The organism is [Enterobacter] lignolyticus SCF1, from assembly GCF_000164865.1.
Lineage (GTDB): Bacteria > Pseudomonadota > Gammaproteobacteria > Enterobacterales > Enterobacteriaceae > Enterobacter_B > Enterobacter_B lignolyticus.
Genome location: NC_014618.1, coordinates 2,628,179 through 2,684,038, shown reverse-complemented (window position 1 = coordinate 2,684,038; position 55,860 = coordinate 2,628,179). Strand labels below are relative to the sequence as shown.

At 59.3% G+C, this 55,860-nt stretch carries 56 protein-coding genes and 1 other annotated feature (2 of these 57 only partly in view); of the genes, 27 read left to right on the top strand and 29 right to left on the bottom strand.

Annotated elements, in window-relative coordinates; translation table 11 throughout:
• From ompW to ENTCL_RS12585, 3 genes are all read left to right on the top strand, one after another.
• Positions 1-282, top strand: the 3' end of a protein-coding gene (gene ompW / locus ENTCL_RS12595; protein WP_013366518.1) for an outer membrane protein OmpW. Its footprint begins 354 nt before the window's first position; the window shows 282 of its 636 coding nt (coding positions 355-636); its start codon lies beyond the left edge, outside the window; the stop codon is at positions 280-282.
• Between the two features lie 157 nt (positions 283-439).
• The gene (locus ENTCL_RS12590) at positions 440-1,024 is read left to right on the top strand and encodes a lipid-binding SYLF domain-containing protein (protein ID WP_013366517.1); all 585 of its coding nucleotides are present in this window, start codon (positions 440-442) and stop codon (positions 1,022-1,024) included.
• Between the two features lie 173 nt (positions 1,025-1,197).
• Positions 1,198-2,136 carry a diguanylate cyclase gene (locus ENTCL_RS12585; RefSeq protein ID WP_013366516.1) on the top strand — a complete coding sequence of 313 codons (939 nt, stop codon included), beginning with the start codon at positions 1,198-1,200 and terminating at the stop codon, positions 2,134-2,136.
• 90 nt (positions 2,137-2,226) lie between these two features.
• Here the strand turns inward: ENTCL_RS12585 and ENTCL_RS12580 are convergent, their stop codons facing one another.
• Positions 2,227-3,186, bottom strand: coding sequence for a quinone oxidoreductase family protein (locus ENTCL_RS12580; RefSeq protein WP_013366515.1), 960 nt, complete (start codon positions 3,184-3,186; stop codon positions 2,227-2,229).
• 76 nt (positions 3,187-3,262) lie between these two features.
• Between ENTCL_RS12580 and ENTCL_RS12575 the strand changes: the two genes are divergently transcribed.
• On the top strand, positions 3,263-3,745 hold the full coding sequence (locus ENTCL_RS12575) for a MarR family winged helix-turn-helix transcriptional regulator (RefSeq protein WP_013366514.1): 483 nt from the start codon (positions 3,263-3,265) through the stop codon (positions 3,743-3,745).
• Positions 3,746-3,750: 5 nt separating this feature from the next.
• On the opposite strand, the gene trpA is transcribed toward ENTCL_RS12575, so the two are convergent.
• The 5 genes from trpA to ENTCL_RS12550 are packed head-to-tail and all read right to left on the bottom strand — an operon-like array spanning position 3,751 to position 10,282.
• A complete protein-coding gene (trpA, locus tag ENTCL_RS12570; RefSeq protein ID WP_013366513.1) occupies positions 3,751-4,560 on the bottom strand; it encodes a tryptophan synthase subunit alpha in 810 nt (269 codons plus the stop codon).
• Positions 4,560-5,753, bottom strand: coding sequence for a tryptophan synthase subunit beta (gene trpB / locus ENTCL_RS12565; RefSeq protein WP_013366512.1), 1,194 nt, complete (start codon positions 5,751-5,753; stop codon positions 4,560-4,562). The genes trpA and trpB overlap by 1 nt, the downstream gene beginning before the upstream one ends.
• Positions 5,754-5,762: 9 nt before the next feature.
• Positions 5,763-7,121, bottom strand: a complete 1,359-nt coding sequence (gene trpCF, locus ENTCL_RS12560) for a bifunctional indole-3-glycerol-phosphate synthase TrpC/phosphoribosylanthranilate isomerase TrpF (protein WP_013366511.1) — start codon at positions 7,119-7,121, stop codon at positions 5,763-5,765.
• A 3-nt stretch (positions 7,122-7,124) separates the two neighbouring features.
• On the bottom strand, positions 7,125-8,720 hold the full coding sequence (gene trpD / locus ENTCL_RS12555) for a bifunctional anthranilate synthase glutamate amidotransferase component TrpG/anthranilate phosphoribosyltransferase TrpD (RefSeq protein WP_013366510.1): 1,596 nt from the start codon (positions 8,718-8,720) through the stop codon (positions 7,125-7,127).
• Positions 8,720-10,282 (bottom strand): anthranilate synthase component 1, encoded by a 1,563-nt coding sequence (locus ENTCL_RS12550; RefSeq protein WP_013366509.1) that lies wholly within the window; start codon positions 10,280-10,282, stop codon positions 8,720-8,722. Before ENTCL_RS12550 ends, trpD begins: the two co-directional genes overlap by 1 nt.
• A 36-nt stretch (positions 10,283-10,318) precedes the next feature.
• Positions 10,319-10,412: a sequence feature (Trp leader region), on the bottom strand.
• A gap of 162 nt (positions 10,413-10,574) precedes the next feature.
• On the opposite strand from ENTCL_RS12550, the gene rnm reads away from it, so the two are divergent.
• The 3 genes from rnm to rluB all read left to right on the top strand — a co-directional run bounded on the left by rnm (position 10,575) and on the right by rluB (position 13,072).
• Positions 10,575-11,456, top strand: coding sequence for an RNase RNM (gene rnm, locus ENTCL_RS12545; protein ID WP_013366508.1), 882 nt, complete (start codon positions 10,575-10,577; stop codon positions 11,454-11,456).
• Entirely contained in the window at positions 11,453-12,073 is a 621-nt protein-coding gene (locus ENTCL_RS12540; RefSeq protein WP_013366507.1) for an L-threonylcarbamoyladenylate synthase, read from the top strand. Before rnm ends, ENTCL_RS12540 begins: the two co-directional genes overlap by 4 nt.
• 99 nt (positions 12,074-12,172) lie before the next feature.
• Positions 12,173-13,072, top strand: a complete 900-nt coding sequence (gene rluB, locus ENTCL_RS12535; protein WP_013366506.1) for a 23S rRNA pseudouridine(2605) synthase RluB — start codon at positions 12,173-12,175, stop codon at positions 13,070-13,072.
• Between the two features lie 55 nt (positions 13,073-13,127).
• On the opposite strand, the gene cobO is transcribed toward rluB, so the two are convergent.
• Positions 13,128-13,718 carry a cob(I)yrinic acid a,c-diamide adenosyltransferase gene (gene cobO, locus ENTCL_RS12530; protein ID WP_013366505.1) on the bottom strand — a complete coding sequence of 197 codons (591 nt, stop codon included), beginning with the start codon at positions 13,716-13,718 and terminating at the stop codon, positions 13,128-13,130.
• Positions 13,715-14,473, bottom strand: coding sequence for a YciK family oxidoreductase (locus tag ENTCL_RS12525; protein WP_013366504.1), 759 nt, complete (start codon positions 14,471-14,473; stop codon positions 13,715-13,717). Before ENTCL_RS12525 ends, cobO begins: the two co-directional genes overlap by 4 nt.
• Positions 14,474-14,728: 255 nt before the next feature.
• On the opposite strand from ENTCL_RS12525, the gene sohB reads away from it, so the two are divergent.
• A complete protein-coding gene (gene sohB / locus ENTCL_RS12520; RefSeq protein WP_013366503.1) occupies positions 14,729-15,772 on the top strand; it encodes a protease SohB in 1,044 nt (347 codons plus the stop codon).
• A 56-nt stretch (positions 15,773-15,828) separates the two neighbouring features.
• On the opposite strand, the gene ENTCL_RS12515 is transcribed toward sohB, so the two are convergent.
• Positions 15,829-16,080, bottom strand: coding sequence for a YciN family protein (locus ENTCL_RS12515; protein ID WP_013366502.1), 252 nt, complete (start codon positions 16,078-16,080; stop codon positions 15,829-15,831).
• Positions 16,081-16,478: 398 nt separating this feature from the next.
• Here ENTCL_RS12515 and topA point away from each other — a divergent pair, with 398 nt between their 5' ends.
• The 5 genes from topA to acnA all read left to right on the top strand — a co-directional run bounded on the left by topA (position 16,479) and on the right by acnA (position 23,826).
• A complete protein-coding gene (topA, locus tag ENTCL_RS12510) occupies positions 16,479-19,076 on the top strand; it encodes a type I DNA topoisomerase (protein ID WP_013366501.1) in 2,598 nt (865 codons plus the stop codon).
• A gap of 189 nt (positions 19,077-19,265) precedes the next feature.
• Positions 19,266-20,240: an HTH-type transcriptional regulator CysB gene (gene cysB / locus ENTCL_RS12505; RefSeq protein WP_013366500.1), complete on the top strand. Its 975-nt coding sequence runs from the start codon at positions 19,266-19,268 to the stop codon at positions 20,238-20,240.
• Between the two features lie 271 nt (positions 20,241-20,511).
• The gene (locus tag ENTCL_RS22985; RefSeq protein ID WP_013366499.1) at positions 20,512-20,670 is read left to right on the top strand and encodes a YmiA family putative membrane protein; all 159 of its coding nucleotides are present in this window, start codon (positions 20,512-20,514) and stop codon (positions 20,668-20,670) included.
• Positions 20,671-20,694: 24 nt separating this feature from the next.
• Positions 20,695-20,847 (top strand): hypothetical protein, encoded by a 153-nt coding sequence (locus tag ENTCL_RS23710; protein WP_157865546.1) that lies wholly within the window; start codon positions 20,695-20,697, stop codon positions 20,845-20,847.
• A 303-nt stretch (positions 20,848-21,150) separates the two neighbouring features.
• Positions 21,151-23,826, top strand: a complete 2,676-nt coding sequence (gene acnA / locus ENTCL_RS12500) for an aconitate hydratase AcnA (protein WP_013366497.1) — start codon at positions 21,151-21,153, stop codon at positions 23,824-23,826.
• A 41-nt stretch (positions 23,827-23,867) separates the two neighbouring features.
• Here acnA and trpS read toward each other — a convergent pair whose 3' ends face one another.
• Together trpS and ribA are read right to left on the bottom strand one after the other, a co-directional pair.
• Positions 23,868-24,887 (bottom strand): tryptophan--tRNA ligase, encoded by a 1,020-nt coding sequence (trpS, locus tag ENTCL_RS12495; protein WP_013366496.1) that lies wholly within the window; start codon positions 24,885-24,887, stop codon positions 23,868-23,870.
• Between the two features lie 206 nt (positions 24,888-25,093).
• The gene (gene ribA, locus ENTCL_RS12490; RefSeq protein WP_013366495.1) at positions 25,094-25,684 is read right to left on the bottom strand and encodes a GTP cyclohydrolase II; all 591 of its coding nucleotides are present in this window, start codon (positions 25,682-25,684) and stop codon (positions 25,094-25,096) included.
• 179 nt (positions 25,685-25,863) lie between these two features.
• On the opposite strand from ribA, the gene pgpB reads away from it, so the two are divergent.
• The 5 genes from pgpB to yciH all read left to right on the top strand — a co-directional run bounded on the left by pgpB (position 25,864) and on the right by yciH (position 29,495).
• Complete coding sequence (gene pgpB, locus ENTCL_RS12485) at positions 25,864-26,625, top strand: phosphatidylglycerophosphatase B (RefSeq protein WP_013366494.1); 762 nt, start codon at positions 25,864-25,866, stop codon at positions 26,623-26,625.
• Between the two features lie 151 nt (positions 26,626-26,776).
• Positions 26,777-27,085, top strand: a complete 309-nt coding sequence (locus tag ENTCL_RS12480; protein WP_013366493.1) for a LapA family protein — start codon at positions 26,777-26,779, stop codon at positions 27,083-27,085.
• A 6-nt stretch (positions 27,086-27,091) separates the two neighbouring features.
• Positions 27,092-28,261, top strand: coding sequence for a lipopolysaccharide assembly protein LapB (gene lapB, locus ENTCL_RS12475; protein WP_013366492.1), 1,170 nt, complete (start codon positions 27,092-27,094; stop codon positions 28,259-28,261).
• 182 nt (positions 28,262-28,443) lie between these two features.
• A complete protein-coding gene (pyrF, locus tag ENTCL_RS12470) occupies positions 28,444-29,169 on the top strand; it encodes an orotidine-5'-phosphate decarboxylase (RefSeq protein WP_013366491.1) in 726 nt (241 codons plus the stop codon).
• Positions 29,169-29,495, top strand: coding sequence for a stress response translation initiation inhibitor YciH (gene yciH / locus ENTCL_RS12465; RefSeq protein ID WP_013366490.1), 327 nt, complete (start codon positions 29,169-29,171; stop codon positions 29,493-29,495). Before pyrF ends, yciH begins: the two co-directional genes overlap by 1 nt.
• A gap of 96 nt (positions 29,496-29,591) precedes the next feature.
• Here yciH and osmB read toward each other — a convergent pair whose 3' ends face one another.
• The 14 genes from osmB to pspF all read right to left on the bottom strand — a co-directional run bounded on the left by osmB (position 29,592) and on the right by pspF (position 44,774).
• A complete protein-coding gene (gene osmB, locus ENTCL_RS12460) occupies positions 29,592-29,810 on the bottom strand; it encodes an osmotically-inducible lipoprotein OsmB (RefSeq protein WP_013366489.1) in 219 nt (72 codons plus the stop codon).
• Between the two features lie 244 nt (positions 29,811-30,054).
• The gene (gene yciT, locus ENTCL_RS12455; protein ID WP_013366488.1) at positions 30,055-30,804 is read right to left on the bottom strand and encodes a DNA-binding transcriptional regulator YciT; all 750 of its coding nucleotides are present in this window, start codon (positions 30,802-30,804) and stop codon (positions 30,055-30,057) included.
• An 18-nt stretch (positions 30,805-30,822) separates the two neighbouring features.
• Entirely contained in the window at positions 30,823-31,005 is a 183-nt protein-coding gene (locus ENTCL_RS12450) for a YciZ family protein (RefSeq protein WP_013366487.1), read from the bottom strand.
• Positions 31,006-31,152: 147 nt separating this feature from the next.
• Positions 31,153-33,144, bottom strand: coding sequence for a cyclic di-GMP phosphodiesterase (pdeR, locus tag ENTCL_RS12445; protein WP_013366486.1), 1,992 nt, complete (start codon positions 33,142-33,144; stop codon positions 31,153-31,155).
• A 270-nt stretch (positions 33,145-33,414) separates the two neighbouring features.
• Positions 33,415-35,352 (bottom strand): exoribonuclease II, encoded by a 1,938-nt coding sequence (locus tag ENTCL_RS12440; protein ID WP_013366485.1) that lies wholly within the window; start codon positions 35,350-35,352, stop codon positions 33,415-33,417.
• Between the two features lie 80 nt (positions 35,353-35,432).
• Entirely contained in the window at positions 35,433-36,590 is a 1,158-nt protein-coding gene (locus tag ENTCL_RS12435; RefSeq protein WP_013366484.1) for a carboxymuconolactone decarboxylase family protein, read from the bottom strand.
• 136 nt (positions 36,591-36,726) lie between these two features.
• Complete coding sequence (gene fabI, locus ENTCL_RS12430) at positions 36,727-37,515, bottom strand: enoyl-ACP reductase FabI (protein ID WP_013366483.1); 789 nt, start codon at positions 37,513-37,515, stop codon at positions 36,727-36,729.
• A gap of 113 nt (positions 37,516-37,628) precedes the next feature.
• Complete coding sequence (locus ENTCL_RS12425; RefSeq protein WP_049940946.1) at positions 37,629-38,141, bottom strand: winged helix-turn-helix transcriptional regulator; 513 nt, start codon at positions 38,139-38,141, stop codon at positions 37,629-37,631.
• Between the two features lie 206 nt (positions 38,142-38,347).
• The gene (gene sapF, locus ENTCL_RS12420) at positions 38,348-39,154 is read right to left on the bottom strand and encodes a peptide ABC transporter ATP-binding protein SapF (RefSeq protein WP_013366482.1); all 807 of its coding nucleotides are present in this window, start codon (positions 39,152-39,154) and stop codon (positions 38,348-38,350) included.
• A 1-nt stretch (position 39,155) separates the two neighbouring features.
• Positions 39,156-40,148, bottom strand: coding sequence for a putrescine export ABC transporter ATP-binding protein SapD (gene sapD / locus ENTCL_RS12415; protein ID WP_013366481.1), 993 nt, complete (start codon positions 40,146-40,148; stop codon positions 39,156-39,158).
• Positions 40,148-41,038 (bottom strand): putrescine export ABC transporter permease SapC, encoded by an 891-nt coding sequence (gene sapC, locus ENTCL_RS12410; RefSeq protein ID WP_013366480.1) that lies wholly within the window; start codon positions 41,036-41,038, stop codon positions 40,148-40,150. The genes sapD and sapC overlap by 1 nt, the downstream gene beginning before the upstream one ends.
• On the bottom strand, positions 41,025-41,990 hold the full coding sequence (sapB, locus tag ENTCL_RS12405) for a putrescine export ABC transporter permease SapB (protein ID WP_013366479.1): 966 nt from the start codon (positions 41,988-41,990) through the stop codon (positions 41,025-41,027). Before sapB ends, sapC begins: the two co-directional genes overlap by 14 nt.
• The gene (sapA, locus tag ENTCL_RS12400; protein ID WP_013366478.1) at positions 41,987-43,636 is read right to left on the bottom strand and encodes an ABC transporter substrate-binding protein SapA; all 1,650 of its coding nucleotides are present in this window, start codon (positions 43,634-43,636) and stop codon (positions 41,987-41,989) included. The genes sapB and sapA overlap by 4 nt, the downstream gene beginning before the upstream one ends.
• 154 nt (positions 43,637-43,790) lie before the next feature.
• Positions 43,791-44,774, bottom strand: coding sequence for a phage shock protein operon transcriptional activator (gene pspF, locus ENTCL_RS12395; RefSeq protein WP_162098840.1), 984 nt, complete (start codon positions 44,772-44,774; stop codon positions 43,791-43,793).
• A gap of 151 nt (positions 44,775-44,925) precedes the next feature.
• Between pspF and pspA the strand changes: the two genes are divergently transcribed.
• From pspA to ENTCL_RS12365, 6 genes are all read left to right on the top strand, one after another.
• Positions 44,926-45,594, top strand: coding sequence for a phage shock protein PspA (gene pspA, locus ENTCL_RS12390; protein ID WP_013366476.1), 669 nt, complete (start codon positions 44,926-44,928; stop codon positions 45,592-45,594).
• Between the two features lie 60 nt (positions 45,595-45,654).
• On the top strand, positions 45,655-45,879 hold the full coding sequence (pspB, locus tag ENTCL_RS12385; protein WP_013366475.1) for an envelope stress response membrane protein PspB: 225 nt from the start codon (positions 45,655-45,657) through the stop codon (positions 45,877-45,879).
• On the top strand, positions 45,879-46,238 hold the full coding sequence (gene pspC, locus ENTCL_RS12380; RefSeq protein WP_013366474.1) for an envelope stress response membrane protein PspC: 360 nt from the start codon (positions 45,879-45,881) through the stop codon (positions 46,236-46,238). Before pspB ends, pspC begins: the two co-directional genes overlap by 1 nt.
• Before the next feature lie 18 nt (positions 46,239-46,256).
• Entirely contained in the window at positions 46,257-46,475 is a 219-nt protein-coding gene (gene pspD / locus ENTCL_RS12375) for a phage shock protein PspD (RefSeq protein ID WP_013366473.1), read from the top strand.
• A 105-nt stretch (positions 46,476-46,580) separates the two neighbouring features.
• Positions 46,581-47,978 (top strand): YcjX family GTP-binding protein, encoded by a 1,398-nt coding sequence (locus tag ENTCL_RS12370; RefSeq protein WP_013366472.1) that lies wholly within the window; start codon positions 46,581-46,583, stop codon positions 47,976-47,978.
• Positions 47,975-49,024 (top strand): YcjF family protein, encoded by a 1,050-nt coding sequence (locus ENTCL_RS12365; RefSeq protein WP_013366471.1) that lies wholly within the window; start codon positions 47,975-47,977, stop codon positions 49,022-49,024. The genes ENTCL_RS12370 and ENTCL_RS12365 overlap by 4 nt, the downstream gene beginning before the upstream one ends.
• A gap of 50 nt (positions 49,025-49,074) precedes the next feature.
• On the opposite strand, the gene ENTCL_RS12360 is transcribed toward ENTCL_RS12365, so the two are convergent.
• A complete protein-coding gene (locus ENTCL_RS12360; protein WP_013366470.1) occupies positions 49,075-49,881 on the bottom strand; it encodes a MipA/OmpV family protein in 807 nt (268 codons plus the stop codon).
• A 279-nt stretch (positions 49,882-50,160) separates the two neighbouring features.
• Here ENTCL_RS12360 and ENTCL_RS12355 point away from each other — a divergent pair, with 279 nt between their 5' ends.
• The 3 genes from ENTCL_RS12355 to caiF all read left to right on the top strand — a co-directional run bounded on the left by ENTCL_RS12355 (position 50,161) and on the right by caiF (position 53,515).
• Positions 50,161-51,828, top strand: a complete 1,668-nt coding sequence (locus ENTCL_RS12355; RefSeq protein ID WP_013366469.1) for a SulP family inorganic anion transporter — start codon at positions 50,161-50,163, stop codon at positions 51,826-51,828.
• 107 nt (positions 51,829-51,935) lie between these two features.
• The gene (gene aes, locus ENTCL_RS12350) at positions 51,936-52,904 is read left to right on the top strand and encodes an acetyl esterase (RefSeq protein WP_013366468.1); all 969 of its coding nucleotides are present in this window, start codon (positions 51,936-51,938) and stop codon (positions 52,902-52,904) included.
• Between the two features lie 218 nt (positions 52,905-53,122).
• Positions 53,123-53,515: a carnitine metabolism transcriptional regulator CaiF gene (gene caiF / locus ENTCL_RS12345; protein ID WP_013366467.1), complete on the top strand. Its 393-nt coding sequence runs from the start codon at positions 53,123-53,125 to the stop codon at positions 53,513-53,515.
• Between the two features lie 61 nt (positions 53,516-53,576).
• Here the strand turns inward: caiF and caiE are convergent, their stop codons facing one another.
• The 3 genes in view from caiE to caiC are tightly spaced (at most 23 nt apart) and all read right to left on the bottom strand, a layout consistent with a single transcriptional unit that may run on beyond the window.
• Positions 53,577-54,176, bottom strand: a complete 600-nt coding sequence (caiE, locus tag ENTCL_RS12340) for a carnitine operon protein CaiE (protein ID WP_013366466.1) — start codon at positions 54,174-54,176, stop codon at positions 53,577-53,579.
• Between the two features lie 16 nt (positions 54,177-54,192).
• Entirely contained in the window at positions 54,193-54,978 is a 786-nt protein-coding gene (gene caiD / locus ENTCL_RS12335) for a crotonobetainyl-CoA hydratase (protein ID WP_013366465.1), read from the bottom strand.
• Positions 54,979-55,001: 23 nt separating this feature from the next.
• A protein-coding gene (gene caiC / locus ENTCL_RS12330; RefSeq protein ID WP_013366464.1) for a crotonobetaine/carnitine-CoA ligase crosses the window boundary here: on the bottom strand, positions 55,002-55,860 show its 3' portion. The gene runs 695 nt beyond the window's last position; the window shows 859 of its 1,554 coding nt (coding positions 696-1,554); the start codon falls outside the window, past its right edge; it ends in the stop codon at positions 55,002-55,004.

Genomic DNA, 55,860 nt, shown 5'->3' with positions numbered 1-55,860 from the left:
TATGTCGGGGTGGGGATTAACTACACCACCTTCTTTAACAACAGCTTTAACGATACCGGTAAAGATGCCGGGCTGTCCGATCTGAGCCTGAAGGATTCCTGGGGGGCGGCGGGTCAGGTGGGCGTAGACTATATGCTGAACCAGGACTGGCTCATCAACGCCTCGGTGTGGTACATGGATATCGATACTGACGTTAAGTTCAAAGCTAACGGCGTGAACCAGTCGGTCAGTACCCGTCTCGATCCGTGGGTCTTCATGTTCTCCGCAGGCTACCGCTTCTGAGCCGACAAGACTGGCCGCCGGGCGGCCAGTCGTTTTTTTAAACAAAATAGTTTAAAAATGGATTTCTTACATTTCACCCTCGGCGCCTGCTTTCTTATTCTTTCCTGAAAATTAAAATAATGCTTTTCCATCCAGTGACAGAATGTAGACCGTAATAATGAAGTTGAAATCCGTTTTTCTTATTTCCGCGTTAATTATCTCCGGGTGTGGCGCACAGGGTGACACGGCACGTCAAAAACGTTCCAGCATTCAACAAATGCGCACCAGCACATTAAATAAATTGTATACCCTCAACCCGCAGGCGCGCAGTGATGTGCAGAGTTCGGCAGGCTATGCGGTATTTTCAAATAACAGCAGTAAAATTTTCTTCTTTGGTTTCGGCAGCGGCTATGGCGTCGTAAAAGACCGGCGTACCGGGAAAGATACCTATATGAAAATGGCGCAGGCGGGGGCGGGCGTTGGCATGGGCGTGAAACAGTTAAGCACCGTGCTGGTATTCCATGACCGTAGCGCATTAAATGATTTTGTCACTAAAGGCTACGTCGTCGGCGCGGATGCCAACGCCGCGGCGAAATACGATGATAAAGGCGTTGCGCCTGTTAGCGCCTCGGCAAGCGGCGTCGCGAAAGACACCGAGTCTCTGCCGTCAAAGGTCAGCGTCTATGAAATCACCGAGAAGGGGCTGGCGGCGCAGGCCATGGTCAATGGTTATAAATATTGGCCGGACAGCGAGCTTAATTAACCAAAAAAAGACCGGTGCTAATGCATCGGTCTTATATCTAAGTATGTCCGCTGAATAATAAGCGGATTGACGTACAGGCTTTTCTTATATTGTTCTTTCTTTACGCTACTATAACTAGCGGCTGTTAGTGTGGTGGTGTTTAGTGAATCTCTTTTCAGGGAGGGAGGAGCAATATGAAAAATGAATTAGTGAAAATTGATGCGGTTATTGAGAGTTTAAATCAATCATTACACGCGCATTATAAATGGTTGGTGGATGTATTTCGTTATGTTTCCGTCAACGACCGCGACGTTCCCGAAATTACGGCAATCAGCTCTCATGATCTGTGTCAGTTTGGCCGTTGGGTCAATAAGACATTACAGGAACACCCGGAAGACAAGGGACTGCTGCTCGCAATCCACTTACACCACGAGGAAACGCACCGCGTCTGCCGGGAGCTGGTTGCGTCAATTGTTGCAAAAGATGTCAAACTGAAACTGTTTGATACGTTTCATGCCGCGCTTCAGGGGCTTATTGAATCTATTTACCAGTATCGGCGGCATCTTCTGCAGATCCGCACCAGTTATGACACGTTAACGGGTTTACCGTTGCGGCGGATTCTGGATGAATCCTTCGATGCCCAGTTGAGCGATGAAAGTGACGGCAAACTGTATATCCTGTTGTTAGATATTGATCATTTTAAACGCATTAATGATACCTGGGGACACCTGGTGGGCGATGGCGTGCTGCGGGCGTTTGCCGAGAAGTTGCGCGCTTCCACACGCAGCTATGAGCCGGTATACCGTTATGGCGGTGAAGAGTTTATCGTGATCCTGAAAGCGCACAGCCAGCATGAGGCATGTCGTACGGGACTACGGATAACCCAGGCGATTGCCGATTATCAGATACATGTGGAGCCGCATGAGATTCGCATTACGGTGACCTGCGGGCTCACGCCGGTACAGCAAGGAGAGCCATTGCATCGGGCGCTGGAGCGCGCTGATGCTGCAATGTATATGGGTAAACAAAGCGGTCGAAACCGGTGCATGTTTATCGATGAGGACCTGCGGGTGGTGACCGTCGGCGAAAAAAAGCCCGCGCGAGGCGGGCAAATAATACTGGAAGCAATGTGAGCAATGTCGTACCAAATACCTGAGTGATTTACTCAACTATCTGGTGATGAGAAAGATAATCTTTCTCATATGAAATATCAACCCCTTCTTTTACAGGGAGTTGTCTGCGACGGTAAATACCGTACGATGCTTACTGTCGTCCAGCGGCCAGGCGCGGGCAACGTCGCTCAGAGGGGCGGTGGTGTGCGCAATACGAAAACCACCCTCCGCTGCGGCCTGCAGCATCGCGCCGGTGGCGGCGACCAGCCGGGGAAAGCTCAGGCTGCCGATACCGCTGCCCATCAGCTGGATGGGGGAGGCGCGCAGCAGCGCGCCCGCGAGCGTGATGTTCTGTCCCGCCTGCGCGCCGACCTGCACATAGCGTATGGGTTCTGTGCCGCTGGCGTGCGTTGCCAGCGACGTCAGCAGGGTTTGCGCGACATTTCCCCAGAGGTAGTCAACCACCACGTCGATGCGCCCCGCGGCCTGTTCCGCCAGCTGCTGCTCTAGAGCCGCCGCGTCCGCGGTCAGCGCAATGGCGACGTCAGCGCCCAGCCCGTTGAGTACGGTCATATTACGCCCGGTGGCGACTATCTTTTTGGCGCCGAGGTGGCGGGCTATCTGTACCGCCAGCTGCCCGGCGCTACCGGTCGCGCCGTTAATCAACACCGTTTCTCCGGGGCGAAAACCGGTGCGATCGACCAGCGCCGCCCAGGCCGACATCCCCGGGTTCGCCATTGCCGCGGCCGTTACGTCATCCAGGTCGTCGGGCAGGGCAACACAGCTGTCTATCGCCACCGGCACGAACTCGGCCATGCTTCCCCACGGTGACGGGGGAAACGCAAACCACACGCGCTGGCCGTCCCGGGTGACGCCGGTGCCGTCCACACCGGCAATAAAGGGCAGTGTCCCGTCATAGCTGTAGTGCTGGCCAGAGGCGCGGCTTTTGACCACATGGCTGATAGCGGCAGCGCTGACCTGAACGATCTGCTGCCCGCTCTGCGCCTGCGGCATCGCGAAATCCGCATAAACCGGCCCCTGCTCGAGGGAGTAGACAACGGCTGCTTTCATCGGCTTTTCTCCTGACGATAGATATGTGTAAAATGCACATAATTAATATCGCCACTCTACGCCGGTAAAAAATTACATGCAAGATGCACATAAAAAATATGACATCACCGATTTTCACGGTGCGCTGCTTGACATCATGGGGGTGATGAACCACCCGTTGCGCGATGAGGTGCTGATGAAAGCGGCCGATGTCCGCCTCGATCAGGCGCTGTTCCCACTGCTGGTGACCATCGGACGCTATGGTCCGTCGGGGGTGGTGGAGCTTGCCGACAGGCTGGGGCGAGACTACACCACGGTCAGTCGTCAGGTGACGCGCCTGCTGGCGTTAGGGCTGGTGAACAAACGGGCGGGCAGGCATGACAAGCGGGTCAGCGAAGTGACGATAACGGCGGTCGGGGAGGCGCTGACGCAGCGCATTGACGAGGCGCGGCAGCGGCTAATGAATTCTGTTTTTGCCGACTGGCCGCAGGAGGATGTGCTGCAGCTGTTTTCGCTGCTGCGCAGATATGCGCAGGCGGTGAAAGGAGAAGCACCGTCTGGCAATAGCGCCAGACGGTAGCGGGATCACGCGCTGCGGGTTACCGCCTTCATCGCCTGAACGAAGGCTTTCAGCTCGGCCAGCATCGCCGGATGATTACCGACATGTTTCTCGATAATCTTGACGATTGCGGAGCCGGAAATCGCGCCCGCCGCGCCTGCGCCGATGGCGGCTGCGACCTGATCGGGCGAGGAGATGCCGAAGCCCTGCAGCGGCGGCGCGGCATGGTATTCGGTGAGCTTATCGATCAGATGGTGCAGCGGCAGGGCGGCGCGGTTCTCCGCGCCGGTGACGCCCGCACGGGAGAGCAGATAGGTGTAGCCGCGACCGTGCGAGGCAATCTGGCGCAGCAGCTCGTCATCGGCGTTTGGCGGGCAGATGAAGATCGGCGCCACGTTATGGCGCATCGCCGCCTGACGGAACGGTGCGGACTCTTCCACCGGCACGTCGGCCACCAGCACCGAGTCGACGCCCACGCGGGCGCATGTGGCGTAAAACTCGTCGATACCGCGGTTAAATACCAGGTTGGCGTACATCAGCAGGCCGATGGGAATGGTCGGATGCTTTTGACGAATAGCCGCCAGCAGCTCGAAGCACTGGGTCGGCGTCACCCCTGCGGCAAAGGCGCGCAGCGTGGCGCTCTGAATCGTCGGCCCATCCGCCAGCGGGTCGGAGAAGGGGATGCCCAGCTCCAGCGCATCGGCGCCCGCGTCGATCAGGGTGTCAATGATGTTGAGCGACTGTTCCGGCGTCGGATCGCCGAGCGTCACGAAGGGAACAAACGCGCCTTCCCGGCGAGCTTTCAGTTGTGCAAACAGGTTGTCATAGCGTTCCATCAGATTTCCCCTCGCGCTTTCAGAATATCGTGTACGGTGAAGATGTCTTTATCGCCGCGACCGGACAGGTTAACCACCAGCAGCTGCTCTTTTTCCGGGGCCTCGCGCATCATTTTCAGGGCATGAGCGAGCGCGTGGGAGGACTCCAGCGCCGGGATAATCCCCTCGTGACGGCACAGGGCCTTAAAAGCCTCCAGCGCTTCGTCGTCGGTAATGGAGACGTAATCGGCGCGGCCGATGCTGTTCAGGTACGCGTGCTGCGGCCCGACGGACGGGAAATCGAGCCCGGCGGAAATGGAGTAAGACTCTTCAATCTGGCCTTCATCGGTCTGCATCATCGGCGATTTCATGCCGAAATAGATGCCGACGCGGCCATGCTTCAGCGGCGCGCCGTGCTCGCCGGTTTCAATACCGTGACCGGCAGGCTCGACGCCGATAAGCCCAACCGACGCCTCATCGATGAAGTCCGCAAACATGCCGATGGCGTTAGAACCGCCGCCGACGCAGGCGATAACGGCATCCGGCAGACGACCCTCTTTTTCGAGGATCTGCGCTTTGGTCTCTTCGCCGATCATGCGCTGGTACTCACGCACGATGGTCGGGTACGGATGCGGGCCCGCCGCGGTGCCCAGCATATAGTGCGCCGTTTCATAGCTGCCGGACCAGTCGCGCAGCGCCTCGTTGCAGGCATCCTTCAGCGTGGCGGAACCGCTGTGCACTGGGATCACTTCTGCGCCCATCAGACGCATACGGAAGACGTTAGGCGACTGGCGCTCAACGTCTTTCGCGCCCATATAAACGCGGCATTTCAGGCCGAGCAGGGCGCTGGCCAGCGCCGAGGCGACGCCGTGCTGACCGGCCCCGGTTTCGGCGATGATTTCCGTTTTGCCCATGCGTTTTGCCAGCAGCGCCTGACCGAGCACCTGGTTGGTTTTGTGGGCGCCGCCGTGCAGCAGGTCCTCACGCTTGAGGTACAGCGTGGTGTTGGTGCCGGTGGTCAGGTTCTGACATTTAGTCAGCGCCGTCGGGCGACCGGCGTAGTTTTTCAGCAGGTCGGTAAACTGGGCCTGAAACGCCGGGTCCTTTTGCGCGCTGACGAAGGCTTCTTCGAGCTGGCGCAGGGCGGGCATCAGGATCTGCGGCACGTACTGGCCGCCAAACTCACCAAAGTAGGGATTTAATAACGTACTCATCATTGCTCCTTAATATGCGCGCAGCGTCTGAAATACCGAGGCCAGCTTGCTGGCATCTTTGATTCCCGGTTGCGACTCTACACCTGAATTGAAATCGAGCCCGGCGCAGCCGCTTTTTGCGGCTTCTACGCAGTTGTCAGGGCCAAGACCGCCTGCCAGTAAAACGTTGCTCAGCGGCTGGCCGTTAAGCAGGGACCAGTCGAAGCGCTGGCCGGTGCCGCCCTGGCCGTTATCCAGCACGTACTTATCGACGTGGTTGAGGTTGCGGGCCGGCAGCGTTTCGCCGACGCTCAGCGCTTTCCAGATTTGTACGCCAGCGGGCAGCAGAGCGCGAAGCGCATCGATACTGGCCTGGTCTTCGCTGCCGTGCAGCTGGACCGCGCTCAGACCAAGCTGCCCGACGGTGGCAGCAATCTCCGACGCCGGGGAGTTGCGAAAGACGCCGACGTAGCAGAGCGGCGCGGCGCGCATCACCTCGCGGGCCTGCGCTTCACTGACCGCGCGCGGCGAGGAGGGCACGAAAATCAGGCCGCCGTAGAGCGCGCCGGCCTCATAGGCGGCCTGGGCGTCCTGCGCGCGGGTCAGCCCGCAGACCTTGTTCTCCCCCAGCAGCACGCGGCGCACGGCGGCGTTGAGATCGTCATGCGCCATCAGCGCGGAGCCAATCAGAAAGCCGTTAGCAAAATGGCTCAGCTCGCGCACCTCGCGGTAGGTATTGATCCCGGACTCGCTGATGACGGTAACGCCTGCGCCAAGGCGCGGCGCCAGCTGACGGGTGCGGTTGAGATCGATAGACAAGTCGCGCAGGTCGCGGTTGTTGATCCCCACCACCTTTGCGCCGAGAGCGATAGCGCGCTCAAGCTCTTCCTCATTGCTGACCTCCGTCAGCACGCCCATGCTCAGGCTATGGGCGACGGCGGCAAGCTGGCGGTACTGCTCATCGTCCAGCACCGAAAGCATCAGCAGGCAGGCATCGGCCTGGTAGTAGCGCGCCAGCTGAATCTGGTAAGGATCGATAATAAAGTCCTTGCACAGCACGGGCTGCGGCGCGATGCGACTGACGATCGGCAGAAAATCGAAGCTGCCCTGGAAATATTTCTCATCGGTCAGCACGGAAATTGCGGAGGCGTAGTGCTTGTAGATACCGGCAATACGCGCCGGATCGAAGTCCTCGCGGATCACGCCTTTGGACGGCGAGGCCTTCTTGCATTCGAGAATGAATACGGTGCGCGCGCCCTGCAGCGCATCGTAAAAATGACGGCTGCTTGGCACGATGTCATTCTGAAAGCTGGCTAATGGCTGCTGTTGCTTACGGGCGTCGACCCAGATTTTTTTGTCGGCAACAATTTTCGCTAAAACGGTCTGCATTTTTTATCCTCTTGCCGCTAAGGCGGTCACCCGGTCATAGGCCGCGCCGCTGTGCAGCACATCCAGTACGTTTTGAACGTTGGTTTTCAGGTCTTCATGTCCGTGCAGGCGCATCAGCATCGCCACGTTGGCCGCGACGGCGGCTTCGTGAGCGGCTTCACCCTTACCTTGTAGTAAGCGCGTGAGAATGTCACGGTTTTCTTCCGGCGTGCCGCCGGCAAGCTGCTCCTGGCGGTACGGCGTCAGGCCGAAGTCGTCGGCGGTGAGCTGATAGTTCTTGATTTCGCCGTTGTGCAGCTCTGCCACCACGGTAGGCGCATGCAGAGAAACTTCATCCATACCGCCGCTGTGCACCACGGCGGCGCGCTGGTAGCCAAGCACGCGCAGCGTTTCGGCGATCGGCAGCACCAGCTCCGGGCTGTAGACGCCAATCAGCGCCAGCGGCGGGTGCGCCGGGTTGATGAGCGGCCCCAGCACGTTGAACAGGGTGCGGGTCTTCAGCTGCTGGCGCACCGGCATGGCGTGACGAAAGCCGGTGTGGTATTTCGGCGCAAACAGGAAGCAGACGCCCAGCTCGTCAAGCGCTTCGCGCGACTTCTCGGCCTTCATATCCAGGTTGATGCCGAAGGCCGCCAGCAGATCGGAGGAACCGGATTTACTCGAGACGCTGCGGTTGCCGTGTTTCGCCACTTTCATCCCGCAGGCGGCCGCCACAAAGGCGCTGGCGGTGGAAATATTGATGCTGTTGCTGCCGTCGCCGCCGGTGCCGACGATATCGGCAAACGGGTAGTCCGGACGCGGGAACGGCGCGGCGTTTTCCAGCAGCGCGGTGGCGGCGCCGGCAATCTCCTGCGGGTCTTCGCCGCGAATTTTCATGCTCACCAGCGCGGCGGCCAGCTGTTCAGGCTTCACTTCACCGCGCACCACCGCGGAAAACAGCTGGTGGCTCTCCTGCTGGCTCAGGGTCTGCGCCTGATACAGTTTCTCGAGGATCGGCTGCAGCGTGTTGGCGGGCTCGAGCTTTTTCAGCGCCCATTCCAGCGTTTGTTCGAGCAGGCGCGCGCCGTGGCTGGTCAGTATGGATTCCGGGTGGAACTGCACGCCGCAGACGCGGTCGGCGTCATGGCGCACCGCCATCACCATGCCGTTGAAGTGCGCGTTGACGGTCAGTCCCGCCGGGATGTTGCTGCCAACCAGCGAGTGATAGCGCGCTACCGGCAGCGGGTTCGGCAGTCCGGCGAACATCGCCTGACCGTCGTGCTCAATGCTGGACGCTTTACCGTGCAGAATTTCGCCCGCCTGGCCGACGTAACCGCCGTAGGCCTCTACAATGGCCTGGTGGCCGAGGCAGATGCCGATGATCGGCAGCTTGCCGCGCAAGCGGGTCAGCAGCTCCGGCATGCAGCCCGCTTCCGACGGCGCGCCGGGGCCAGGGGAGAGCATCAGCACCGGGTTTTCCATGGTGGTCAGACGGTCGATTAAGGTCTGGGCCGGAACGTGGTTGCGGTAAATCACCACGCTGTGGCCGTTGGCGCGCAGCTGATCTGCCAGGTTATAGGTGAAAGAGTCGATATTATCGAGCAGCAGAATATCAGCCATCAGAAAATCTCCTGTGCGTGGTGGGCCTGAGCGATAGCGCGCAGCACCGCGCGAGCTTTGTTGCGTGTTTCATCCGCTTCCGACTGCGGAACGGAGTCCAGCACCACGCCTGCGCCCGCCTGGACGGTGGCGATGCCGTTCTCGACAAACGCCGAGCGGATAACGATGCAGGTGTCGAGGTCGCCGTGGGCGGTGAAATAGCCGACCGCGCCGCCGTAGCTGCCGCGGCGTTTGCCTTCCGCCGCCGCGATAAGCTGCATTGCGCGAACCTTCGGCGCGCCGCTCAGGGTGCCCATATTCATGCAGGCGCGGTAGGCGTGCAGCACGTCGAGGTCGCGGCGCAGTTCGCCGACCACGCGGGAGACCAGGTGCATCACGAACGAGTAGCGATCTACTTTGGTGAGATCGGCGACGTAGCGGCTGCCCGGCGTACAGATGCGCGCCAGATCGTTACGGGCCAGATCCACCAGCATCAGGTGCTCCGACAGCTCTTTATGGTCGGTGCGCATCTCGAGCTCGATGCGGCTGTCGAGATCGCGGTCCAGCGAACCGTCGGCGCGGCGGCCGCGCGGACGGGTGCCGGCAATCGGGTAGATTTCAATCTGGCGGCTGTTGGCGTCGTACTTCAGCGAACTTTCCGGCGAGGCGCCGAACAGGGTGAAATCGTTATCCTGCATAAAGAACATGTACGGGCTGGGGTTGCTTTTCTTCAGCACGTCGTAGGCCGCCAGCGGCGACGGGCAGGGCAGCGAGAAGCGGCGGGACGGCACCACCTGGAAAATTTCCCCGGCGCGGATCGCGCGCTGCATTTTGCGCACCACGGCGCCGTACTCGTCGTCGCTCTGGTTGCATTCGCAGCGCATGCTGTCGATGCGCGTCACCGGCAGCGGCAGCGGGGGCTCGTTCAGCTGCTGGCTGAGCTGGGCGATACGCTGGCTCAGGCGCTGCTTTTCACTCTCCGATGGGGTAAAGAGGCTCGCCTGAATACGGGTGGTTTTGCTCTGATGGTCGATGACCAGCAGGGTCTCCGCCAGGTAGAAACAGTAGTCCGGGCAGGCGGTATCGCTTTCTAGCGCGGGCAGGTCTTCAAAACCGGCCACCAGGTCGTAGGCGAAAAGGCCGCCGAAAAACATGGCCTCGCGCTCTGCTACCGGCACGGTGACCAGCGTCTGGAGGAGGCGAAACGCGTCGAAAACGGAGAGCGAACACAGGCGGGCGTCTTCATCCAGCAGGCTGCTGACCGCCGGGAAGCGCAGCACGCGGGCGTGGGGCTGCTGCCGGTTTTCCACCCCGGCGGGCAGGGCATCGTCGAGCAGCGCCAGCAGCGCCAGACCGTTGTCAGAAAGCGCCTGAATAGTGACAGTGTCACCTAATGCCGTGATGCGTAGCGCGCTGTCGACCAGCAGCAGGCTTTTTACGTCGTCCTTACTGTCGATGTCGGCGGACTCCAGCAGCAGCGTTGCCGGGCGGGCGCCGCACAGCTGATGAAACAGCGCCGTCGGGTTTTCGCGATAAATGGCGTCACGGGTCAGGAGCTCGAGCGTAGGTTTTGGTCTTTGCATTGTCGTTCTCGCCTGGTCTGTTCAATTCGGTGGTTCAAAAAAAAGCCCGCGCAATGGCGGGCAAGGTATCTGTTTGTCTTATGCAGACGCGAAACACTGCCCGTTATCAGGAAGTGCGCCAGCCGCCGTGCATGGTGTTGAGAGACATTTTCATAACAGAAACCTCGTTGTGTGAACTTGCGTACTAGTTAACTAGTTCGATGGGGCAAAGTCAACCCCTGATTTCAGAAAATCCGCCTCTGACGTTATGATGTGCGCTGCAACAGCTATTCAACCTGTAACGGGAGCGATTTTGAGCGAGACCTCTTACGCTGTGATTTATGATTTACACAGCCACACCACCGCCTCCGACGGTTGCCTGACGCCAGAAGAGCTGGTGCATCGCGCGCTGGCGATGCGCGTCGGCACGCTGGCTATCACCGACCATGACTCTGTTGCGGCCATTCCGGCGGCCCGCGCTGAGATAGCCCGGGCCGGGCTGCCGTTAACGCTGATTAGCGGCACAGAAATTTCCACCGTGTGGGAAAACCATGAGATCCACATTGTTGGTCTGAATATTGATATTGCGCATCCGGTGCTGACCGCGTTTTTGCAGCAGCAAACCGAACGGCGCCAGCAGCGGGCGAAGCTGATTGCCGAGCGGCTGGAGAAAGCGAATATCCCCGGCGCCTGGGAAGGGGCGCTGCGTCTTGCTGACGGCGGCGCCGTGACGCGCGGGCATTTCGCCCGTTTTCTGGTGGAGGCCGGTAAAGCCAGCACCATGGCCGACGTGTTTAAACGCTATCTGGCGCGCGGGAAAACCGGATATGTTCCGCCACAGTGGTGTACAATAGATCAAGCTATTGATGTGATTCATCATTCTGGCGGCAAGGCGGTACTGGCCCATCCGGGTCGCTATAACCTCTCCGCCAAGTGGCTGAAGCGGCTGCTGGCCTTTTTCAGCGAGAGCGGCGGCGATGCGATGGAAGTCGCGCAGTGCCAGCAGGCGCCCCACGAACGCGCACAACTCGCCGCTTACGCGCGCCAGTATGGTTTGCTGGCGTCACAGGGTTCGGATTTCCATCTGCCTTGTCCATGGATAGAACTCGGCCGTAAGCTGTGGCTCCCGGCCGGCGTGGAAAGCGTGTGGCAAAGCTGGGAGCAGCCCCAGAAGACGAACGAGAGGGAAGTATGAGTCAGTTTTTTTATATTCATCCGGAAAACCCGCAGCCGCGCCTGATCAATCAGGCGGTGGAGATTGTGCGCAAGGGCGGCGTTATCGTCTACCCGACCGACTCCGGCTACGCACTGGGCTGCAAAATTGAAGACAAAGGCGCAATGGAGCGAATTTGCCGCATCCGCCACCTGCCGGACGGCCACAACTTTACCCTGGTGTGCCGGGATCTCTCCGAGCTGTCGACCTACGCGTATGTCGATAATGTGGCCTTTCGCCTGATTAAAAACAACACGCCGGGCAACTACACCTTTATCCTCAAGGGGACGAAAGAGGTGCCGCGCCGCCTGCTGCAGGAGAAGCGCAAAACCATCGGCATGCGCGTTCCGTCCAACCCGATAGCCCAGGCGCTGCTGGAGGCCATCGGCGAGCCGATGCTGTCGACCTCCCTGATGCTGCCCGGCAGCGATTTTACCGAATCCGACCCGGATGAAATCAAGGACCGCCTGGAGAAGCAGGTGGACCTGATTATCCACGGCGGCTATCTCGGCCAGCAGCCGACGACGGTTATCGATCTCACCGACGACGCGCCGGTGGTGCTGCGCGAAGGCGTGGGGAACGTGAAACCTTTCCAGTAATGGATGAAACCGCTATACTACGCGGCCCTGAATGCCGCGTAATGCAGCATAGACGAATTCTCTACGACGCCTGGGAAGGCGACACCTTAAGGAAGCTCTATGAGCGAGAAATTACAGAAAGTGCTGGCCCGTGCCGGTCACGGCTCGCGTCGTGAAATCGAATCCATGATCGAAGCCGGTCGCGTCAGCGTTGATGGCAAAATTGCCACCCTTGGCGATCGCGTTGAAATTACCCCTGGCCTGAAAATCCGTATCGACGGTCATCTTATCTCCGTCAAAGAATCCGTTGAGCAGATCTGCCGCGTGCTGGCGTACTACAAGCCGGAAGGCGAGCTCTGCACCCGTAACGATCCGGAAGGCCGTCCGACGGTGTTCGACCGTCTGCCGAAGCTGCGCGGCGCGCGCTGGATTGCGGTCGGGCGTCTGGACGTGAACACCTGCGGTCTGCTGCTGTTTACCACCGACGGCGAGCTGGCTAACCGCCTGATGCACCCGAGCCGCGAAGTTGAGCGTGAATACGCGGTGCGCGTGTTCGGCCAGGTCGACGACAACAAAGTGCGCGAACTGGCGCGCGGCGTGCAGCTCGAAGACGGCCCGGCGGCGTTTAAGACCATTAAGTTCACCGGCGGCGAAGGGATCAACCAGTGGTACAACGTCACGCTGACCGAGGGGCGCAACCGCGAAGTTCGTCGCCTGTGGGAGGCCGTGGGCGTCCAGGTCAGCCGTCTTATCCGCGTACGTTATGGCGACATTCCGCTGCCGAAAGGCCTGCCGCGCGGCGGCTGGACCGAACTCGATCTGGCGCAGACCAACTACCTGCGTGAGCTGGTCGAACTCAAGCCGGAAACCGAATCCAAAGTGGCGGTGGAAAAAGATCGCCGTCGTATGAAGGCGAACCAGATTCGCCGTGCGGTGAAGCGTCACAGCCAGGTAAACAGCAAGCCGGCGCGCAGCACCGGCCGTCGCGCCAGCAGCCGTAACAGCGGCAGCGGTTCATAAACCGCTGGGTGACGATGAAAAAAGGGCCTTCGGGCCCTTTTTTCATGTCCGGCGATCAGTAATCGATGCCGATCTGCGCTTTAACTCCGGCGTCAAACGCGTGTTTGACCGGGCGCAGTTCGCTCACCGTATCGGCCATCTCCAGGATGTCGCGGTGGCAGCCGCGGCCGGTGACGATCGCCGTCTGGCCATGAGGACGGTTGCGCAGGGCGCTCAGCACCTCCTCGAGCGGCAGATAGTCATAGGCCACCATATAGGTCAGCTCGTCAAGGATGACCAGATCGAGGCTCTCATCGGCCAGCATCCGGCGCGCGTGCTGCCAGACGCTCAGGCAGGCGGCGGTATCGCTTTCCCGGTCCTGGGTGTTCCAGGTAAATCCCGTCGCCATGACCTGAAACTCGACGCCGTGCGGCTCCAGCAGGTTGCGCTCGCCGTTGGGCCATTGGCCCTTAATAAACTGGATAACGCCCACTTTTTTGCCGTGGCCGACGGCGCGGGTCGCGGTGCCGAAGGCGGCGGTGGTTTTTCCTTTGCCGTTGCCGGTCAGCACGAGAAGGATTCCGCGCGTTTCCTGAGCCCCGGCGACGCGGGCTTCTACTTTTTCTTTCAGACGCTGCTGGCGCTCGCGATGTCGTTCATCGGTCATTGTGAAATTCCTGGTTTACGGTTTGGCTGGGCGTCAAAGGTCATACCGGTCTTACGGCGGCTGTCGTCGCCCATCAGCCACAGGTACAGCGGCATAATGTCCGCTGGCGTTTTTAATTTCTGCGGGTCTTCCGTCGGGAAGGCGCTGGCGCGCATCCCGGTGCGGGTGCCGCCCGGATTGATGCAGTTCACGCGCAGCTGCCCCTGGTACTCCTCCGCCAGCACCTGCATCATGCCTTCGGTGGCGAACTTGGAGGCCGCATAGGCGCCCCAGTTGGCGCGTCCCTGGCGGCCGACGCTTGAGGAGGTGAACACCAGCGAACCGGCGTCAGACTTCAGTAATAAAGGAAGCAGCGCCTGGGTCAGCATAAAGGTGCCGTTGACGTTAACCTGCATCACGTCCTGCCAGACTTCCGGCTTTTGTTCCGCCATCGGCGATACGTCGCCCAGCAGCCCGGCGTTATGCAAAACGCCGTCCAGCCGCGGATAGTGAATGGCGACTTTTTGCGCCAGAGTGTGGCACTCCTGGGGCGTGCAGGTCAGAAGGTCGAGGATGAACCACTGCGGCGCAATGCCGCCTTCCTGCTGGATCTGCTGCGCCACGGCGCGCAGCTTATCGTCATTACGGCCAAGCAGAATTACGCTTGCGCCATAGCGGGCGTAGGTCAGGGCGGCTTCGCGGCCAATGCCGTCGCTGGCGCCGGTCACCAGGATGATGCGCTGTTGCAGCAAATCGCGTTGCGGTTGGTAATGCACGGATTTTCTCCTGTGGCCCTGCGTCAGGCCACGTTACTGTTCTGTCAGTTCACTTTTCGGCTTTATGCCCTAAACCGCAGGGGATTTCAATCAGCCAGGCGGACAGGCTATTCTAAATTAACATTTTGCAAAGATTTCATTGGCAACAAAAACCGCTTAACGCCCCTGTGTTTCATTCCATCGGCGCGGGAGACGCCGCCGCTGGGCTGTTGTACACTCGGTGCAAACGTAAGTCGTTCATTTTAAGGTGGAAGCGTGGAAATATTGTCTCAATATGGGTTGTTTTTAGCGAAAATCGCTACGGTTGTTGTGGCGATCGCGGTGGTTGCTGCATTTATCGTGAATCTTACCCAACGCAAGAAGCAGCGCGGTGAGCTGAAGGTAACCAATTTAAGTGAACACTATAAGGCGCTGCAGGAGGAGATGGGGGCAGCGCTGCTTGATGCGCCCCAGCAGAAGCTGTGGCACAAGGAGCAGAAGAAAAAGCTCAAACAGGAAGTGAAGGCCGCAAAGGCCAGTGCGAAAAAGGGGATTGCCGCTGGCGATAAGTCCCGCGTCTGGGTGCTGGACTTTAAGGGCAGTATGGACGCCCATGAGGTCAATGCGCTGCGCGAAGAGGTGACGGCGGTGCTGGCGGTGGTCAAGCCGCAGGATCAGGTGGTGCTGCGTCTGGAAAGCCCCGGCGGGGTGGTGCACGGTTACGGCCTGGCGGCTTCCCAGCTGCAGCGCCTGCGCGACAAGCAGGTCCCGCTGACCATCGCCGTAGATAAAGTGGCGGCGAGCGGCGGCTATATGATGGCCTGCGTGGGCAATAAAATTGTTTGTGCGCCGTTTGCCATTATCGGCTCCATCGGCGTGGTGGCGCAGATCCCTAACTTTAACCGCTTCCTGAAGGGTAAGGATATCGATATCGAGCTGCATACCGCCGGGCAGTACAAGCGTACGCTGACGCTGCTGGGGGAGAACACCGAAGAAGGGCGGCAGAAGTTCCGCGAGGATCTCAACGAGACGCACCATCTGTTTAAAGACTTCGTCCACAGTATGCGTCCGCAGCTGGATATCGAGCAGGTGGCGACCGGCGAGCACTGGTACGGCAGCCAGGCCAAAGAGAAGGGGCTGGTTGATGATATCGGCACCAGCGACGACCTGCTGCTGGGGCTGATGAAAGACCACGAGGTGCTGAATGTGCGCTACCTGCAGCGGAAAAAGCTGCTCGACCGTGTTACCGGCAGCGCGGCGGAGAGCGCCGACCGCCTGCTGATGCGCTGGTGGCAGCGCGGTCAGAAGCCGATGATGTAGCCCTGAGGGCTTGAAACACACCACGAAAAAGCGAGGCGTCAGCCTCGCTTTTTACGTTAATCGATCAGGTGATACTTCTCCGACAGCGCGTGCGCCAGGTATTTAAACATGTTGAATACCGCGGTGCTTTTCGGCGTCGGCAGGCCTTGTTCATCCAGATAGAATTCGCCGCTGAAAATCAGCACGCCGTTACGCTGGGTAACGTCGGTCGCTTCGATACCGGCCAGGGTGTCTTCGTGCTCACGGATGAGGCGGTTGGCTTCTGCCAGCAGAGATTGACGATCGATAGGCTTGGATGTCTCTTGCATAATTTACTCCTTGAATCACTGGCGTTAGTCTACGCCGGGCGCGCCGCCCGGGCAAATTTCCGTGCCGTTTGCAGGGAAATTGTACCGGGGCTGTCGCTGGCGGGAATCACTTTTGCATGCTAATAAAGTTGCGTAACGAATTTTATCAGGTACAGTGTGACGCTTTCGGCAAACTGGCAACAGATTTGCTTGACATTCGACCGAAAATTCTTCGTGCTATATGCCCTGGCGAGGAAATGCCAGTAAACTCAGCCATCTGGCTGACGTTGTCTGGAGCTGGACTCGCAAAGGGGGTTGATATCCATTGACGCCGCCGCAACATACAAGGCTCGTCGCCAGTGGAAGGTGAATCAATGTGCGATGTATTCCTGGAAGAATTAGATTAGGTAAAGGTGAATATGGGTAAAGCTCTCGTTATCGTTGAGTCCCCGGCAAAAGCCAAAACGATCAATAAGTATCTGGGTAATGACTACGTGGTGAAATCCAGCGTCGGTCATATCCGCGATTTGCCGACCAGTGGCTCAGCAACCAAAAAGAGCGCTGACTCTGCCTCCACCAAAACGGCTAAAAAGCCTAAAAAGGATGAACGTGGCGCGCTTGTCAACCGTATGGGCGTGGATCCATGGCACGACTGGAAAGCACAGTATGAAGTGCTGCCAGGCAAAGAGAAGGTAGTCTCAGAGCTTAAGCAGTTGGCCGAAAAGGCTGACCACATCTATCTCGCAACCGACCTTGACCGCGAAGGGGAAGCCATTGCATGGCACCTGCGGGAAGTGATCGGCGGTGACGACACGCGCTACAGCCGCGTCGTGTTTAACGAGATAACCAAGAATGCGATTCGTCAGGCGTTTGAGAAGCCGGGCGAGCTGAATATCGACCGCGTCAACGCCCAACAGGCGCGCCGCTTTGTCGATCGCGTGGTGGGGTATATGGTCTCCCCGCTGCTGTGGAAGAAAATCGCCCGCGGGCTTTCCGCAGGCCGCGTCCAGTCCGTTGCCGTGCGTCTGGTGGTCGAACGCGAGCGTGAAATTAAGGCGTTTGTCCCGGAAGAGTTCTGGGAAATCGACGCCAGCACCACGACGCCGTCCGGCGAAGTGCTGCCGCTGCAGGTGAGCCACTACCTCGATAAGCCGTTCCGTCCGGTCACCCGCGATGAAACCATGGCGGCGGTCAGCCTGCTTGAGAAAGCGCGCTACAGCGTGGTGGAACGTGAAGATAAGCCGACCAGCAGCAAGCCGGGCGCGCCGTACATCACCTCTACGCTACAGCAGGCGGCAAGCACCCGTCTGGGCTTTGGCGTTAAGAAAACCATGATGATGGCCCAGCGTCTGTACGAAGCGGGTTACATCACCTACATGCGTACCGACTCGACCAACCTGAGCCAGGACGCGCTGAACATGGTGCGCGGCTATATCAGCGACAGCTTCGGCAAAAAATATCTGCCGGAAAGCGCCAACCAGTACGCCAGCAAAGAGAACTCTCAGGAAGCGCACGAAGCGATTCGTCCCTCCGACGTCAACGTGATGGCGGAAGCGCTGAAGGATATGGAAACCGACGCGCAGAAGCTGTATCAGCTGATCTGGCGTCAGTTTGTCGCCTGCCAGATGACCCCGGCGCAGTATGACTCCACCACGCTGACCGTGGCTGCCGGGGATTACAAGCTGAAGGCCCGCGGCCGCACGCTGCGCTTTGACGGCTGGACGAAAGTGATGCCCGCGCTGCGTAAGGGCGATGAGGACCGTACGCTGCCGCCGGTGAAACAGGGCGATGCGCTGTCGCTCGTTGAGCTGCAGCCCGCCCAGCACTTTACCAAGCCGCCTGCGCGCTTTAGCGAAGCATCGCTGGTGAAAGAGCTGGAAAAACGCGGTATCGGCCGCCCGTCCACCTATGCGTCGATCATTTCGACGATTCAGGACAGGGGCTATGTCCGCGTCGAAAACCGCCGCTTTTATGCCGAGAAAATGGGGGAGATCGTCACCGATCGTCTGGAAGAAAACTTCCGCGAGCTGATGAACTACGACTTTACCGCCCAGATGGAAGACAGCCTGGACCAGGTGGCGAACCATCAGGCCGAGTGGAAGGAGGTGCTGAACGACTTCTTCGGCGACTTTACCCGCCAGCTCGAAACGGCGGAAAAAGGCCCGGAAGAGGGCGGCATGCAGCCGAATCCGATGGTGCTGACCAGCATCGACTGCCCGACCTGCGGACGCAAGATGGGTATTCGTACCGCCAGCACCGGCGTTTTCCTCGGCTGTTCCGGCTATGCGCTGTCGCCGAAAGAGCGCTGCAAGACCACCATTAACCTGGTGCCGGAAAACGAAGTGCTGAACGTGCTGGAAGGCGATGACGCGGAAACCAACGCGCTGCGCGCCAAACGCCGCTGCGCCAAATGTGGTACGGCGATGGACAGCTATCTCATCGATCCGAAGCGTAAGCTGCACGTCTGCGGCAACAACCCGACCTGCGACGGCTACGAGATTGAAGAGGGCGAGTTCCGCATCAAGGGGTACGACGGCCCGGTCGTTGAGTGCGAGAAATGCGGTTCGGAAATGCACCTGAAAATGGGGCGTTTCGGTAAGTACATGGCCTGCACCAACGACGACTGTAAGAATACCCGTAAAATCCTGCGCAACGGCGACGTGGCGCCGCCGAAGGAAGATCCGGTTCCGCTGCCGGAACTGCCGTGCGAAAAATCGGATGCGTACTTTGTGCTGCGCGACGGCGCGGCCGGGGTATTCCTGGCGGCGAACACCTTCCCGAAATCGCGTGAAACCCGTGCGCCGCTGGTTGAAGAGCTGCACCGCTTCCGCGATCGCCTGCCGGAAAAACTGCGCTATCTTGCCGATGCGCCGCAGGAAGACGGACAGGGCAACAAGACGATGGTGCGCTTTAGCCGTAAGACGAAGCAGCAGTATGTCGCGTCTGAAAAAGACGGAAAAGCGACCGGCTGGTCCGCCTTCTTTGTCGACGGGAAATGGCAGGAAGCGAAGAAGTAAATCTGCTTCTTTGCCTGTCATCAGACCTTCGGGGGCCGCGTTCGCGGCCCCTTTTTATTACCTTGTTATTATTTTTTCTTCACATCTATACACATCCGGTATAAATGATATAGTGGTTATAGTTAACTCATTTCTTATTATTAAATCGTCTTAGGCCACTGATGCCTTTGCATTACGCGGACACCGGTCATGAAATTACAGCAGCTTCGTTATATTGTTGAGGTGGTCAACCATAACCTCAACGTCTCCTCTACCGCTGAGGGCCTGTATACCTCGCAGCCGGGCATCAGTAAGCAGGTCCGCATGCTGGAAGATGAGCTGGGGATCCAGATCTTTGCCCGTAGCGGCAAACATCTCACCCAGGTCACTCCCGCCGGACAGGAAATTATCCGCATCGCGCGTGAAGTGCTGTCAAAAGTTGATGCCATCAAGTCCGTCGCCGGTGAGCATACCTGGCCGGATAAAGGGTCGCTGTATGTCGCGACGACCCACACCCAGGCGCGCTACGCGCTTCCGGGCGTCATTAAGGGCTTTATTGAACGCTACCCGCGCGTCTCGCTGCATATGCATCAGGGCTCACCGACGCAAATTGCGGAAGCGGTGTCGAAAGGCAATGCCGATTTTGCCATTGCGACCGAAGCGCTGCATCTGTACGACGATCTGGTGATGCTGCCGTGCTACCACTGGAACCGGTCCATTGTGGTGACGCCGGAGCACCCGCTGGCCTCGAAAACCTCAGTGACGATTGAAGAGCTGGCGCAGTATCCGCTGGTGACCTACACCTTTGGCTTTACCGGTCGTTCCGAGCTGGATACCGCATTTAACCGCGCCGGGCTTACGCCGCGCATTGTCTTTACCGCGACCGATGCCGATGTGATTAAAACCTACGTGCGTCTGGGGTTAGGGGTAGGGGTGATCGCCAGCATGGCGGTCGATCCGGTGTCCGATCCGGACCTGGTGAAGCTCGATGCGCACGAGATTTTCAGCCACAGCACGACGAAAATCGGCTTCCGCCGCAGCACGTTTTTACGTAGCTATATGTATGATTTTATTCAACGCTTTGCGCCGCACCTGACGCGTGACGTGGTCGATACGGCCGTGGCGCTGCGCTCGAATGAAGATATTGAGGCGATGTTTAAAGATATTAAATTACCTGAAAAATAATTTCCCGCGTTATTAAGGGTATCTCCGGTGACGGGGATACCCGCTTTAAAGCCGCCAGACAATATCCGCAGATGTATTCCTCATTACCGCAGCATGACAAAATAGAACTATTTCTCCATAATGCAAATTTGCATTAACAATTATTTATTTGTTGTCAAAAGATTGAATGTTCACATGCTATTAATTCATAAATTCGCTGGATTTTGAGCAGGTTTTTAATTAGGATTTATCTCAATGATAATTAACTGCGCCAATTGTTCGCGCCGTAACGATAAGTGGTATCGATTATATGAGGTTAGCAATGCCAGCAGAACGTGAAGAATCGCCAAGGGATCCTGCGCTCAAGCGTAAGGCCTGGCGAGCGGTGTTTTTGGGTTCGGCCGTGTTCTGGGGGGTTGTCGTGTTCCTTATCTGGACGTTTTGGGGTTAAAAAATGGCGGAACCGGGTCATCGTGTGGCAGTGAAGAAAAAACGGCAAGCACCAGCAGATGACAGCGCGCCGCCTCGTAAAAAGGTGCCAGGCGAGGTTCCGGCATCGTGGAAATTGACGCAGCAGCAGCAGGCATTTATTGATTCCTTTGCGCAAGACGATGATAAAGAAGATTGATATTGTCGCCGGGAATAATATCCGCAGGATGTGTGTTGTTTCCTCTTGCGCTCATTAATAAAGACATCCCCGCAATATGCGACAACCTGTAAAAGACGATTAAGAAAAATAATACAGATGTCCCCAGGGGCATTGCTGAGTAAACCCGGTACCGTTCCGGGTTTTTGTTTTTTTACGGGTAAAGATTTGCCCGATTTTAGCAATTAGGGTTGTTATCAAAACGTTACGACAGGCATGTGTTATCTTTAAAGACAGGCCCTGAGGAGCATCAGGGTGGTGAATCCCTGTCATTAAGGAGGAGCTATGTCGTTAACCCTACGCGAAGCCAGTAAGGATACGCTGCAGGTTCAGGCAAAAACGTATCACTACTACAGCCTGCCGCTGGCCGCAAAACAGATCGGCGATATTTCCCGTCTGCCGAAATCACTCAAAGTCTTACTCGAAAACCTGCTGCGCTGGCAGGATGGCGATTCCGTCACCGCAGACGATATCCACGCGCTGGCCGCCTGGCTTACCCAGGCGCACGCCGACCGTGAAATCGCCTGGCGCCCCGCCCGCGTGCTGATGCAGGATTTTACCGGCGTCCCGGCGGTCGTTGACCTTGCGGCTATGCGTGAAGCCGTGAAGCGGCTCGGCGGCGATACCGCGAAAGTAAACCCGCTGTCGCCCGTTGATCTGGTGATTGACCACTCGGTAACGGTCGATCGCTTCGGCGATGATGACGCCTTCAGCGAAAACGTGCGTCTGGAGATGGAGCGCAACCACGAACGCTATGTGTTTCTGCGCTGGGGACAGCAGGCGTTCAGCCGCTTCAGCGTGGTGCCGCCGGGAACCGGGATCTGCCATCAGGTTAACCTGGAGTACCTGGGCAAAGCGGTATGGAGCGAAGAACAGAACGGGGAGTGGGTCGCCTGGCCGGACAGCCTGGTGGGCACCGATTCCCATACCACCATGATCAACGGGCTGGGCGTGCTGGGCTGGGGCGTCGGCGGTATTGAAGCCGAAGCCGCGATGCTGGGCCAGCCGGTCTCGATGCTGATTCCGGACGTGGTGGGCTTTAAGCTCAGCGGAAAGCTGCGCGAAGGCATTACCGCGACCGACCTGGTGCTGACCGTTACGCAGATGCTGCGCAAGCACGGGGTGGTGGGTAAATTTGTTGAATTTTATGGCGATGGCCTTGATTCATTGCCGCTGGCCGATCGCGCGACGATCGCCAATATGTCGCCGGAATACGGCGCCACCTGCGGCTTCTTCCCGATTGATGCGGTGACCCTCGACTACATGCGCCTCAGCGGACGCAGCGACGCGCAGATAGCGCTGGTGGAGGCGTATGCTAAAGCGCAGGGCATGTGGCGTCTGCCGGGCGATGAGCCGGTGTTCACCAGCACGCTGGCGCTGGACATGGGCGAAGTAGAGGCCAGCCTCGCCGGGCCGAAGCGTCCGCAGGACCGCGTGGCGCTGGGCAATGTGCCGAAAGCGTTCGCCGCCAGCGCGGAGCTTGAGCTGAACGCCGCGCAGAAAAACCGCCCGCCGGTGGAATATACTCTGAACGGTCATCAGTACGCGCTGCCCGACGGCGCGGTGGTGATTGCGGCCATCACCTCCTGTACTAACACCTCAAACCCCAGCGTGCTGATGGCAGCCGGGCTGCTGGCGAAAAAAGCCGTCGCGCGGGGTCTGAAACGTCAGCCGTGGGTTAAAGCCTCGCTGGCGCCGGGATCGAAAGTGGTTTCCGACTATCTGGCCCATGCCGGACTAACGCCCTGGCTGGATGCGCTGGGCTTTAACCTCGTGGGCTACGGCTGTACCACCTGTATCGGCAACTCCGGCCCGCTGCCGGAGCCTATCGAGCTGGCGATTAAACAGGGCGATCTCACCGTAGGCGCGGTGCTTTCCGGCAACCGAAACTTTGAAGGACGTATTCACCCATTGGTGAAAACCAACTGGCTGGCCTCGCCGCCGCTGGTGGTGGCCTATGCGCTGGCCGGCAATATGAACCTCGACCTGACCCGCGATCCGCTGGGGCATGACGGGCAGGGCGCGCCGGTGTACCTCCGCGATATCTGGCCGAGCGGGCAGGAGATAGCCCGGGCGGTGGAGGCAGTCTCAACCGACATGTTCCACAAGGAGTACGCCGCCGTGTTTGAAGGCACGCCGGAGTGGAAGTCCATTCAGGTCGAAGGGTCGGATACCTACGGCTGGCAGCCGGACTCCACCTATATCCGCCTGTCGCCGTTCTTTGATGAGATGGGCGTAACACCGGACCCGGTTGAAGATATCCACGGCGCGCGGATCCTGGCGATGCTCGGCGACTCGGTCACCACCGACCACATTTCGCCCGCGGGCAACATTAAGGCCGAGAGCCCGGCGGGGCGCTATCTGCAAAGCCATGGCGTTGAGCGGCGCGACTTTAACTCCTACGGTTCGCGACGCGGCAACCATGAGGTCATGATGCGGGGAACGTTTGCCAACATCCGCATTCGCAACGAGATGGTGCCCGGCGTCGAGGGCGGGATGACGCGCCACTTGCCGGGAGCGGAGGTGGTCTCTATTTATGACGCGGCGATGCGCTATCAGCAGGAGGGAACGCCGCTGGCGGTGATAGCCGGTAAAGAGTACGGTTCTGGCTCCAGCCGCGACTGGGCCGCCAAGGGACCGCGTCTGCTGGGCGTGCGGGTGGTGATTGCCGAGTCGTTTGAGCGAATTCACCGTTCCAACCTGATCGGGATGGGGATTCTTCCGCTTGAGTTCGCGCCGGGCGTGAGCCGCAAAACCCTGGGGCTGACCGGGGAGGAGCGTATCGATATCAGCGGTTTGCAGGCGCTGAAGCCCGGGGCGACGGTGGCGGTGAAGCTGACCCGCGCGGACGGAAAAACGCAGGTTATCCACTGCCGCTGCCGTATCGATACCGCCACGGAGCTGACCTACTACCAGAACGACGGCATCCTGCACTACGTGATTCGTAATATGCTGCACTGATGCGTGTCAGATAGCGGGCCTGCGCCGCAGACCCGCTATCTTCAGAACATTACCGGCAAACCCAGCCCCTTTTTCACGATGGCCAGCGTCTTCTGCGTCAACTCATGCGCCTGCTCGCTGCCCTGTTTCAGAATACCGAGCAGCGTTTCTTTATCGTTGATAAGCGCCCGCCGGCGCTCGCGTATCGGCGCCAGCAGCGTTTGCAGGCACTCCTCCAGCGTGTTTTTACAGACGCGGTCGCCGAGCCCGCCGCGCTGGTAATGCGCTTTCATCTCGCGCACTTTGTCGGTATCCGGGTGAAAAGCGTCAAGCCAGGTAAACACCACGTTGCCCTCAATTTTGCCCGGATCGCTTATCCGCAGATGGCCCGGGTCGGTAAACATATCGCTGACGGCGCGATGGATTTCCACTTCAGAGGCCGACAGCGACAGCGCGTTGCCGAGCGATTTCGACATCTTGGCGTTACCGTCCACCCCGGGCAGTCGGCCCATCGGGCTCAGCACGGCCTCGCAGCGTCTGAGCGTCTGTTCGCCGGTCAGCGCATTCATTTTGTGAACGATTTCGTTGGTTTGCTCGATCATCGGCAGCTGATCGTCGCCCACCGGCACCCGATCGGCGCCAAAGGCGGTAATATCGGCTGCCTGGCTGATGGGATAGACCAGAAAGCCGGTCGGCAGCGAGCGGGAAAAGCCTTTCTGCAGGATCTCGTTTTTCACCGTCGGGTTACGCTCCACGCGGGAGACGGTCACGATATTCATATACAGCATGGTTAACTCCGCCAGCGCAGGCAGGGCGGACTGCAGGCAGATGGTCGACAGGTCGGGGCGAATGCCGACCGCCAGATAATCCGCCATTACCTCCAGAATGTTGTTCACCACCTTTTCCGGCTGGCTGCCGTTGTCGGTCAATCCCTGGAGATCGGCAATCAGGATGTACTGCGGGTGCTGGTGCTGTAGCGCTACCCGCTGGCGCAGCGAGCCGACGTAGTGGCCAAGATGCAGCGGGCCGGTCGGGCGGTCGCCGGTCAGAATGAGATGGGACGTGGTGTTTAACTGTGTCATCAGAAGCTCCGTGTAATGCGCCGGAATGCGTCCTGTTGACAGTGGTCGCCTTCCGGCGGCCTGAGAAAAAAGATGCGAGTATCCAGGCGGCCTTATGTTAAGGCTGCCACCAGAAGAAAGCGGTGTGGGTGGAGACAGGATTACGGTTCGTCATGTCTGATACCGTACAGCAAAAAAACGCCCCTCACAATGGAGGGGCGCGGAATTTAGTTGTCGAGCAGATGCCCCATCTTGGCGGCTTTGGTGTCGAGATAGTGCGCATTGTTAGGATTACGCCCGACGATCAGCGACACGCGCTCCACAATGTTGATGCCCGCCTCGGTAAGGATTTCAACCTTCAGCGGGTTGTTGGTGAGCAGACGGACCTCGTCAACACCCAGCAGTTTGAACATATCAGCGCACAGGGTGAAGTCACGCTCGTCGGCGGCGAAGCCGAGCTGATGGTTGGCCTCAACGGTGTCATAGCCCTGGTCCTGCAGCGCATAGGCGCGAATTTTATTCAGCAGGCCGATGTTGCGCCCTTCCTGACGGTGATACAGCAGCACGCCGCGACCCTCTTCAGCGATATGCGTCAGCGCCGCCTCCAGCTGAAAGCCGCAATCACAGCGCAGGCTGAACAGTGCGTCGCCGGTCAGGCATTCCGAGTGTACGCGGGCGAGGACGGGCGTTTTGCCCGTAATATCGCCGAAAACGAGGGCCACGTGATCCTGCCCGGTTGCCAGTTCTTCAAAGCCCACCATCAGGAAATCGCCCCAGGGGGTTGGCAGTTTGGCTTCTGCCACACGTTTAAGCTGCATGTGATTCTCCAGATTACGTCGGCATGCTGATGCCTTCTGTTTCTGATATTTTGCCACAACGGTGAAACTTCGCCTAATGACTGACGATCATCTGCTGCTAAAGCGCACAATTCGGTATCTTTATACCGTCGCGCGAATTATCAGTTATCATTGTGATGTGTAAGGGAAAAGGAGGCGCGATGCTCGCTATCGCCAGACGTACCGCCATCGGGGCGGCGATATTGCTTGTGATGCCCGTTGCGGTATGGCTTTCTGGCTGGCAGTGGCGGCCGGGCCACGACAGCGGATGGCTCAGACTGCTGTTCTGGATCACCGAAACGGTGACGCAGCCGTGGGGAATTATCACCCACGTCGCGCTATGCGGCGGGTTCTTATGGTGCCTGCGTTTTCGCCTGCGGGCGTCGGCGGCGCTTTTTCTGATCCTGACGGCGACTATTTTGCTGGGGCAGGGGGTGAAATCGTGGGTCAAAGAGCAGGTGCAGGAGCCGCGTCCGTACGCGGTATGGCTGGAAAAATCACAGCATGTTCCGGTTGAAGCGTTCTACACTTTACCTCGCAAGGCGCGTGCCGAACGGGTCGGGCAGCAGCTTTCGACACGACAGGATATTCCTCTGTTTTTGCGTCAGCACTGGCAAAAAGAAACCGGCTATGCCTTCCCGTCCGGCCACACCATGTTCGCCGCCAGCTGGGCGCTGCTTGGCGTCGGCCTGCTCTGGCCGCGTCGTCGGACGCTGGCTGTCGCTGTGCTGATGGTCTGGGCCACGGCGGTCATGGGCAGTCGCTTAGCGCTGGGCATGCACTGGCCGCAGGATCTGATTGCCGCCACGCTTATCTCCTGGCTGCTGGCGGTCGCGGCAACCTGGATTACGCAGCGGCTCTGCGGCCCTCTGACGCCGCCGGAAACGGATGAGCAGAAATCTGCCGTCGGTGAGAAGAACTAACGCCTGCGTTGATTTATGACATTTTGCCCATAAATCCATGGTTCGCGCTGCGCTTGCTAGTTTCACCGCTGCGGCGAAGATGGTACTTTATAGGACAATAACGGCGCGGTGAACATGATTTATACGCTCACACCACATAACGGGAAGTAATGTGAAATATTTACTCATTTTCTTACTGGTATTAGCGATTTTCGTCATCTCAGTCACCCTTGGGGCGCAGAACGATCAGGTCGTGACGTTCAACTACCTGCTGGCGCAGGGCGAGTTCCGTATCTCTACGCTGCTGGCCGTACTGTTCGCCGCCGGGTTTGCGATAGGCTGGCTGGTGTGCGGCCTGTTCTGGCTGCGCCTGCGGGTGTCGCTGCTGCGCGCGGAGCGTAAAATTAAACGCCTGGAACAGCAAATCTCGCCTGCTGCCTCTACGCCATCGGCACCGGACGTCCCGGCGACGAAGGAATAAGATTCTATGCTGGAGTTGTTGTTTCTGCTTTTGCCCGTTGCCGCCGCATACGGCTGGTATATGGGCCGCAGAAGTGCACAGCAGTCCAAACAGGACGACGCTAACCGTCTTTCCCGCGACTATGTTGCGGGGGTTAACTTCCTGCTCAGTAATCAGCAGGACAAGGCGGTGGATCTGTTCCTCGATATGCTTAAAGAGGACACCGGCACCGTTGAGGCGCACCTGACGCTCGGCAACCTGTTCCGCTCCCGCGGCGAGGTCGACCGGGCTATCCGCATCCATCAAACCTTAATGGAAAGCGCCTCCCTGACCTACGACCAGCGCCTGCTGGCGGTACAGCAGCTTGGTCGCGACTATATGGCCGCCGGACTGTATGACCGTGCCGAAGATATGTTCAGCCAACTGGTGGATGAAACTGATTTTCGCATCGGCGCGCTGCAGCAGCTGCTGCAAATTTACCAGGCGACCAGCGACTGGCAGAAGGCCATTGAGGTGGCTGAACGTCTGGTGAAGCTCGGCAAAGAGAAGCACCGCCCGGAAATCGCCCATTTCTGGTGTGAGCTCGCGCTGCAGCAGATGGGCAACAACGATATGGACAAGGCCATCTCGCTGCTGAAGAAGGGCGCGGCGGCCGATCGCAACAGCGCGCGCATCTCCATTATGATGGGGCGGGTGCTGATGGCGCAGGGCGAATATGACAAGGCCGTTGAGAGCCTGCAGCGGGTTATCGAACAGGACCGAGAGCTGGTCAGCGAAACGCTGGAGATGCTCCAGACCTGCTACCAGCAGTTGGGTAAAAATGACGAATGGGCCGCCTTTTTGCGCCGCGCCGTAGAAGAGAACACCGGTGCGACCGCTGAGCTGATGCTGGCGCAGATCCTCGAACAGCAGGAGGGCGTTGAGAGCGCCCAGACGTACGTGACCCGCCAGCTACAGCGCCATCCGACGATGCGCGTTTTCCACAAGCTGATGGATTACCACCTCAACGAAGCGGAAGAAGGGCGTGCGAAAGAGAGCCTGATGGTACTGCGCGATATGGTGGGCGAGCAGGTGCGCAGTAAGCCGCGCTATCGCTGCTCTAAGTGCGGCTTTACCGCCTACACCCTGTACTGGCACTGCCCGTCTTGCCGCTCATGGGCAACGATCAAACCCATTCGCGGCCTTGATGGGCAGTAATTTTTTAAAAAAACTTTATTTAGTTACAACATACTAAATACCTGCACAGACGCCCGGCATCGGCGCCGTGCGGCCGCTGTCCGGCAGGGAAATGCGGCCTGTTATTTTCGGCGCTTCGCAGGTAGAATGCTCGCCGTTTACCTTTTTTGCGCCCGCGCGCCCCTCAACAAGAAGGTCTGGTCATGACATCTGATTCCCGTAGTGTTACTTCCTCTCCCGTCGTCGTTGCGCTCGATTATCACCATCGCGATAAGGCGCTGGCCTTTGTCGAACGCATTGATCCCCGCGACTGTCGCCTGAAGGTTGGGAAAGAGATGTTCACCCTGTTTGGGCCGGAGTTCGTACGCAGCCTGCAGCAGCGCGGTTTTGACATTTTTCTCGACCTTAAATTTCACGACATTCCGAATACCGCCGCGCATGCGGTGGCCGCGGCGGCAGATTTGGGCGTGTGGATGGTGAACGTGCACGCATCCGGCGGCGCGCGCATGATGACCGCCGCGCGCGAAGCGCTGGCGCCGTTTGGCAAAGACGCGCCGCTGCTGATCGCGGTGACCGTGTTAACCAGCATGGAGGCCAGCGATCTGCAGGACCTGGGCATTACGCTGTCCCCGGCGGACTACGCCGCGAAGCTCGCCGCATTAACGCAGCGCTGCGGTCTGGACGGCGTGGTGTGCTCCGCGCAGGAAGCGGTGCGTTTTAAGCAGGATTTCGGCCAGGCCTTCAAGCTGGTCACGCCGGGTATCCGTCCTGCCGGCAGTGATGCGGGCGATCAGCGCCGTATCATGACGCCGCAGCAGGCCCAGTCGGCAGGTGTCGATTTTATGGTGATTGGCCGCCCGGTGACGCAGTCCGCCGATCCTGCGCAGACCTTACGTGACATTAACGCGTCGCTGCGGCAGGGGGCATAATGAGCGATTCCAACAGCCGTCTGGTCTACTCTACGGAAACCGGACGTATCGACGAGCCGAAAGCCGCGGTTGAACGTCCGAAAGGCGACGGCGTCGTGCGTATTCAGCGTCAGACCAGCGGGCGTAAAGGCAAGGGCGTTTGTCTTATCACCGGCGTCGATCTCGACGATAGCGAGCTGGCAAAACTGGCCGCCGAGCTGAAGAAGAAATGCGGCTGTGGCGGGGCAGTGAAAGAGGGCATTATCGAAATACAGGGCGACAAGCGCGACCTGATTAAATCACTGCTCGAAGCTAAAGGTATGAAAGTTAAACTTGCTGGCGGTTGAAAATAATAGGGCCACGCATATTTCGTGGCCCTGATTTATTTATTCGTGCGTAGATCTTAACAGAATATAATTTATCGTTATTCTACCTGCCGGTGATTATTTCCCGACCTGGTGGCCAATAAGACCACCAACGGCGGCGCCGCCCAGCGTACCCAGCGCGCTACCGTCGGTCAGAATAGCGCCGCCAACGGCGCCAGCACCGGCGCCAATCGCGGTGTTACGGTCACGTGTAGACCAGCCAGAGCATGCGCTCAGGGACATCACCAGGGTTGCTGCTACTGCGGCAGCGGCCATCTTTTTGCTCATTGAAATCATAATGTTCTCTCCTGAATAATACATCCATGAACGTTCTCATCCTAAGAGTTTAGCCTGGTGAAAGAATGTTCATGAAATAGGTTGCGCAGGCGTACTTAAATCACGCAGGTGATAGTTACTTCCTGTCGTATCGCTAACGGTAATTTAGCGATTCAGCGAGGGAACGGGCAGGTAAATATTCTTAATTGGCGGGTCGGAACATTCTCAGTTATGCGCTATATCCCCCATTTAATGGGGGAATATATCAGGGACGTTTGACAATATTGACCGTCAGTCCGGTGCGCTGCAGCTGAATTTGATTTTCAGCGCTGAGCCCGTCGTCGGTGATGACCCGGCTGACTTTGTTCGCAGCGTCAAAGGGGTAGGGGTGAACCATGCCGAACTTCGAACTGTCGCTGAGCACAATGGCTTCGCACTCTTTGTCCAGCACTGCATTGACTACGTCGGTCCGCATCATGTCGCGGCCGGTGAAGCCGGTATCGTTCTGCCAGCCGTCAATGCCGATAAACGCTTTACTGAAGTGGACCTGCTGAATGTACTGGCGGGTGAGCGGGCCGACCATGCTTTCGCTTTTCTTCTGGTAGATGCCGCCAAGCAGGATCACTTCGCCCGGCGTTTCTTTCAGCAGATGCGCGATATAGCTGCTGACCGTGATAATGGTGACATCTTTCTGCTCTGACAGCACGCGGGCGAGCAGGGCGTTACTGCTGCCGTTTTCGATAAATACGGTTTCGCCGGGCGAGACCAGCGACGCGGCAAAGGTTGCCAGCTCACGCTTGAGGGCGAAATGCGTCATCATGCGCGTTTCAACGTCTTCGCTGTCGAGCGGCACGGCAAAACCGTGGGTTCTGCGCAGGTAGCTTTGCTTTTCGAGCAGATTAAGATCCTGACGGATGGTGACCTCGGAAACTCCGGTCATCCTGGCGAGATCGGCAACGCTCATACGGCCTTTGTCGATCACCATTTGCAAAATAGATTGTTGTCGGGCGTTCATATCAATATCAGGCTTTCTTTAAATTTCCCAGGGCGCTTTGGGCGGCGTGAGCTTCTGTACCTGCGCATGGCTGGACTGCGCCAACAGCTCCGCTTTCAGGATTTCCAGATTGTTTATCGCCGAGTGATAATCACCTGCGACCAGAATATCCAGTACGGTATCAATACGCTGGGCAAGTTCACGTGTATCAAGATCAGACATTGGGGTACCCTGGGAGAAAAGTAATAGCGGCAATGATGCAAAAAATAGCGCTAAAAGAGAAGAGAAAAATCGAGCTTATGCAAATACATAATAAATATAGCCAAGGGCTGACGGCGCCGCAAAATCGCCGCGCCGTCGCCGGGTTCCCTACCTCACCTTGCGCAGCTGGCGGCGCTTCATCCAGCGCTCAAAAACCGCGGCTGGCATCGGTTTGGCAAAGAAAAAGCCCTGCCGTTCGTTAACCCCGTTTTTGGTCAGAAACGCGTCCTCTTTGGCGTTCTCAACCCCTTCCGCAATCACCTGCAGGTTCAGCGCCTGCGCCACGGCAACGATGGCCCGGACCAGCGACTGCGCGACCGGATGCTTGTGCACATCGCGCACGAAATCCTGGTCGAGCTTAATGGCGTCGATGGGAAAGCGGGCGAGCTGGGACAGCGATGAATATCCGGTGCCAAAATCGTCCAGATGGATCTGCGCGCCCAGCGCGCTGAACTGCTGGATAACCGAGTGGGCCAGCTCTTCGTTTTCAATCAGACAGCTCTCCGTCAGCTCGACATCGATAGGGCAGTATTCGAAGTTGAGATCCTTCAGCGCCTGGCGGAGATCGCTAAAGATGGTCTGGTCGGCCAGCTGGCGGGCCGAAACGTTGACGGCGACCCGCAGGTTAATGCCCTTATCGCGCCAGAGGGCGACCTGCCGCACAACGTCGAGCATGACCCAGCGCCCGAGCGGCACAATCAGGCCGGACTCCTCGGCATAGGAGATAAACCCCGCGGGAGGGATAAGTCCGCGCTCCGGCGATTCCCAGCGCACCAGCGCTTCCAGGCTGCGCACCTCGCCGCGCCAGGTGATTTTCGGCTGATAGTGGATAACCAGCTGGTCAGCATCCAGCGCCTTACGCAGGTTCGTGTCGAGCCATAAATACTCAAACACCCGTTTATTCATTTCCGGCAGAAATACGCAGAACTTGCCGCGACCGCCCTCTTTGGCGGTATACATTGCGGTATCGGCATTGCGAATCAGGCTTTCCCGATCGCTGCCGTGCTGCGGAGCGAGCGAAATGCCCAGCGAGCAGCCGGAGTAGACTTCGATAAGGCCAATACGAAACGGTTCGCGCAGGCGGTTGAGGATCCGCGAGGCCATCGCCTCCAGCGCCCCCTGCGAGGTGTTGGTCGCCAGAACGATAAACTCGTCGCCGCCAAGGCGCGCCAGCGTCTGGCCCTCTTCAAGGCAGCTTAATATCGAGAGCGCCACCGACTGCAGCAGCTGGTCGCCGAACATATGTCCGTAGGCGTCGTTGACCTTTTTGAAGTTATCCAGGTCCAGATAGACAATCCCGACCTGGGTTTCGTCCCGGGTGGCAATGGCTTCGCTAATCATGTCATTGATCGCGTTGCGGTTGGGCAGCCCGGTGATGGTATCGGTATTGGCCAGTACCCGCAGGCGCTCCTGGGCGCGCCGCTCTTCGGTGATATCGGTCCCGGAGCAGATCAGGTAAATTTCGTTTTTCCCGCTGCCGCTGTGCACGAACTTATTGCGAAATAAAAACAGCCGCTGGCCTTTGCGGGTTTTGATCCAGCGTTCGATTTCGTACGAGCTGCCGTTACGGAAAAAACCGGAAATATGGCGGCGGGAGGCGGCGGCTTCGGCCGGGCTCATAAACAGCTTAAAAACGTTTTGCCCGATAACCTCATGCTCCTTCAGCCCGGTGTACTCTTCGCACAGGCGGTTGAAGCGCTGAATGTTGCCGTGGCGGTCGAGAATGACGATGGCGGAGTTGGCCTCGGAGACCACCTGTTCAGCAAAGGAGAGCCCCTGCTGCAGGTCGCGGGCGACGGAGTGGGTGTCATACCAGGCCGACGCCGTCCCCGCCCAGTGCGACTTATTGATCTTCCGCCCGACAAGATGAACCGGCACCGAATCGCCAAAAAGGTCGATTTTGAGCGTAAGGCTTGAGGTAATGACCGTCATCTCGCGGATGCTGTTTGCCTGCTCCGTACTGAGCGCGACCACCTGACGGGATTCGGTTTCTTCGTTGGCGGCAAGATGCAGCGCATTGCTGCCGCTGGCAAGCCGCCAGTAAGGACTGGCTGTACCCAGATGCTGCAATAGCAGGTTTTGCTCCATTTCCTCAGCCATATTTCCCCCAAACCGACGTAAGCGCAGTATTGAATAATAGAAAAAAAACGACATTGTCAATGAACGGTATGTCAACGCGACATCAACGGTATTGGCTTATTACTGTTATAGACATCCGGGTTGGCTTCGCAGACTTCCCTTTGCGGCAAACACTCAGTTTATTGTGATCGCTTTTGGCGGATTGTGGGAATTTACAGCAAAAAAATTGCCGAAGAGGGGGGCGTAATGGTGAAAAAAAGCGGCTTTCCGGGGAGAAAGCCGCGGATTAACTTAGGCCTGGAACGGTCGCGCGATAATACTGCGGGTTTCCATTCGAACCTCAGCGATAACGACGTCAATCACGTCGGTCACTTTGTAAACGGTTTCGCCTTTGATCTGTACCGTACCGTTTTCCTGGCTGCACACCATTTCATCGCGAACGGCATGCAGGAACGGAGCCGGGATAAACGCCACTGCGCCGTTATCCACCAGGCGCACGCGCATACCGCCGCGGCTGATATCGATAATCTCAGCGGCAAAGCGGGTATCGGTGCCTGCCTTGTTGTTCAGGAAGCGGGCGTACAGCCAGTCGGCAACGTCGCGCTCGGCCATACGGTTCAGACGACGGCGCTCGGCCATCTGTACGGTAACGTCGTCCTGCGGACGGTTCGCCGGCTCGCCTTTGATGATGGCTTTCAGCAGACGATGGTTGATCATGTCGCCGTATTTACGAATCGGCGAGGTCCAGGTCGCGTAAGCTTCAAGTCCGAGGCCGAAGTGCGGGCCAGGCTCGGTGCTGATTTCCGCGAAGGACTGGAAGCGGCGAATGCGGCTGTCAAGGAAGCCCGTCGGCATTGCGTCGAGCTCGCGGCGCAGCTTACAGAACCCTTCCAGCGTCAGCACCTCCTGCGGATCGACGTGCACGTCGTGGGTTTTCATCAGTTCAGCCAGCTGTTCGGTCTTGGCGGAATCGAAGCCGGTATGCACGTTGTAGATGCCAAAACCGAGCCTGTCGCGCAGCACGCGGGCGGCGCAGATGTTGGCGGCAATCATTGACTCTTCGACGATGCGGTTGGCAATACGGCGCGGCTCGGCGACGATATCCAGCACTTCGCCTTTTTCACCCAGAACGAAGCGGTAGTCCGGGCGGTCTTTGAACACCAGCGCATGATGGTGACGCCACTCGCCGCGCTGCAGGCAGATGCGCTGCAGCAGGGTAATTTGACGGGCAATGCGCTCGTTTTCCGGCTGCCATGCGCCGGTTTTATCCAGCCAGTCGGACACATCGTCGTAGGCCAGTTTGGCTTTCGATTCGATGGTCGCGGCAAAGAAGTCGATAGAATCTTCGATTGCGCCGTCGGCCGCGATGGTCATACGGCAGGCGAGAACCGGGCGGACCTCGTTGGGGCGCAGAGAGCACAGGTCGTCCGACAGCTCGCGCGGCAGCATCGGGATGTTAAAGCCCGGCAGGTAGTTGGTGAACGCGCGCACTTTGGCGGCGTTGTCGAGCTTGCTGCCTTCGACAATCCACGCCGTTGGGTCAGCGATGGCGACGGTAAGCTGCAGTTTGCCGTCGGCGGTCTCTTCCGCGTACAGCGCATCGTCCATATCTTCCGTACTGGCGCTGTCGATGGTCACAAAGTCGAGCGCCGTCAGGTCGCGGCGCTCAAGGCCTTCATCCTGCATCTCGGTGGCAACGCCGTTCGGCGCTTCTTTTTCCAGGTTGTGGCGCGCCAGAGTGACCCACCACGGGACGAAGTGGTCGTCGCCAAAGGTAATGAACTGCGTCAGCTCGGCGTAGAAGCCACGGTCGCCCTTCAGCGGATGGCGGCGCATTTCGGCCACGGCCCAGTCGCCCGCTTTAAAGTCGTGGGACAGCTCACGCACCGGACGGCACGGGATTGCATCTTTCAGCAGCGGATGATCCGGCACGATAGACAGACGATCGTCTTTTTTCTGCACTTTACCGACGAAACGGGTCAGGAAAGGTTCAACAAGCTCTTCCGGCTCGGCGCTTTCTTTATCTTTCTCAGAGTGAATGACGGCGATAATGCGGTCGCCGTGCATCACTTTTTTCATTTGCGGCGGCGGAATGAAGTAGCTTTTCTGGGCATCGACTTCAAGAAAGCCGAAGCCTTTTTCAGTGCCTTTTACGACCCCTTCAGCGCGAGGAGTCTGGGAATGAAGTTGCTGTTTTAGCTGTGCAAGCAGCGGGTTGTCCTGAAACATAATGGTGTTTTTTCGTGGCCAAAGAGCGGCTGACAGTTTTACGCGATTATCCCCGTTGCAGCAAGCGGTCTTTCTCCATTTTACGTAATGGGTTGCACCGCGCCGAGGCCAATTTTCAGCCGATTCAACCAGCCGCTCAGGCCGCACCAGGCAAGGAGCTTGAGGGGACCCGCCGGGCAAAGCCCCTGCGCGAAGAGAGGCGTTAGCTGGGCGGCGCTAAAACGGTCCGGCGAGCGGGTCAGCAGCTTAACGGCAAGGGTCAGCGGCTGTAGCTCCGGGTGGTGATGGCTCCAGGCCAGCAGCGCTCTGTCGCCGTTACGCACCGCATCCGGCAGGCCCGCTGCGCCCGCCCAGAGCTGCGCCTGCTGGTTGAAGCAGTCCGGGCTGCCGTTAATCCTGGCGCTGAGCAGCGTCGCCAGCGCGGTGGCGTCGCTGTCGTCCCACAGCAGCTGGATAAGCCTGTCCATCTCCCGCAGCAGCGTTTCGTCGTGCGCGAGGAGCGGCGCCAGATTTTGCAGCGGCGATGAGGGTGAAATTTCCGCCAGCGCATCCTGCTGTTCAAGGCTGGCGACGCGAAGTTCAAGGCCGGGGATATCCGGCTGCCAGCGGTCGTCGTGGCGCTCAAACAGCGCCGCAGGCGCATCTTCTTGCACCGGCATACCGGGGAGCCAGCGAACCGGCAGCTCGAGCAGCGCCTGGCCCGTGGCGATCGTTCTGGCCTGATAGCTGATAAACCCCACCAGCTGATTGATCAGCACAATGTCGTTAGCCGTCAGCCCGACCTCGTCGAGCTGCCTGCGCGACGCTGCGCCGATCAGCGACGGCGAGCTGGCGAGCTGGCGGGCGTATTCGGTGATTTGCGCCAGCCGGCGGTTGCTTTCACGCGAGGAGTCCGGCCCGGGCAGCGGCGCCAGCCGCGCGGCATAATGGTTGCACAGCCGCTGTACGCCGCAGACCTGAGCGACGGTCAGCGCGGTGCTTAAGCGCTCATAGACGCTGAAGGTGTTTAAACGGGTGACGGTCACGGCGTCAGGGAACAGGCGATCGGCGATACGGCGGGAGAGGGTAAGCCAGGCGCGCGCGTCGCGCAGCGTCGCGTCGGGGAGCGAGAGGTCGAGTAAAAAACGGTCCGTAACGTAGGCGGCTTCCGGAACCAGGGCGACGGCGTCGGCCGCCTGCGTTCTTGACTGTGTTTCGTGATACCACTGGCCTTTGCCGTGAGCGCGGCGTTGCTCCATGGGAATTCCTTCAGGAGATCGTTCATTTATAGAGAACTATCCTGGCGCATGGGCGTAACGGGAGAAAATATTGATGCGTGATAACAAATAACAGGAAGGAATAACGCCCGACGATGTTCACCGCCGGGCGGGGCGCTTATTTGAGCTCCAGCTCGTTCATGGCGGCGATGCTGAAACCGCCGTCAACGTGAACCACTTCGCCGGAGATGCCGGCGGAGAGATCGGAGCACAGGAACGCGGCGCTGTTGCCAACGTCCTCAATGGTGACGGTACGGCGAATCGGGGTGACCGCTTCGCAATGCGCCAGCATTTTACGGAAGTCTTTAATCCCGGAGGCCGCCAGGGTGCGGATCGGGCCTGCCGAGATGCCGTTTACGCGGACGCCTTCCGGGCCCATCGCGTTCGCCATGTAGCGTACGTTGGCTTCCAGGGAGGCTTTCGCGAGACCCATGACGTTATAGTTCGGGATCGCGCGCTCGGCGCCCAGGTAGGAGAGCGTCAGCAGGGCCGATCCCGGGTTCAGCATCGCGCGGCAGGCCTTCGCCATGGCGACAAAGCTGTAGGAGCTGATGTCGTGGGCGATTTTAAAGCCTTCGCGGGTGACGGCGTTAACGTAGTCGCCGTCCAGCTGATCTCCCGGCGCAAAACCGATAGAGTGAACGAAACCGTCGAAGGTGGGCCAGGTTTTCGCCAGTTCAGCAAACGCCGCCTCAATGCTGTCGTCCTGGCCGACGTCGCACTCCAGAACGATGCTGGAGCCCAGCTGCGCCGCAAACTCCTCGACGCGGCCTTTCAGCTTTTCGTTCTGATACGTTAACGCCAGCTCAGCCCCTTCGCGATGCATCGCCTGAGCGATGCCCCAGGCGATGGACAGTTTACTGGCCACGCCAGCGATCAGAATGCGCTTACCGGAAAGAAAACCCATAGCTCGTAATCCTTATCGTCATTAGCAGGCAGGACACGCCCGTGATGTACCCGTATAAAGCAGAAAGTATATCATCCGCCGCCACCGCGGCTGGACCAACCTTGCGACGCAGATCAATATTTTAACGGCAGCTTTTTTATCTCCCGCAGGCGACCTTCTTCTATCACGATATACCCGCCCGCTTTGAGAGCGGATAAGATCTTCATGACGCCGCTGCGCGACAGCAGAGTCCGGTCGCGGATATAGCGCTCGGCGGTGGTGTTTGCCCGGAGAGCTTCAGGTTCGCGCATTAACGCGATCAGCAGCGTACGGATGGTTTCATACGAGGTCGGGGCCGTCAGGAGCTTGCTGTGGCTGTACAGCTTACTGGACAGCATCGTCATATGGCGGGCGAACAGCTCCCACAGATTATTATCCTGGATAAGCTGATGCGCCTGCGGCAGCGTCGCCAGCCGGCAAGGTTCCTGGGTCTGGATATAGACGTCGCGAATCATGCCCAGCCCCAGCACCAGCGGGGCGGAAATACGGTAGATCATCAGGTTGTCCGCATTACGGTGCAGGGAAACCGAGCCGCTGGCGATGAGGTAGCAAATGGGAACGTCGTTATCGACAAAAGGCAGCCGCATAATCTTCGAGATTTACGTACTGAAGCAGCTGGCGCGTCAGCGCCTGGGTCCACGATGAGGGCAGATTTGAAGGAAGGGGAAATGCGTCATTATCGTCCATTTCATAGGCCCTCAGTTCACGGTCTGCGTTGAGTATATTTGACGGCGGCGGAATCGTCCTGTCATACCGAAGGCAGCGGCGGCAGGAGAACCCTGCCGCGAGGGGATTAACGGTCCTTACGCCAGGCGTCAGCCGTCAGCGCTTCGCCAAAATGACCAGCGATAAGACGGCGGGTCAGCTCGTGCAGCGGGGAGGCCAGCACGTCGGCGGTGCTGCCGCGCTCCACCACCTCGCCCTGGTGCATCACCAGCACCTGGTCGCTGATGTGCTTCATCATCCCCAGATGCTGGGTCACATAGATATAGGAGATGCCTTGCTTTTCCTGCAGCTCCAGCATCAGGTTGATCAGCTGCGAGCGCATCGACATATCCAGCGACGCCAGCGCTTCATCGCAGATGATCACTTTTGGCCGCAGGATCAGCGCGCGGGCAAGCCCCAGACGCTGCTTCTGGCCCGGGGCCAGCATGTGCGGATAGTAGCTTACGTGGTCCGGCAGCAGCCCGACCATGCGCAGCGTGTCGATTATCTGCGCGCGGCGCGCCTCCGGCTCGAGGTCGGTATTCAGGCGCAGCGGAAAATCGAGAATCTGCGAGATGCGCTGACGTGGGTTCAGCGAGGTCGACGGATCCTGAAAAATCATGCGGATGCGCTGGCTGCGGAACGAATAGTCGCCAAAGTGCAGGGGATGATCGTCAATCAGCAGTTCACCGGTGGTTGGTTCGACCATCCCTGCCAGCATTTTCGCCAGCGTGGATTTTCCGGAGCCGTTCTCACCGATAATCGCCAGGGTCTGCTTTTCACGCAGGGTAAAGCTGAGCGGTTTTACCGCCTCAACCGTCTGGCGGCGGAACAGGCCGGTACGGTAGCGAAAGGTCTTACTCAGATTGCGAACTTCGAGCAGGGTCTCGACCATTTCACTCTCTCTCCATGTTCAGCGGGAAGTGGCAGGCGAAAAGGTGCTCGCGGGTGCCCGTCAGGCGCGGGGTCTCGATGCATTCGCGCTGGGCGTAAGGGCAGCGCGGGCCAAGCCGGCAGCCGATAGGCAGCTGCTCAAGCAGCGGGATCGCCCCCGGCATGGTGTTCAGGCGGCTCTTGTGCGGCATCGCCCGGCCAAAATCCGGGATGGCGCGGATCAGCGCCTGGGTGTACGGATGGTGGGGAAGGGTGACCAGCTCTTCGCTGGGGGCGCTTTCCACCGTCTGGCCGCAGTACATCACGTTGATTTTATCCGCCCACTTGCTGAGCATTTGCAGGTCATGGCTTATCAGCAAAATCGTGGTGTTGTTGTTCTGGTTGAGCCGCGTCAGCAGGCGGAAAATCTGCGCCTGGGTCGTTGGCTCCATCGCGTTGGTCGGCTCATCGGCGATCAGCAGCCGCGGCTGGTTGGCCAGCGCAATCGCGATCATCACCTTCTGGCATTCCCCTTCGGTGAGCTCATACGGGAAGCTGCGCATCGCGTCTTTGTGATCTTTAATCCCCACCCGGTGCAGCAGCTCAATCGCGCGGCGCTTGCGCCAGCCGATGCGCTGCCACCAGCGGCCTTTGAAGGTCCAGCCGGGGATGTTTTGCATCAGCTGGCGGCCGACGCGCTCCGACGGGTCAAGACAGGACTGCGGCTCCTGAAAAATCATCGACACGTTGTGGCCGACCAGGCGGCGGCGTTCGCGGCTGGAGAGGCGCAGCAGGTCGATATCGTCAAAGCGCATACGGTCGGCGGTGACCCGCCAGTTGTCTTTGTTTACCCCGCAGATGGCTTTGGCGATAAGGCTTTTACCGGAGCCGGATTCGCCCACCAGCCCGCGTATCTCGCCTTCGGCAAGCGTCATGCTCACGCGGTCGACCGCCTTTACCCAGCCCTCGTTGGTTTTAAACTCAATGGTCAGATTGCGGATATCGAGTAATGGCATTATTCCACCCCCGCATTGATGGCGCGACGGACGCCGTCGCCCAGCAGGTTCACCAGCAGGACGCTTATCATAATCGCCCCGCCGGGCAGCATCACCGTCCACGGCGCCACGTAAATCAGCTCCAGCGCGTCGCCAAGCATCGCGCCCCATTCCGGTGACGGCAGCTGGGCGCCGAGGTCAAGAAAGCCGAGCGCGGCGATATCGAGGATCGCCATCGACAGGGCGCGGGTAATTTCGGTGACCAGCCCGGAGGCAATGTTCGGCAGCACCGCAAACCACAGAATATTGAGGGTTGAGGCGCCATCAAGACGGGCGGCGACGACGTAATCTTTTTCCAGCTCGTCGTGCACCATGCTGTAGACCGAGCGCACCATGCGCGGCAGCAGCGCCAGCCAGACGGCGAACATCGCGTGCAGCAGGTGCGGCCCGGCGAAGGCCACCACGATAATGGCCAGCAGCAGCGACGGGATCGACAGCAGGGTATCAAGGATGTGGTTCAGCACCGCCGAGCGCAGCCCGTGGGTGGAGCCCGCGATGACGCCCAGCACCAGACCGCACAGCGTGGCGCCGAGCGTTACGACAAACGCGCCGCCCACGGTGGGCGCCGCGCCGCTGAGCAGGCGGCTGAGCACGTCGCGGCCCAAATCGTCAGTGCCGAGGAAAAAGGAGACCTCGCCGTAGCGCGACCATGACGGCGGCAGCAGCTGATAGCCGAGAAACTGCTGATCGATACCGTACGGCGCAAACCAGTTGCCGAACAGGCACAGCAGCGCCAGCCCGATGCAGCCGTACAGGCCAATCATCGCCGTGGTGTCGCCGTAGAATTTACGCCACACGGTGCGCAGCGCGCCGGGCGGGCGCTTCTCGAGATAGACGCTATCGTAAGGCATACCATTCCTTATGTTTCAGCGGGTTGGCCATCGCACCCAAAATATCAGACAGCATATTCACGATAATCACCAGCGAACCGACCACCATCACGCCGGCGGAAATGGCGGCGTAGTCCTGCTGGCGAATGGCGTTAATCAGCCAGCGGCCAAGCCCGGGCCAGCTAAAGACCATTTCGGTGATCATCGCCAGCGTCAGCATCGTCGAGAACTGCAGACCCAGGCGCGGGATCACCGGCGGCAGGGCGTTATGCAGCACGTGGCGGCGCAAAATGGTCAGACGCGATACGCCGCGTGTGGCGGCGGCCTTCACATAGTTGGAGTCGTAAACGTCGATGGTGCTGATGCGCATCAGGCGGATAACCTCGGTGGTCGGCGCCACCGCCAGCGTCAGCACCGGCAGCACCATATGGCGCAGGGCGCTGACGATCATCTCATCGCGCCAGGGCGAATCGGAAAGCCAGGCGTCGATCAGCGCAAAGCCGGTGACGTTTTTGACCTCATAGAGCAGGTCGAACCGCCCGGAAACCGGGAACCAGCCGAGGGTCAGCGAGAAAAACAGCGTCAGCAGCAGCGCCAGCCAGAACACCGGCACGGAAAAGCCGAGCAGCGCCAGCGCGCTTATCACATTATCCTGCCATTTATTGCGCATGATCCCGGCAAGCATCCCGACCGGGATCCCCACCATCAGCGCAAAGCCGAAGGCCAGAATGCACAGCTCCATGGTGGCCGGAAAGACCTCTTTGAGCTGGTCGGAAATCAGCTGGCCGTTGATGCTGGAAACGCCGAAATCCCAGTGCAGGACGCCGTTGAACCAGAACAGCCACGCGTTCCACAGCGACGCGCCCTGCAGCGGCGCGTGCGGGGTAAAGTAGCTCAGGCTAAAGCCGACGAAGGTGAGGAAGAACAGCGTCACCAGCAGCAGCAGCAGGCGGCGAAGGGTAAAAATGATCATGGTTTTTTCACCTCATCCTTCTTCTCACGCGAAACGCCGGCAAAAGAGGCGTTGCCGAACGGACTCAGCACCAGCCCCTTGATGTCGTAACGGTAGGCCTGCAGCCGCAGCGACGACGCCAGCGGCAGCACCGGCAGGTCCCGCGCCAGAATCTGCTGGGCCTCGTTGTAGGCATCAATGCGCGACGCCAGCTGCTGCGACGCCAGCGCTTTTTGCAGCACGATGTCGAATTCGCGGTTGCACCAGTGCGCAAAGTTGGTTTGCGAGGCGATCGCCGCACAGCTCAGCAGCGGGCGGAAAAAGCTGTCCGGATCGTTGCTGTCGGTGGCCCAGCCGGTCAGGGTCAGATCGTGGTTCATGTCCATCAGCCGCGCCTCCTGGAAACGCCCCTCTACCGGCACAATGATCACCTTCACGCCCACCTGCGCCATGTCGGCCTGGATAAGCTCCGCGGTTTTCAGCGGGCTGGGGTTCCACGCCTGCGAGGTGGTCGGCACCCAGAGGCGTAAGGTGAGGTTTTCAAGCCCCAGCGCCTTTAGCTGTTCGCGGGATTTTGCCGGGTTGTATTCGGTAATTTTAGCCTCGTTGTCATACGCCCAGGAGGCGCGAGGCAAAATTGACGCCGCCGTTTCCGCAGTGCCGTAATAAATCGACTGCATCAACCGCTGGTTATTGATAGCCAGCGCCAGCGCGTGGCGGACGTCCGGGTTATTGAGAGGCGGTTTATCGGTATTAAACGCCAGATAGGCGATGTTCATCCCCGGACGCAGGGTCAGGCGCAGACGCGGATCGTCGCGCAGGATGGTCAGCTGGCTGGCGGCAGGCCACGCCAGCACATCGCATTCGCCGGTGAGCAGTTTCGACAGCCGTCCGGTGCCGCCGGAGCCCAGATCAACCACCACCTGCGGCATGAGCGGTTCGCCGCGCCAGAAGGCGGCGTGGCGCTGCAGGCGGATGTACTGCCCGGCGCGATATTCATCAAGCTTATAAGGGCCGGTGCCAACGGGCTGGCGGTCGAGCAGCTCCTGCTTGTCGCTTTTGGTCAGCTTATCGGCGTATTCGGCCGACATCACCGAAGCATAGTGGGTCGCCAGATGCCAGAGGAAGGAGGCGTCCGGGCGTTTTAGCTGAAACTCGACGGTGTGGCTGTCGAGCTTGCGAACGCGTTCGACGCTGTCGGCAAACTGCAGGCTGTCGAAGTAGGGAAAGTTACTGCCGTTGACGTTGTGCCAGGGATGGTTGCGATCGAAAATTCGCTGAAAGGTAAACACCACATCGTCAGCGTTCAGCGGGCGCGTCGGCGTGAACCATGCCGTCGTCTGAAACTGCACGTCATTGCGCAGATGAAAACGGTAGGTGGCGCCGTTATCCAGCACTTCCCAGCTTTCGGCCAGTTCAGGCACCAGGCGGTAGGTATAGGGGTCGACATCCAGCAGGCGGTCGTAGATCTGCGCGGCGAGGGTATCAACGATCAGGCCGCTGCCCGCTTTTTGCGGATTGAAGGTATTAACCTGGCCACTGACGCAGTAGACGAAGCCGCTGTCGCGAATATCCGACGGCGCCGCAGGCGTTACCGCGGGAGCCGCTATCGCTTCACCGCACAGCAATCCCGCGACGGCCAGCAGAGATGAAAGTTTCAGGCGCATAAGTTCTTTGTAATGAAGACCAGTCTGCAAAGTGTATCGCACTTAAGGCGGCCAGGTACAAAAGTCTGCGTATAACCGCCTTAAAAGTCATCAAATCAGCGGGGTTATCGCCGTTGCTGACGATATTATGCTCAGTTTTCACCAGCGAACAGGCTTACAGCTGATGCTTTTTCAGCAGCGCCCGCAGCTGGTGGTAGGTCAGGCCCAGCTGCGCGGCCGCTTTTTTCTGGTTGAATTTGGCCAGCTGCAGCGCCTGCTCCAGTAGCCGCTTTTCCTGCTGCTGCTGAAACTCGCGGAGATCCAGCGGTAATACGGGTTCGCCGGTATGTCCGGCAGGGGCGGGCGGTACCTGGCGGTTAAAGGGATCGAGAATGATGTTGTCCAGCGGCGTCTCGCTCGTGCCGTGCCGGTATACCGAGCGCTCAACGACATTTTTAAGCTCACGAATATTGCCCGGCCAGCGGTAGCCGAGCAGCGTTTCCTGCGCGTGTTCGGTAAACCCGGGAAACAGTGGCAACCCCAGCTCGCGGCACATCTGGATGGCGAAATGGTCGGCCATCAGCATGATATCGCTCTGGCGCTCGCGCAGCGGCGGCAGGCGGACGACGTCGAAGGCCAGCCGGTCCAGCAGGTCGGCGCGAAAGACGCCCTCATTAACCATCTGCGGCAGGTCGGCGTTGGTCGCGCACACCAGGCGGACGTTGACCTGCAGCGGCTGGCTGCCGCCCACGCGCTCAAGCTCGCCGTATTCAATCACCCGCAGCAGCTTTTCCTGTACCTGCATCGGGGCGGTGGCCAGCTCGTCGAGGAACAGCGTGCCGCCGTCGGCGCGCTCAAACCGCCCGGGATGGCGCTTCTGCGCGCCGGTAAACGCGCCCGCTTCATGGCCAAACAGCTCAGAGTCCAGCAGATTTTCATTGAGCGCCGCGCAGTTCAGGGAGATAAACGGTCCCTGCCAGCGGGCGGAGAGAAAGTGCAGTCGGTTGGCGATAAGCTCTTTCCCGGTACCGCGCTCGCCGATGACCAGCACCGGTTTATCCAGCGGCGCAAGCCGTGAAACGTGCTCCAGCACCTCAATAAAGCTGTTCGCCTGACCGAGCAGGTTGTCCTTGTATTCTGCCATGATGAAATCGACCACTTGTTAGTGAAAATCACCATGCTACTGTAGCGGCTGCGTGGCGATAATTCAATCACATCTATATAAATCAATCAGATAAAAAGTTGGCACGGGAATTGTATTAACGTATCAGCAGGGCCTGGCCCGACAACAGAACTATGAGGATTGAATAATGGGTATTTTTTCTCGTTTTGCCGATATCGTGAACGCCAACATCAATGCGCTGCTGGAGAAGGCGGAAGATCCGCAAAAGCTGGTGCGTCTGATGATTCAGGAAATGGAGGACACGCTGGTTGAGGTGCGTTCAACGTCAGCCCGCGCGCTGGCGGAAAAGAAACAGCTGACCCGTCGTATTGAGCAGGCGAATGCGCAGCAGGCCGAATGGCAGGAAAAAGCCGAGCTGGCGCTGCGTAAAGATAAAGATGACCTGGCTCGCGCCGCGCTGATTGAAAAGCAAAAGCTGACTGACGTGATAACCACGCTGGAAAATGAGGTCACTCTGGTCGATGAGACCCTGACCCGTATGAAAAAGGAGATAGCCGAGCTGGAGAATAAGCTCAGCGAAACCCGTGCCCGTCAGCAGGCGCTGACGCTGCGCCACCAGGCCGCCAGCTCCTCTCGCGACGTTCGCCGCCAGCTCGACAGCGGTAAGCTTGACGAAGCGATGGCGCGCTTTGAGTCTTTCGAGCGCCGCATCGACCAGATGGAAGCCGAGGCGGAAAGCCACAGCTTTGGTAAGCAGAAGACGCTGGATCAGCAGTTTGCCGAGCTGAAAGCGGATGATGAAATCAGCGTGCAGCTGGCCGAACTGAAGGCCAAAATGAAACAGGATAACCAATAAGATTTCCCGGGCGGCACCCGATGAGGCGTGCCGCAGCTCATCATCTTGTAAGGAGTACTCATGAGCGCGCTTTTTCTAGCCATACCGTTGACCTTGTTCGTGCTGTTTGTCCTGCCGGTCTGGCTGTGGCTGCATTACAGCAACCGTTCCCGCGGCGGCGAGCTGTCGCAAAACGAGCAACAGCGCCTGGCGCAACTCAGCGATGAGGCGACGCGTATGCGCGAGCGTATTCAGGCGCTGGAAGACATTCTTGATGCCGAGCATCCAAACTGGAGAGAAAAATAATGGCCGGACTCGATTTATCTAAAAAGCTGTGGCGCATTCCGCAGCAGGGCATGGTGAAGGGCGTCTGCGCCGGGATCGCGCAGTACCTCGGCGTACCGGTGAAGCTGGTGCGCATTATCACCGTGCTGGCGATGCTGTTTGGGCTGTTTTTCTTCGTGCTGGTGGCGTACGTCATCCTGACGTTTGCGCTGGATCCGCTGCCGGAAGGGGCGATGGCGGACGCGGACGCCCCGAGCAACAGCGCGCTGCTTGACAACGTCGACGCCGTGCTGGCTGCGGGTGAACAGCGTCTGCGCGAGATGGAACGCTACGTGACGTCGGATACCTTCACGCTGCGCAGCCGTTTTCGCCAGCTCTGACTTGAGTGAGACCGTAAGATGAATACACACTGGCGGCGTGCCGGACAGAAGGTCAAACCAGGCCTGAAAATCGCGGGCAAGCTGGCGCTGCTGGCCGCACTGCGCTACGGCCCCGCGGGCGTTGCCGGGTGGGCCGTGAAATCGGTGGCGAAGCGGCCGCTGAAAATGCTGCTGGCGGTGGCGCTGGAGCCGCTGCTGGCGAAGCTTGCCGGTCGTCTGGCGCGGGGCATGAAATAGCCGCCTGCCGCTCACAGCTTGCGTACAGGTGTTGCATCTGTGCGTATTGTCCCCATCTAATACCCTTACACCAGGTCTTTTCCTTCAGGGCACAACAGGATGGCAATGAAGCGACTCAAAAACGAACTCAATGCGCTGGTAAACCGCGGCGTTGACCGTCATTTACGTCTGGCGGTGACCGGTCTTAGCCGCAGCGGCAAGACGGCGTTCATTACGGCGATGGTCAACCAGCTGCTCAACGTTCATGCCGGTGCCCGCCTGCCGCTGCTCAGCGCCGTACGCGAAGAGCGCCTGCTGGGCGTAAAGCGTGTACCGCAGAAGGACTTTGGCATTCCGCGTTTTACCTATGATGAAGGGCTGGCGCAGCTTTACGGCACGCCGCCGGCCTGGCCGACGCCGACGCGCGGGGTTAGCGAAATCCGCCTGGCGCTGCGCTACCGCTCTAACGACTCGCTGATGCGCCACTTTAAGGATACCTCGACGCTGTATCTGGAGATTGTCGATTATCCGGGCGAGTGGCTGCTCGATTTACCCATGCTGGCGCAGGACTATCTGACCTGGTCGCGGCAAATGACCGGTCTTTTGCAGGGGCAGCGCGGGGAGTGGTCCGCCCGCTGGCGGCAGCTGTGCGAAGGGCTCGACCCGTTAGCGCCTGCCGATGAAAATCGTCTGGCGGAGATCGCGCAGGCGTGGACCGACTATCTGCACGCCTGCAAGCAGGAAGGGCTGCACTTTATTCAGCCGGGACGGTTCGTGCTGCCCGGCGATATGGCGGGCGCGCCGGCGCTGCAGTTTTTCCCGTGGCCGGATGTCGATGCCGTAGGCGAAGCCCGGCTGGCGCAGGCGGATAAACACACCAACGCCGGGATGCTGCGCGCGCGCTTTAACTACTACTGTGAACATGTGGTGAAGGGGTTCTATAAGAACCACTTTTTACGCTTTGACCGCCAGATTGTGCTGGTGGACTGCCTGCAGCCGCTCAACAGCGGGCCGCAGGCGTTCAACGATATGCGGCTTGCGTTGACGCAGCTGATGCAAAGCTTCCACTACGGCCAGCGTACGCTGTTCCGGCGGCTTTTTTCCCCGGTGATCGACAAGCTGCTGTTCGCAGCGACCAAGGCTGACCACGTGACCGTCGACCAGCACGGCAATATGGTCTCGCTGCTGCAGCAGCTTATCCAGGATGCCTGGCAGAATGCGGCCTTTGAGGGCATCAGCATGGACTGCCTCGGGCTTGCCTCGGTGCAGGCTACCCAGAGCGGCGTCATCGAGGTCGACGGCGAAAAAATTCCGGCGCTGCGCGGCGCGCGCCTGAGCGACGGCCATCCGCTGACGGTCTACCCGGGCGAAGTTCCGGCCCGCCTGCCGGGGCAGGCGTTCTGGGAGCAGCAGGGCTTTCAGTTTGAAGCCTTCCGGCCGCAGGTGATGGATGTTGATAAACCGTTGCCGCACATCCGCGTGGATGCGGCGCTTGAGTTTTTGCTAGGAGATAAATTGCGATGAGCGACCCGTTAAAACCGCGAATCGACTTCGACGGTCCGCTGGAGGCGGAAAAACAGCCGCAGTTTAAGACGGCTCAGACCTTTGCCGACGAAGAGGCGCAGTCGTTTTCCCCGGCGGTGGTGGATTCTCCTCTTGAGGACGATGGACCGGCGGAGGCCGCCGTCGATGCGGCGCTGCGGCCTAAGCGCAGCCTGTGGCGGCGGATGGTGACCGCGGGGCTGGCGCTGTTTGGTGTCAGCGTTGTGGCGCAGGGCGTACAGTGGACGGCGAACGCCTGGCAAACCCAGGACTGGGTCGCGCTGGGCGGTTGCGCCGCCGGCGCGCTGATCGTCGGTGCGGGCGTCGGCTCGGTGGTGACCGAATGGCGCCGCCTGTGGCGCTTACGCCAGCGGGCGCAGGAGCGCGATGAGGCGCGGGATCTGCTGCACAGCCATGGCACCGGCAAAGGGCGGGCGTTTTGCGAGCAGCTCGCGCGCCAGGCCAATATCGATCATTCCCATCCGGCGCTCCAGCGCTGGTATGCCGCTATCCACGAGACGCAAAACGATCGCGAGGTCGTTACCCTGTATGCCCATCTGGTGCAGCCGGTGCTGGATGCCCAGGCGCGCCGCGAGATTAGCCGCTCGGCGGCGGAGTCCACGCTGATGATTGCCGTCAGCCCGCTGGCGCTGGTGGATATGGCGTTTATCGCCTGGCGCAACCTGCGGTTAATTAACCGTATCGCCATGCTCTATGGCATCGAGCTTGGCTACTACAGCCGTTTGCGCCTGTTTCGTCTGGTGCTGCTGAATATTGCGTTTGCGGGCGCCAGCGAGCTGGTGCGTGAAGTGGGGATGGACTGGATGTCGCAGGATCTGGCGGCCCGTTTGTCCGCCCGCGCCGCACAGGGTATCGGCGCCGGGCTGCTGACCGCGCGGCTGGGCATTAAGGCGATGGAGGTCTGTCGACCGCTGCCGTGGATAGACAACGATAAGCCGAAGCTCGGGGATTTCCGCCGCGAGCTGGTCGGCCAGCTCAAAGAGACGCTGAGCAAACGTCCCTCCTGATGTGCTCCCGGACAAGGGCGGCCCTTTGTCCGGGCTTTAAAACGAGCGCATTACCAGATGTAGCCCACCGCGAATCCCGCGTAAAGCTCGCCCGGATGCTGGACCAGAGGGCTGTTGGCGATGCCCTTATCGTAGTACTCGTAGTTGGCGGCAAACATCCCGACCCACTGAGGGCTGAAGCGGTAGCTGGTGATAATACCCACCATCGGGGAGAAGGTGGTGCCGGTGTCCCAAGCCGGGCGCTGGGCGGTGGCTTCACTCTCCGACACCCCGCCAAAGTAGTAGTTAGCCATCTTATCGCTGCGGATCATGACCCCCATCCCTGGCATGACGAGTAGCTTGTCCATCACGATGGGGAAATCGGCCCACAGCAGCAGCTCCTGGCCGTTGCTTCGCCCGGTCACGTCCGTGCTGATCCTGGCGCTCAGCAGCGCGTAGGGAGTGATGATACTGGCGCCGACTCCGGCTTCGAGCTCCCACTCCCGCTTATCCATTCCCCTGAAGGCCGCTTCCTCATCAGGATCCAGGTTGCCAAATCGCAATCGGCCATAGCCGTAGGCGGCGAAGGTATCGTCCTTGTGGAAATAGTAACGCGCCCGGTCCCCGAGAAACATGAACTGTTCACCGAAATAGACGGCGCCGGGCACGATATACGTTGAATTGTCCTGCGCTTTATAGCGCGCCTGGCCGCTGATAACGGCGCCCCCCAGCACCAGTCCCGTAGGGACCGGACTGTCAGGATTATCCTGAGCAAACAGGTCGAGTGAACCGAGCTCAACGTCTGCTCGGGCGGAAGGGCAAAGCAAAAGCGGCAGCAGTATACTGAGTGCAATGGCAAACGGTGAAAATCCCCTCATTACATCTCCGAAGTGAGGTGGGTACAGTGGTCTGCCGCCGGTTCTGGTGTCCGCGGCTACAATCAAAAAAAGAGCATTCAGCATGACCTGGAAAATACCATGATGACAGGGCGACCTCCAGGTGAAAACGTTCATAAATCATAACCCGTTTCCCGCAGCCCTGGTCACCACCGGTGGTAGAATAAAAGGGTACGGTAGCTGCGTTTTACATGCCTGTCGCGAAGCGGCGCAGGCGCATTGCCACCGTCAGAACTGCCGTTAAACGGGGAGGCCGATACCATGGCACAACATGCAAGCGGAGTCAGGTTCGGCATGTCCGATTTGCTGGCCGGCGTCACGGCGTCGGCCGTCGTATTGCCCAAAGCCATGGCCTATGCCACCGTAGCAGGCTTGCCTGTGGCGACCGGCCTGTACACGGCATTTGTCCCCGTGCTGCTTTATGCCCTGCTGGGGTCGTCCAGGGTGCTGAGCGTCAGTTCGACCAGCACGCTCGCTATCCTGACGGCGACCCAGCTTGCGGCGGTGGTTCCGGATGGCGACCCGGGGCGGCTGTTCACGGTGACGGCCACCCTGACGCTGCTGGTGGGCGCGATACTGCTGCTGGCGGCGGCGCTGAGGCTTGGGTTTGTGGCAAGCTTTATTTCCCTGCCGGTTCTCGTGGGGTTCAGAAGCGGCATCGGGCTGGTCATTATTCTGGATCAGCTGCCAAAGGTCTTTGGGATACATATCCAGAAAGACAACTTTTTTATGGATCTCTTCCACCTGATTCAGGCGCTACCGGAGACGTCATGGCTGACGCTGGCCGTTGCCCTCGCCACGCTGGCGATACTGGTCGTGATGGAGCGGCGGTTCCCGCATTCGCCCGCGCCGCTGCTGGGCGTCGGGGCCGGGATAGCGCTGGTCTGGGGATGGGGGCTGAATGAGGCGGGCGTCTCCATCATCGGCACTATTCCTGTCGGGCTGCCAGGCCTGACGATGCCCGATCTGGCGCTGGTGCTGCAGCTGCTGCCTGGGGCGACGGGGATTGCCCTGATGAGCTTTACCGAGACCATTGCCGCCGGTCGGGCCTTCGTCCAGAAGGGGGAGCCGGATATTGCGCCGAACCGTGAGCTGGCGGCGACCGGGCTTGCTAATCTCGGCGGGGCCTTTTTTGGCAGCATGCCGGCGGGGGGCGGAACCTCCCAGACGGCGGTGATCCGCTCCGTCGGCGGAAAATCGCAGTGGGCCAGCGTCGTCACCGCGGCGATGGCGCTGGCGACCATGGTGTTCCTTGCGCCGCTGTTATCCTGGCTGCCTCATGCCACCCTGGCGGTGGTGGTCATCGTCTATTCGGTGGGCCTTATTCAGCCGGAGGAGTTCCGCCGGATAGGCCGGATCCGCATGATGGAGCTGCGCTGGGCCGCCATCGCCTGCCTGGGCGTGCTGCTGTTTGGCACCCTGCAGGGAATTGTTGTCGCAATCCTGGTTTCCCTGCTGGGGCTGGCCAGCCAGACGGCGCAGCCCCGGGTCTATGTCATTGGCCGTAAACCGGGCGCCGATGTGCTGCGTCCGCTTTCCGGGCAGCACCCCGGGGATGAGACGATCCCGGGGCTGCTGATCGTGCGCCCGGAGGGGCGTCTTTTCTTTATCAATGCCCAGTATGTGGCATCCCAGGTTCGCCAGCTGATTGAATCTGAAGCCCCGCGGGTGGTGGTGCTGGACATGAGCCGGGTGCAGGACGTGGAGTATTCAGCGCTTATCATGCTGATGGAAAAAGAGCAGCGGGTGCGGGCCGCGGGGATCGATTTCTGGCTGGCCGGGCTCAACCCCGGCGTGCTGGAAAACGTGCGCCGAAGCGGGCTCGCCCGGCAGCTGGGCGAAGGCCGCCTGCTGTTTAATACCCGGGCCGCGATTCGCCAGTACCAGCAGCAATATCCGCTACCGGACGACCGCGCCGATCGCGACTGACGGGCGTGGCTCCGGGCGGCGCGGGGATTGTTCAATATCGGACGGCGGCGTCGCAGTTTTTCAGCGCGGCCTCCCTACAATAGCGGGAATTTCATCAGGAGGGAGCCATGAAACCCGATAACAAAATTCCCGTTCTCGACCGCATTTCCGGGCAGATGCGCGAGGTGCTTGAATTTCAGGCGTCATTACCGCAGGCCGTCTGCGCCGCGGACGACTACGCCGCCATGCGTCAGGCCTATAACGACGAGCGTCGCTACTGGAACGAAGGCGGGCCGCAGATGCTGCGCACCGAGGAGGTCGCGGTGCCGACGGCATGGGGCCACGTCCTGACGCGGATCTACGCGCCGCAGGCGCAGCCCGGCGCCACGCTTTTCTATGTGCACGGCGGCGGGTTTATTCTCGGTAATCTGGATACGCACGATCGCATTATGCGCCTGCTGGCGCATTTTAGCGGCTGTACGGTGGTCGGCATCGACTATTCGCTCTCGCCGCAGGCGCGTTTTCCGCAGGCGATTGAGGAGATTGTGGCCGTTTGCCAGTTTTATCGCCGCCACGGCGAGCGCTATGGCCTGAACAGCGAACGCATCGGGCTGGCGGGGGACTCCGCGGGCGCGATGCTGGCGCTGGCCGCTGCGCTGTGGATCCGCGACCGGAAGATCGACTGCGGCACGGTGTGCGGCCTGCTGCTGTGGTATGGGTTGTACGGGCTGCAGGACTCCGTGAGCCGCCGCCTGTACGGCGGCAGCTGGGATGGGCTTACGCAGCGCGACCTGGCGTCATATGACGCGGCCTATCTGCGCCACGCCGACGATCGCGATTCGCCGTATTACTGCCTGTTTAATAACGATCTCACCCGCGATGTGCCGCCCTGTTTTATCGCCGGCGCGGAGTTTGACCCGCTGCTGGATGACAGCCTGGCGCTCAGCCAGACGCTGCTTGCCCACGGGCAGCCCTGCCAGTACACCCTGTATCCGGGAGTGCTTCACGCCTTTTTGCACTATTCACGGCGGATGAACATTGCCGGCACTGCGCTGCGTGACGGCGCTCACTATTTCCTGCAACAGATAAACCGCTAATTCCCCCGAAAACCAGCATGTAATGGGCTTTTCCTGCACGCTGGTTTTTTTATTTCCTTTTATCACCGAATGCGTACGGTTTTACTCACGCTACATATTCTTTCTGTTCTATATTAATTTGCAATTAACCTTAATTTTAATGCGTGTTTATTACGGCAGCCTCATTATGCCGAATAAACCCTCACAAAGAATTGTTAGCTTGTAATAATGGAGTATCTATGTGTGAAGAATATGTTGATAAACCGCTTTATTTGTTAATTGCTGATTGGGTGATGGCGCAGAATCGCTGGGTCAGCGCCAAAGAAATTGCCGGACAATTCGATATTCCCCACTGCAAAGCCATTAATACCGTCTCCTATATTCTTGCCGAAGTAGGGGAAATTGAGTGTGAAACGAAAACCATTCCTAACCAGCTGGAGGGCAGGGGGTGCCAGTGCCAGCGTCTGGTTCGCGTACGCAAGATAAGCAAACTGCTGTATGAGCGGCTGAAGTCTCCCGCCTCGGTCAAAAGTACGCTGTGCGCCAACCCGTCGGCGCCGATGGTGCCGCCGGGCGAGCTGAATCGCGAGCAAAAGTGGCAGTGGATGCTCTCTAAGACCATGCGCCGCTAAGATAGCGTACGAACGGAAAGCGCCGCCGGGCGATGCCAGACAGGCGCAGCGCGCCTGTTGATTATCGTTGCTGATGTTTAGGCTGTACCGCCGTGGTGCCGCGCAGCCGCGGGCGGTTCGGCTCCGGCTCGGCCAGCGGCGCGGCTTCGCGAAGCCCGCGGCGGCAGCGTTCGGCGAGGTCCTGATACTCGCGGGTGTTTAAGCGCTTCCAGTACAGCTCGTCGTCAGAAACCGCCCGCAGGCAGCGGGCCGGGGTACCCACCAGCAGCTGCCGGGGCGCGCCCGCGAAACCGGCCTTCACAAAGCTCATCGCGGCGACAATGCTCTCATCGCCGATGACGGCGCCATCCATCACCACGCTGTTCATACCGACCAGCGCGTCCCGGCCGATGATGCAGCCGTGCAGCACCGCGCCGTGGCCGATATGTCCGCACTCCCGCACCACGGTATCAGTGTCGCAGTAGCCGTGCATAATGCAGCCGTCCTGAATATTCGCGCCCGCCTCGACGATAAGCCGTCCATAGTCGCCCCGCAGCGACGCGTGGGGGCCGATATAAACACCGGGACCGACGATAACATCCCCGATGAGTACCGCCGTCGGGTGAACCCAGGCGGTGGGGTGGACGACCGGCACCAGGCCTTCAAACGCATAATAGCTCACGACGCGCTCCTGTCGGTTAACGGCCCAGCCACTGCGGCGCGCGTTTTTCGGCAAACGCCAGCGGGCCTTCCGTAGCGTCCTCAGAGTGCAGGACGGCCGGGTAGTGTTTAAGTATGCCGCTGCGCATCAGCTGGTAGCCCTCTTCAACGCAGAGCTCGCCGGTGGCACGGCAGATCTCTTTGAGCGCCGCTACCGCCAGCGGCGCGCTGTCGACGATTTGGGCGGCAAGCTCGCGGGCGTTTTCCATCAGCGCATCGGCGCTGACCACGCGGTTGACTATCCCCCAGCGCAGCGCCTCCTCCGCGCCCATCCGCCGTCCGGTCATTACCATTTCGTTAACGATGGCGGGCGGCAGGATCTTCGGCAGGCGCAGCACGCCGCCGCTGTCCGGTACTATGCCCAGTTTGGCTTCCGGCAGGGCAAAGCTTGCGTGATCGGCGCACACGATCATGTCGGCGGCCAGCGCCAGCTCAAAACCACCACCGAAGGCATAGCCGTTCACGGCGGCGATCACCGGCTTATCAAGGTTGAATATTTCGGTGAGACCGGCAAAACCGCCGGGACCAAAGTCGGCATCCGGCGCCTCGCCGTCGGCGGCGGACTTCAAATCCCAGCCTGCGGAGAAGAAGCGATCGCCCGCGCCGGTAATGATGGCGACGCGCAGCGTCGGGTCGTCGCGAAACTGCAGAAAAACGTCGCCCATTTGCGCGCTGGTTTTGGCGTCAATGGCGTTGGCTTTTGGCCGGTCGAGAACAATTTCCAGAATTCCGCCATTGCGGGTCAGATGTAGTGATTCGCTCATTTTTTATTCCTTGCGTCATCGTGTTATTTCAAATATTTCTTGATCACTTTTCCCGAGCAGTTGCGCGGTAAATCCTGACGAATTTCCATTAATGACGGGACCTTGAATTTCGCCATATTCATTGCGCAATAGCTGTAAAATTCGTGTTCGCTGAGAGTTTCGCCCTCGTTCAGGACGATAAAAGCCTTAATGGCCTGGTCGCGGATTGCATCAGGGACGCCGACGATGGCCACATCCTGAATTTTCGGGTGCGAGGAGAGAATATTTTCTATTTCACTGCAGGAGACATTTTCGCCGCCGCGCTTAATCATGTTGCTGCTGCGGTCGACAAAATAGAAATATCCCTCTTCATCGTAATAACCGTAATCGCCGGTATGCAGCCAGCCGTTGTCCCAGACCTGCGCGGTGGCCTCCGGCTGGTTGTAATAGGCTTTAAACAGTGTTTTGCCCGGTTCGCCCTTCACGCAGATTTCGCCAATTTGTCCGGCCGCCAGCTCTCGGTTCTGGCTATCGCGGATCTGCGCCGCGTAGCAAAACCCCGGACGGCCGATGGACGGCCAGCGGCGCTTATCGCCAGGGCGGTCGCCAATCAGGCCGACGATGGTTTCCGTCATGCCGTAGGAGGTGAGCAGCCGGACGCCGAAACGGCGGATAAAATCATCCTTTTCCTCAACGGAAAGATTGAGGTAGAACAGCACCTCGCGCAGCCGGTGCTGTTTTTCATCTGCGGCGGGCGGCTGCGCCATCAGCGTGCGGATCATCATTGGAATGCATTCGGTCACGGTGGCCTGATACCGCAGGATCTGCCGCCAGAAGGCGCGGGCGCTGTATTTCTCCAGCAGCACAAAGGTTGCGCCGGCGGAAAAGGCCGCCATGGCGGCG

What these genes read in the sequence shown, in the direction of transcription:
- ENTCL_RS12590 (WP_013366517.1), top strand. Translation starts at nt 440, where the DNA reads ATGAAGTTGAAATCCGTTTTTCTTATTTCCGCGTTAATTATCTCCGGG.
- ENTCL_RS12585 (WP_013366516.1), top strand. Translation starts at nt 1,198, where the DNA reads ATGAAAAATGAATTAGTGAAAATTGATGCGGTTATTGAGAGTTTAAAT.
- ENTCL_RS12580 (WP_013366515.1), bottom strand. Translation starts at nt 3,186, where the DNA reads ATGAAAGCAGCCGTTGTCTACTCCCTCGAGCAGGGGCCGGTTTATGCG.
- ENTCL_RS12575 (WP_013366514.1), top strand. Translation starts at nt 3,263, where the DNA reads ATGCAAGATGCACATAAAAAATATGACATCACCGATTTTCACGGTGCG.
- trpA (WP_013366513.1), bottom strand. Translation starts at nt 4,560, where the DNA reads ATGGAACGCTATGACAACCTGTTTGCACAACTGAAAGCTCGCCGGGAA.
- trpB (WP_013366512.1), bottom strand. Translation starts at nt 5,753, where the DNA reads ATGAGTACGTTATTAAATCCCTACTTTGGTGAGTTTGGCGGCCAGTAC.
- trpCF (WP_013366511.1), bottom strand. Translation starts at nt 7,121, where the DNA reads ATGCAGACCGTTTTAGCGAAAATTGTTGCCGACAAAAAAATCTGGGTC.
- trpD (WP_013366510.1), bottom strand. Translation starts at nt 8,720, where the DNA reads ATGGCTGATATTCTGCTGCTCGATAATATCGACTCTTTCACCTATAAC.
- ENTCL_RS12550 (WP_013366509.1), bottom strand. Translation starts at nt 10,282, where the DNA reads ATGCAAAGACCAAAACCTACGCTCGAGCTCCTGACCCGTGACGCCATT.
- ENTCL_RS12540 (WP_013366507.1), top strand. Translation starts at nt 11,453, where the DNA reads ATGAGTCAGTTTTTTTATATTCATCCGGAAAACCCGCAGCCGCGCCTG.
- rluB (WP_013366506.1), top strand. Translation starts at nt 12,173, where the DNA reads ATGAGCGAGAAATTACAGAAAGTGCTGGCCCGTGCCGGTCACGGCTCG.
- cobO (WP_013366505.1), bottom strand. Translation starts at nt 13,718, where the DNA reads ATGACCGATGAACGACATCGCGAGCGCCAGCAGCGTCTGAAAGAAAAA.
- ENTCL_RS12515 (WP_013366502.1), bottom strand. Translation starts at nt 16,080, where the DNA reads ATGCAAGAGACATCCAAGCCTATCGATCGTCAATCTCTGCTGGCAGAA.
- topA (WP_013366501.1), top strand. Translation starts at nt 16,479, where the DNA reads ATGGGTAAAGCTCTCGTTATCGTTGAGTCCCCGGCAAAAGCCAAAACG.
- cysB (WP_013366500.1), top strand. Translation starts at nt 19,266, where the DNA reads ATGAAATTACAGCAGCTTCGTTATATTGTTGAGGTGGTCAACCATAAC.
- acnA (WP_013366497.1), top strand. Translation starts at nt 21,151, where the DNA reads ATGTCGTTAACCCTACGCGAAGCCAGTAAGGATACGCTGCAGGTTCAG.
- trpS (WP_013366496.1), bottom strand. Translation starts at nt 24,887, where the DNA reads ATGACACAGTTAAACACCACGTCCCATCTCATTCTGACCGGCGACCGC.
- ribA (WP_013366495.1), bottom strand. Translation starts at nt 25,684, where the DNA reads ATGCAGCTTAAACGTGTGGCAGAAGCCAAACTGCCAACCCCCTGGGGC.
- pgpB (WP_013366494.1), top strand. Translation starts at nt 25,864, where the DNA reads ATGCTCGCTATCGCCAGACGTACCGCCATCGGGGCGGCGATATTGCTT.
- lapB (WP_013366492.1), top strand. Translation starts at nt 27,092, where the DNA reads ATGCTGGAGTTGTTGTTTCTGCTTTTGCCCGTTGCCGCCGCATACGGC.
- pyrF (WP_013366491.1), top strand. Translation starts at nt 28,444, where the DNA reads ATGACATCTGATTCCCGTAGTGTTACTTCCTCTCCCGTCGTCGTTGCG.
- yciH (WP_013366490.1), top strand. Translation starts at nt 29,169, where the DNA reads ATGAGCGATTCCAACAGCCGTCTGGTCTACTCTACGGAAACCGGACGT.
- osmB (WP_013366489.1), bottom strand. Translation starts at nt 29,810, where the DNA reads ATGATTTCAATGAGCAAAAAGATGGCCGCTGCCGCAGTAGCAGCAACC.
- yciT (WP_013366488.1), bottom strand. Translation starts at nt 30,804, where the DNA reads ATGAACGCCCGACAACAATCTATTTTGCAAATGGTGATCGACAAAGGC.
- ENTCL_RS12450 (WP_013366487.1), bottom strand. Translation starts at nt 31,005, where the DNA reads ATGTCTGATCTTGATACACGTGAACTTGCCCAGCGTATTGATACCGTA.
- pdeR (WP_013366486.1), bottom strand. Translation starts at nt 33,144, where the DNA reads ATGGCTGAGGAAATGGAGCAAAACCTGCTATTGCAGCATCTGGGTACA.
- ENTCL_RS12440 (WP_013366485.1), bottom strand. Translation starts at nt 35,352, where the DNA reads ATGTTTCAGGACAACCCGCTGCTTGCACAGCTAAAACAGCAACTTCAT.
- ENTCL_RS12435 (WP_013366484.1), bottom strand. Translation starts at nt 36,590, where the DNA reads ATGGAGCAACGCCGCGCTCACGGCAAAGGCCAGTGGTATCACGAAACA.
- fabI (WP_013366483.1), bottom strand. Translation starts at nt 37,515, where the DNA reads ATGGGTTTTCTTTCCGGTAAGCGCATTCTGATCGCTGGCGTGGCCAGT.
- ENTCL_RS12425 (WP_049940946.1), bottom strand. Translation starts at nt 38,141, where the DNA reads ATGCGGCTGCCTTTTGTCGATAACGACGTTCCCATTTGCTACCTCATC.
- sapF (WP_013366482.1), bottom strand. Translation starts at nt 39,154, where the DNA reads ATGGTCGAGACCCTGCTCGAAGTTCGCAATCTGAGTAAGACCTTTCGC.
- sapD (WP_013366481.1), bottom strand. Translation starts at nt 40,148, where the DNA reads ATGCCATTACTCGATATCCGCAATCTGACCATTGAGTTTAAAACCAAC.
- sapC (WP_013366480.1), bottom strand. Translation starts at nt 41,038, where the DNA reads ATGCCTTACGATAGCGTCTATCTCGAGAAGCGCCCGCCCGGCGCGCTG.
- sapB (WP_013366479.1), bottom strand. Translation starts at nt 41,990, where the DNA reads ATGATCATTTTTACCCTTCGCCGCCTGCTGCTGCTGCTGGTGACGCTG.
- sapA (WP_013366478.1), bottom strand. Translation starts at nt 43,636, where the DNA reads ATGCGCCTGAAACTTTCATCTCTGCTGGCCGTCGCGGGATTGCTGTGC.
- pspA (WP_013366476.1), top strand. Translation starts at nt 44,926, where the DNA reads ATGGGTATTTTTTCTCGTTTTGCCGATATCGTGAACGCCAACATCAAT.
- pspB (WP_013366475.1), top strand. Translation starts at nt 45,655, where the DNA reads ATGAGCGCGCTTTTTCTAGCCATACCGTTGACCTTGTTCGTGCTGTTT.
- pspC (WP_013366474.1), top strand. Translation starts at nt 45,879, where the DNA reads ATGGCCGGACTCGATTTATCTAAAAAGCTGTGGCGCATTCCGCAGCAG.
- pspD (WP_013366473.1), top strand. Translation starts at nt 46,257, where the DNA reads ATGAATACACACTGGCGGCGTGCCGGACAGAAGGTCAAACCAGGCCTG.
- ENTCL_RS12370 (WP_013366472.1), top strand. Translation starts at nt 46,581, where the DNA reads ATGAAGCGACTCAAAAACGAACTCAATGCGCTGGTAAACCGCGGCGTT.
- ENTCL_RS12365 (WP_013366471.1), top strand. Translation starts at nt 47,975, where the DNA reads ATGAGCGACCCGTTAAAACCGCGAATCGACTTCGACGGTCCGCTGGAG.
- ENTCL_RS12360 (WP_013366470.1), bottom strand. Translation starts at nt 49,881, where the DNA reads ATGAGGGGATTTTCACCGTTTGCCATTGCACTCAGTATACTGCTGCCG.
- ENTCL_RS12355 (WP_013366469.1), top strand. Translation starts at nt 50,161, where the DNA reads ATGGCACAACATGCAAGCGGAGTCAGGTTCGGCATGTCCGATTTGCTG.
- aes (WP_013366468.1), top strand. Translation starts at nt 51,936, where the DNA reads ATGAAACCCGATAACAAAATTCCCGTTCTCGACCGCATTTCCGGGCAG.
- caiF (WP_013366467.1), top strand. Translation starts at nt 53,123, where the DNA reads ATGTGTGAAGAATATGTTGATAAACCGCTTTATTTGTTAATTGCTGAT.
- caiD (WP_013366465.1), bottom strand. Translation starts at nt 54,978, where the DNA reads ATGAGCGAATCACTACATCTGACCCGCAATGGCGGAATTCTGGAAATT.